Genomic DNA, 57,671 nt, shown 5'->3' with positions numbered 1-57,671 from the left:
CTCCCGAACAAATAGTCCAAAAAAGACCTGCCACAGAACTATCGAAAGCAAAAGAAGAAAGTAATAAGAAGCTGCTAACAGGTTCTTGATAGTAACTAATCCGCGCAATTGTAGAGTTTACTAAGTGGCGATGGGCAATCTGTACTCCTTTGGGTTGACCTGTAGAACCAGAGGTGTAAATGACATAAGCTAAGTTTTCACTATGGGTTTTGAGTGGGGGATTTTCTTGACTCTCCTGAGTAATAATTTCCCAAGCCGTATCCAAGCAAATTGTTTGGGCGTTGTGGGCTGGTAAACCCGAAAGCAGTCGTTGCTGAGTCAATAATACTAGCGTTTTGGTATCTTTTAATATGAAGGATAAACGCTCTGATGGATAATTTGGATCGAGTGGAAGATAAGCTCCACCAGCTTTGAGAATGCCCAGAATAGCAACAATCATTTCGAGCGATCGCTCGACACAAATTCCCACCAATACCTCTGGCCCAACTCCGAACCTTTGTAAGTAGTGAGCCATTTGATTAGCACGAGCGTTTAGTTCACTGTAGGTAAGTTTCTTGTCAGAAAATGTAACGGTAATATTGTTTGGTGTCCGCTCTACTTGTTCTTCAAATAACTGGTGAATACACTTATCTTGTGGGTAATTAGTTTGTGTTTGATTGAACTCAAATAGAAGTTGATTTCGGGCGCGATCGCTTAAAATTTCTAATTCACTGATTGCAGCTTCTGGATGATCCGTGGCACTTTCTACCAACTTGTGAAATTGCTCTGCTAAATCGACAATATCCTGTGCAGAGAACAGGTTAGAGTCATAATGAAATTCTGCACTTAAAAAATTATCTTTAGGTCTACAAGAGAGTTTAATGTTGAAACGCTCAGTGCAGGTATAAAGCTGATGAATGCAAAACGATATATCTCCTGCACTATACTGTGTATGTTCTTCAGCAAAATCAAAGCCCACGGGTACAAAAGGCAAAATATCTGATTTAGTATCTACTCCTAATATTTGTTCCCAAGTAAAAGACTCCTGCCATTTGGAGATAGATTCTACAGACTCATGAAGTTGCTGCAAGATTTGACTGAATTGAAAATTATCTTCTAAATGACAATGAAGTGGTAAATATTTGGCAAAAAGTCCTAATGCTCCTTTGAGTTCCTCATATTTTCTGCCATCAACTCCCGTAGCAACGAGCATCTCGGATTGTCCGCTCAGTCTTTGGAGCAGAACCAGCCAGCAAGTTAGATAAAATATAGAAGCAGAAGTATTATACTTTTCGGCTAATGCTTCAATATTCGCTACTAATTCCGGGGCAATAATTGAATTTACTAATTTTGGATTAAATTTCTGATTTTCAGAGATATGTTTTTCATAAAGAAACTTTGTATTTATCACAGCAGATAAGTCTTGCTGTTGCCAATATTTTCTTCCTATTTGTGTTTCCTCCGCTTCCAGTATTTGATTTTGCCATTCTGAAAAATCTGCATACTGTAGCGGATCTTCTGAAGATTCCTCGTCCAAGTTTCCTAAGTAAGAAATAGTCAGTTCTCGCAATAAACAATTGAGACTAACAGTGTCTGCACACAGAGCAGGCAAACTGATAAATAATAGATGTTTTTCTGGCGAAAGAGTTAGTAGTGATGTATGTAAAATTAAACCTTGTTCAAAGTCGAAAACTTGCTGGTGATTTTTTTGAAATCTCGCTTCAATTTTGGCCTCTTGTTCTTGAGGGTTCAAATTACTAAGATCATCGTTGTTATCCAATATGACTTTGCTATCTGTAATTACTTGTACTGGAATAGTCATTCCAGATAGACAAGTAAAACTGGTGCGAAGAATCTCATGACGATTGACAACATCTTGCAATGCTAATTCTAAATTATTGATATCAACATTACCAGCAATTAAAATTGCACAATCGCTACGATAAGCCCAACTTTGATCAATTTGTTGTAGTAACCAGAGATGCTCTTGTTGAGGTGAAAGTCTAAACCCCTCCATACTTTCTACTTGCATGTTTATACCTCGGTGTTAGTTAGATGTTTAGGGGTGTATAAGGTTCAGCCATTCCGACTAAAATTTTTCTGGGAGGAACAAATGGCTTACGGGCATGTATTGATAACATATTATCCAGCATCAATACATCTCCTTGTTCCCAGGAAAAAGTGACCATTTCCTGTTGATAAGCAGATCGTAGATCAGCTAACACTGATGGCTCAATTACAGAACCATCACCGTAATATGTATTAGTTGGTAAATCTTCTTCTGGTAAGTTTCTTAAGAACGAATCGCGGATTGTTGGTTCCAATGTAGAAACGTGGAAAAAAGTTGCGTGATTGAACCAGACCATTTCATCTGTTTGAGGATGTTTAAGAACAGCTGGCCCAACTTGTCGAGTTCTTAAGCGATCGCCTGCTTTCCATTCAACCGTAATTCCATTGGTTTGGCAGTACTCCTCTACCTTAGTTTTGTCTGTTGTTTGAAATACAGTTTGCCAAGGAAGACCAAATCCATCACCAAAGTTACGCATATACATAACTTTCTTTTGGATGAAGCGATCGCGTATATCTGGGTGAATCCGCTCAAAAACCTTTCGACAACTACCAATTGGAGTTTCTCCTCCCTCCACTGCTGGACTCATACAAAAAAAGAAGATTTTCAACGGAAAAGTAGGAGAGTAAGCGTGTTCATTGTGAGGAAAAATACTTTGTTCAGCAGGGTAATCAGTTGAAGTATAAATTCTCCCACCTACTTGAGTTCGTGGAGATGCCCGATAACGATATTCCATCGCCTCTTGGCAAATAGCTGCGATAATTTGCTCAAATTCTTCTATTGATTTGACTTTGAAATCTCGAAAAAGTATGGCTCCATATTGTAATAATTCTGCTTTCAAAAATTCCCGATTGTTCTTAGCCCATTTTTGCAGATTTACACCTTTTATCCTAGGTTTTATCACCAAAGGGAAGTTAGTTCCTAGATGAATAAACTCAGTTTTTATTAAGTCTTCTTGGGATATGTTGACAGCTTTGCGTCTTACAGAAGCTAGAGATTCAAGTTTTGTCATAATTTGTATTTCCTTCTTGCTTACGGTCTGCTATTAGCTCTACGTTTAACGTTTCTTAATTTTTTCTGTATAGTGCTTTGATAAGCTTCTTCTCTGGTGAGATTCTGCTGCTTATCTGCTTCACTGAGAAATGCTTTTAGCTCATTTAATTTGGCTTGTGGATGTGTCGCAATTTTCCCCAGAAGTGCTTCAAAATTTCTCGACATCTGGACAATACTGGCAGTGTCAAATAGGTCTGTATTATATTCCCATACACCAAATAGTCCTTGCTCTGTCTCGTTTAACTCCAGGAGCAAGTCAAACTGCACTGTTTTGTTTTCGACCTTCAAGGAGTTTATAGTCAGACCTGGAAGCTCCAAAGAGGGGGTTTGGGTATTTTCCAAGACTAGCTTTACCTGAAACAACGGTGAGCGATTCAACTCCCGTTTCGGATTTAGAGCATCTACCAGTTTGTCAAAGGGTAGATCCTGATGAGCATAGGCTTCCAGGGTCATTTCGCGGACTCGTTCTAGTAACTCTAGAAAGGTAGGATTTCCTGATAAATCTGTACGCAACACCAGTTGGTTGGCAAAGAACCCGATCAATTCTTTGGTCTCAGCTTGGTTACGGTTAGCGATATCAGTACCCACGACGATATCTTCCTGTCCTGTGTACCAGAAAAGCAAAGTCTGAAATGCTGCAAGCAGTATCATAAATAGCGTAATGCCTTGCCGTTGATTGAGAGCCTTAAGCTTCTCGGATAAGGTTTTGGGTAACCCCAGAGACTCTCTTGCTCCTGAGAAAGTCTGAATTCTTGGTCGGGGACGGTCAGTAGGCAGTTCTAGTGTAGGTAGGCTATCACCCAACTGCTGCTTCCAATAAGCAAGTTGAGTTTCTAGTTGCTCTCCTTGTAACCATTGTCGTTGCCAAACGGCAAAGTCTGCATACTGGATGGATAGTTTAGGAAGCGGTGTTAGCGTAGCGTGCCGAAGGCTGGATTTTCCATGAGAAAAGGCTTCGTAAAGGGCTGCAATCTCACAAATAAGCACGCCTATTGACCAGCCGTCAGAGATGATGTGATGCATGGTCAACAATAGCGCATGATCTGTCTCGCTTTGCCGCAGTAGAGTCACTCGGAGTAAGGGATCTTTGGCTAAGTTGAAGGAGTGTTGAGCTTCTTTATCAGCCAGTCGCAGAACCTCAGCTTCCCTCTTGTCTTTGGGAAGTTCTTGCAAATCTACCAGTAGTAGTCTGAAAGTAGGGGTCGGAGCAATAACTTGTATTGGTTGACCATCTACTGTAGTGAATGTGGTTCTTAAGATTTCGTGACGCTTCATCACTTCGTTGAAGCTTTGCTCCAACACCGCCACATTTAGCCATCCTCGCAGACGCATGGACTGGAAGATGTTGTAGGCGCTATGACCAGGCTGCAACTGGTCGAGAAACCACAGGCGCTGCTGGGCAAAAGATAGGGGAAACGAGTTTGACTCTCGACTTTGAGGGACTATTTGCGATCGCAATAAGACCTCCCCTTTTTTGTTATGAAGCCTTTGCAGGAGAAGCTGACGTTTTCCTGGGGTAAGAGCAGCAATTTTTTGGGAAAGGTCACTCATTTATAGAAACCAATATCAAATAATAAATGTGAAAGTGCTAATTGTTTGAGAAGTATTAAGTTTAAAGTAAACCAACAGCAAGCATCAATCTACTCAACCAAGGAAACTCCAAAATTAATGGTAGAAGATAACCTTTGATAGAACTATTTTCAATAAAAGATTGAAACACTAATTCTGAGTTGCATTCGTTCACAAAAAGATTTCCCATACCGATGCTATTTTCTAGGTTCTTTACTTGATGCCACCAGTTCGGCGGAATATAAATAATTTCTCCTGGTTCAAGTACGACTTCCACTGACTTTGCTTTAGTGTAGAGTGGAAACTTTTCTAGATTAGGATCGAAGGCATCTACTTTTCCTTCGTACAAAACATCTTTTTGCTCTGGTGTAAAGAAAATAATTTTTTTCCGTCCAGAAATCAGTCCCAACCAAGCGGCACAACTACTAGGGTCTTTGTGAAGACCGACCGATGTACCCTTATGACCTATAAATATTTCTGGGTTATCATATTCGTATTTTTGTAAAAGTTTTCTTGGTAGCCTTTGAAACCAATTAGAAAAGTAAATGGGTTCTTTGTAGTCTTCTAAAAGTTCAGGGTAATAAGAAACTACCCAATTAGCTAGATATAGACATTCGTCACTATCTTTGACACTCATATAGTCAATGTAATCAGCAATAGTCATGAAAGCCCGATCTTCATTTTTGTCGTTTTTTACGACGTGCTCAATTGAGCCGTACTGCGACTTGAAGAAATCCAAAGTCCACTTTGTCAGAGCTTTCCAGTCTTGCATCACGTCGGAGATGATAACAGGTTTGCCAACAGATGCGTATTCCTGCACAAACTCATCATATGAGAGATTACTGCGACGCTCAACAAAATCAATCGATGTCCATACCAACTTGCATTTGTTTTTTTGCCACATCCTCTTGAATAAATAAACGATTATGCGTGTGGCAAAAAACAATATAATTAAGACAAAACTCAATTTCACAATGTCGAAAGAAGAAAGAGGTTCTATAGCCATATTAAGTATGATTAATTGATGAATCTATTTAAAATTTTTCAACAATTGATTTAAGTACTGTGAATCTTGTATTTTGTTGTATCCACCTTCAATTCCTAGCAAATTTAAATCCTTGAGTGCTAATTTTAGTAGATATTTTTCAATTTTTGTCAGTTCAGGATGATATATATCTAACATCAAAACTACTCTCTTTTCTTGACCTTTATTCCAGGCTTCGTGTGTAAAGCTATTGTCAAAACATAAAATCTCTCCTCTAGTCCAACTTCGTGTTTCACCTCCGACTTTTATACCACAACCCTCTGGGGTTTTTATTCCAAAATGACAGTTTAAAGAAAGATTTATTTCCGAGTCAGCGTGTGGTGGTATGACAACTCCAGGTTCCATGACCAAAAATGCCACTTCTCCGGCTAAAGGATATATAAAAGGTTTCAGCTTGGTGACAATATTTACTGTCTTTGGAAAAAGAGACAAAGCTGCTTCTGTAAATTTCCCCTGTGTCCAAATTAAATTATATTTCCAGCTTTCATCTTTATCCTTGAACGATTCTCCAAATATTTCGCTTGGCTTGTGTTTTGGAACAATACTATGAACACTATGCTCAGATAAAAAATAAGCCATACATTCATCTTCTATATCATTCAATCCTTCTTTTAGGGTGTTTGATACAAATCTTAAAATTTTATAATCATCAAATTCGTACCAGGGTTTGTGAGTAATACCAGAATAGACAAATTTGCTTGATTTATCAGTTAAATTGAGAGTTGATCTAGCTACTAATTTAATTGTCTCTTCAAAACGGTGAACATTTTCTTTTGGGTACAAAAATTTTAATAATTTAAGCAACCAAAGGAAGAAGGTAATGTTGTTTTGCCACAATCTTTTCAGCAGATATATAACTAACACTGTGACAACAATCAGCCCAATTGTCAAAAAACTCAGCCCAATAATTTCAGAGAAAGAAAGTGATGATTGAATAGTCATATCAAACTTAGTTAATTACTTAAGTTTTGCGAAGCAAGGATTGTCTGCGCCTCATCCTCCGATAATTGTTCAATATCTGCTAAAGCTTTAGCTAAATCTTCCAAATCAGTCTGCTCTGCCAGCTTTTGTACAATAACTTCAGCCAACTCAGCTACTGTCGGTTCATTAAAAAAGCCCTGATAAGAAAGTTCTATTTGGAAGGTTTTGCACAGTTGAGAAACGAGCTGAGTGGCAAATAAAGAATCTCCTCCCAATTCAAAGAAGTTGTCGTGAATGCCTACCTGTTCAATACCTAAAAGTTGTTGCCAAATCTCAGCAAGACTCCGCTCAACTTCGTTGCCAGGAGCAACATAAGCATTCGCAAGATTGGGACGAGGATGAGTTGGTTTGGATTGACTCAACTGGGCTAATTTTTCCTCCAAGGATTTAGCTGATTTCTTTGGCTTCATCAGGCTGGAAAAATCTTGAGTTGATACAATGACCTGAGGAACTGTGCTACTGCATAAAATGCGTCTAAACGCTTCAATGCCCTCTTCATAGGTCATTCCTCCTGTCAATTCTTCTCCTGTTATCTCCTTATGCCGTGCTTCGACAGGAACTGCCATTCCTAAACTGTTCCATCTATCCCAATTAATAGATTTGATAAATGTGCCATATTTAGAAGCACTGTAATGAGCGAAGGAATCAACGAAGGCATTTTCGGCGGTATAATCTACCATCCCGGATGCCCCAGCAAATGAACTCAGTGATGAACACAGTACAAAGAAATCTAGCTTGGTATCCTTGAAAAGAGCTTCGAGCACTCGTGTTCCCCGCACTTTCGGTTGTAGAGCAGTTGCTGCATCTTCTTTTGTTTTTAGTTGAATCATGCCTCCGCCAAAAACCGCTGCCGCATGAATTACTCCATTGATCTGACCAAATCGTTGATTTACTTTTTCGCTCACTACAGACATTTGTTCAGAGTCAGCAACGTCAGCACTAATCGCCATGACTTCTGCTCCCAGTACTTCTAGGCTCTGCAATTTGCGAATTTTAGAACTTATGTCATCTTGTTGATCGTGAGTGGATAGCCATGTTTCCCACTCGTCTGGTTCTGGGAAAGGCGATCGCCCCAACAATACTAATTTTGCCTGTATACTCTGTGCTAAGTATTCTGCTAGTGTCAAACCAACTCCCCCCAATCCACCAGTGATCAGATAAACTCCTCTTTCTCTTAATCGAGGATTTTCTGCAACGGTTGCATCTAATTGGACTGGTTCAAAATCTTGCACCCAGCGGTGGAGTCCACGGTAGGCAATAACCTGGTTGGAAGTTTGGCTAACTAGTTCCGCTAGCAGTTGCAGGGTAAGTTGCTGCTGCTGCCTACTTTCGGGTTTGGGAACAACAATATCAATGCTACGGCAGCTGATGTTTGAGTACTCTAACGGTATAACTTGACATGATCCAAGAACTAGTGCCTTCTCTGGACACAGCACCTCTGCACCCGTTACTGCCTGCATATTGTTTGAGATAACTGTAACTTGAGAATCAGTTGGATTGTGTTCTCCAATTGCCTGGGCAAGAAACAGTAAACTGTAAAAGCCAAGTACCTTTATCTTCTCCTGTAACTCAATTTCTGATTCTGGTTCAATGTCGGGTGTGACGCTCCATAAGTGAACTATCTTGTTGGGAATCTTATTTAGTTGACGCAGTTCTTTGAACAGAGTATCGTAGTCATCCCGTTGTTGAGGATTAATCGTATATCTGCACTCACTCTCACGCTCAAATTGCTCACCGATTTTTACAGTTATGACATCCTGACGCGCCAGTGCTAGCTGCTGTACCATTTTTTCGCTCAAGCCGCACTCATCCACAAATATTAACCAGTATCCCGGTTGATTTGTCCCAGTTCCAGGTATAAATGATTGCGGCGGCATAGAGCGTTTCCAGGAAGGAATGTAAAACCAGTCGGCAAGATCAGGTCTTTTGTCTGGAGATAATTGAACATCTTCTCTTTGAAGCAGAACTGTAAATGCAGTAGATCCTGAGTCAGTTGCTGAACCTCTAGCCAAAAATATTTCTTCCCCGAAAGCTTCTGTTTCTGATAAAACAGCTACCTCACCAAACCCATGCGATCGCAGTTTTTCTTGCCATTGCTTTTTAGACAAAAATGGATTACCTCGGCTGCGTTCTTCATCCTCTAACGGATTCATTAGCAGACCGTCTGTAATGTCAAAATCTAACTGAGGTTGAGTTATCTCCCAGAGCAACAAAAATCCTCCAGGAGCTAGCAAAGAGCGTACGTGATCTAGAGTTTTTTCAATATTACGGGTGATATGCAATACATTTACAGCGATGACAACATCAAAGCTGTGGCTGGAATAACCTTGCTCAGTCAGAGATTTTTCAATGTCTAGGAAACGATACTGGACGAAAGGATAAGCAGCAAACTTTTCTTTGGCTCGGTTTAAGAGCAAACCACCCACATCCGTAAAGGTGTAGTTTGTTTGTTTTGGAGGCAACACAGGCAATAATTCTGTCGTGGCAATACCCTGTCCACCACCAATTTCCAAGATTCTTAAGTTCACGTTTTGCGGTAAGGATTTCACCACTTGTTCCAGACTTACCCGAAGAATTCCTTTTAAGTAGGTATTTAAGGGCAATTCAGATTGTGATGTTTTTACCTTTTGATCTGTCGTCGCAAAGTACAACTCTAACGGTTCTTTTTCCCCCAACAGCACGGCTGGGAGATTTTCGCCACACTGCTTAATTAAATCTACCATTTGGGGTGTGTCTGCCCATCTGTGGTTAATTTCTTCTAGCAGAGGATTTAAATCCTCTGTAGAAAATGGTACAAACTTAGTAAACAGTTTCTGCTCTTGCTGTAAGTGACCTTGCTCTATTAGCACATCCAAAAAGCGACATAACAATTGCTGATAGCGAGGGATAATATGGCATTGCTCAAATAACTCTTCAATAGAATATTTATCATTGGGGTTGCCAAAAGCACCTAAACTCCTCAGTGCAAGGTTGATGTAGGTAGTGCATAAACGATCCAACCACTGTTTGTTCGCCAAATAAGTTTGTTCGTCAAGTGTCGCGATAGTTGCACAAGCCTGCGTTTCCCCTGCTTCTACCAGAGATTCCCACAACTGGGTTGCTGTTAGTCTAGGCTGAAACTGTCCTGCTAAAAGTGATTGTTTTGGTGGTTCAATCCAGTAACGCTGACGCTCAAATGGATAGGTCGGCAAGGGAATATGATGGCGTTGTTCATTGGCATAAAAACCAGACCAGTCTACTTTGACTCCGAAAAGCCAGAGTTTACCTAAAGTCTTATGTAAAAACGCTACATCTGACTGTTGCTCCTGTGGATGGCGGATTGAAGTCAGTACTACTGGTTCAGAATCATAATGCGTAAGCGCGAAAGTACTCAAAGTTCTTCCTGGACCAACCTCTAGCAGTATGCGCTCAGGTGTTTTCAGTAACTCAGTTATTCCCTCGCTAAAGCGCACAGTTTGCCGTAGATGTTTTGCCCAATATTTGGGGTCTGTTGCTTCTGCTACAGTAATCCAAGTACCACTCACATTAGAAACAAACGGAATTTTTGGGGAATTTAGTGTGATTTTTTGTAACAAATGAGAGAACGGGTCGAGAATTGGCTCCATCATTTGGGAATGAAAGGCATGGGATGTATGCAGCCGCCGACAGCCTACACCTTTTCCTTGTAGCTTTTGATGCAATTGTTCAATTGCCTCGGTTGAACCAGAAACCACACAGTACGCAGGCCCATTGCTTGCGGCTAAAGACAGTTCCCTTCCCAATAGGGGTTGTACCTCTTGTTCGGTAAGTTGAACAGAGAGCATTTCCCCACTAGGGAGTTGCTGCATCAGTCGTCCTCGGGTTGCGACTAGCGCTAAAGCGTCTTCGAGCGAGAAAACCCCGGAAAGAGTTGCTGCTACATACTCCCCAATACTGTGACCAATCATCGCTTCGGGACGCACACCCCAAGCCATCCACAACTGAGCTAGGGCGTATTCAATGGTAAACAGCGCTGGCTGGGCAACAAAAGTCTGTTTCAGTTGCTCTGCTGCCTTTTCTTTCTCTGCTTCATCAGGATACAGTACATGGCGGAGGTCAAAATCCAAGTGCGGTTTAAGTAGTTCACAACAGTTATCAACTGCGAGAGTGAAGGTTGGCTCACTCTGGTAAACTTCCCTCCCCATATTCACGTATTGCGTTCCCTGACCGGAAAACATAAAAACAATCGGACAATTGGAAGGCTGCTGGTAGTGAGTGAACACTCGTTGTGGATCTAAAGTAGAAAGCACCTTCACTGCATCCTTAACGTCTTGGCACATCACCATCCGGCGATGGTCGAAAGCTCGACGACCAACAGCAAGGGTGTGAGCCACATCAGCAAGGTTTAAATTAGAATCCTGCTGGAGGTGATTTACCAGATTAGTTGTAGCAGATTCTAAAGCTGTAGTCGTCTTAGCTGAGAGTAGCAACAACTGCCAAGGGCGAGAAGTACCAGAGGTTTCAATAGCTGGGGCTTCTTCAAGAATTATATGGGCATTCGTCCCACCAATCCCAAAGGAACTGACACCTGCACGTCGGGGAGTGCCGTTTGTTTTCCATTCGGAAAGTGTAGTATTAACGTAAAAAGGACTGTTAGTAAAATCAATCTGAGGATTAGGTTCCTCAAAGTGCAAGCTAGGTGGTATTTGTTTATGTTTGAGAGCTAAGACTGTTTTGATCAAACCCGTCACCCCAGCAGCAGCGTCTAAATGGCCAATGTTGGTCTTCACCGAGCCAATGGCACAAAAGCCTTTATTCTGTATGCTGGTTCTAAAAGCTTGTGTTAGTGCGGCAATTTCAATCGGATCTCCTAGTGATGTCCCTGTCCCATGAGCCTCAATATAGGTAATCGTTTCGGGTTCGACCTCGGCAACGACTTGAGCTGTTTTAATCACCTTGGCTTGACTATCTATACGAGGTGCTGTATAGCTGACCTTAAAAGATCCATCGTTATTGATAGCGGAACCTTTGATAACCGCATGGATAGAATCTTGATCTGCTAGAGCATCTTCTAATCTCTTCAAAACCACAATGCCTACACCTTCGCCGCTAACAGTTCCCTGTGCTTTGGCATCAAAAGCGCGGCAGTGTCCGTCAGGAGACCCAATTCCCCCTTCTTTATAAAAATAGCCACTTTTTCTAGAAGAACTTATGGAAACACCACCTGCTAAAGCCATATCACATTCACCATTCAGCAAGCTTTGGCAAGCTAAATGAACAGCAACTAATGAAGTTGAGCAGGCGGTTTGAACTGTATAACTTGGTCCGGTTAGGTTAAGTTTGTAAGAAACTCGTGTAGTTAGATAATCTTTGTCACCTGCGATCGCCAGTTGGTGAGAATCTATAGAATTGATAATATTCGGGTTTAAGTAAATGTTGTTAAGTAAGTAGCTACTTAAGCTAGAGCCTGCGTAAACTCCTATCGAACCTTTGTAGGTTTGGGAGTCATAACCGGCATCTTCAAGGGCAACAGATGCACATTCCAAAAAAATCCGGTGTTGCGGATCGGTGATTTCGGCTTCTCTGGGATTGAAGCCAAAGAATGAAGCATCAAAAAGTTCTACATCTTCCAATACAGCCCGTGCTTTGACAAATTTTGGGTTATTGAGTATGGCTGAATCTGTCCCTGAAGATAACAGTTCTTCATCACTAAAAAAAGAGATTGACTCTATACCACTTTGTATATTTTTCCAAAATTCATCAATATTTTTTGCTTGAGGAAAACGTCCTGCTATGCCAATAATAGCTATTTCTGAACCATTTCTATGAGTAGATTCTATGGGAATATTCATTCTTCATGAACTCCTTTACTATTCATAATTGACTTGATTTTTTCCATCCGTCTTTTCTGTTGAGATTTACCAGCAGAGATTTTTTCTGTTTGAATATTAGTTTCACTCAAAGGTAATGTTTGATTATGAGCTTGACTGAAGAACTCTGCAAGGGAACTTATAGTCGGATATCTGAACAGATCGAGCAATGATAAATCGGTTTTGGATATTTCACGTAATTGAGTATGAACCTTAACCATTAGCAACGAATGACCACCAAGTTCAAAGAAGTTATCGTGAATACCTATATTCTCGATATTGAGAGCACTTTGCCAAACAGTAGCAATTTTTTGTTCCAGCTCAGTTTGCGGCATCACATAAGCAACTTCGATCTCTGGGCGCAGAGTTTCTGGAGCAGGTAGGGAGTGCCGATCAAGCTTACCGTTAGACAAACGCGGCAAGGCTTGGAGTACTATGAAAGCCGAGGGCACCATATATTGCGGTAGCTTCTCCTGAAGAAAACTACGCAGTTCAGTGACTGTAAGCGTCTGCTCAAAATTAGGGCTTACATAAGCTACTAGGCGTTTGTCACCCTCCTCGTCCTCTCGAACCACTACCACCGCTTCACGGACTTGAGCGTGTTGCTTCAATTTTGATTCAATCTCGCCTAGTTCGATGCGGAAGCCCCGGATTTTAACTTGATGGTCAATGCGTCCAAGCAGTTCGATGTCTCCGTTGGGTAGATAGCGGGCTAAGTCGCCACTTTTATACAGGTGCGTCCCTAATTTCTCGCTAAAAGGGTTGGGAATAAATTTCTCGGCAGTGAGTTCAGGGCGATCGAGGTAGCCCCTGGCAATACCAACACCACTAATATACAATTCCCCTAGTACACCTGTTGGTGTAGGGTTCAAATGTCTGTCTAGCAAATAGATTTGGGTGTTGGCAATCGGACGACCAATAGGTACACTATAAATCGATCGGTTTTCTTGGTAGGTAGTTGGTTCATAAATTGTTACGCCAATCGTTGCCTCAGTCGGTCCGTAAGCATTAAGCCAACGGATGCGATCGCCTACCAATTTCTCCCAAAGCGCAAGTTTTTCTGGTAAAGTTTGCTCGGTTCCTACAATCACTAAGCGAAGTGTGGAAGGTAATGGTGCTTCTGTTTGAGCTAGATCGGACACCCAGTCATGCCAGTATGCAGTTGGTAAATTGAGAACAGTTAGTTTTTCCTGTTCCAAGAATTGGAGGAAATTGGCAAAAGCTAGTATCCGATTAGGTCGGATAATAACAGTTGACCCACTTAACCATGATGGAAACAGTTCTTCTGCTGTAACATCAAAGCTCATAGAACCAAATTGGAGAATGCGATCTTCTGGTTGAAGTTGATAAGCTTTTGCAGCAGCAATACTGTGGTTCACCAAAGCTTGGTGGGTAATCAAAACCCCTTTAGGTGTTCCTGTAGATCCGGAGGTGTAAATCACATAAGCCAGGTTTTCGGGTGTCACGCCGCTACTGGGGTTCTCTGTGTAATCCTGACCACAGAAGGAGGCATTTATCTCCCAATCTGCGTCTATATACGCAACTTTAGCCTTGTGTTTAGGGAGTTCTGCAACCAGGTGCTTTTGGGTAAGCAACACCAGAGGTTTCGCATCCTCTAATATTAAAGCCAAGCGTTCCTGTGGGTAGGATGGATCTAACGGTACATATGCACCACCAGCTTTTAGGATGCCCAAGAGTCCGACCATCATTTCCAGCGATCGCTCCATGCAGATTCCCACCAGTACCTCTGGTCCTACGCCAAGCGATCGCAGCTGGTGTGCTAGTTTATTTGCCTTGGTGTTAAGTTCTTGATAGGTCAAATGTTGGTCTTCAAAGACTACAGCAATGGCGTTGGGCGTTGGCGTAACTCCTTTGCAGGAAGCTCGCTCTACCTGAGTCTCAAATAACTCATGGATACAACACTTATTCTGAATAAAGTTAGTCTGAGTGTTATTCCACTCTCCGAGCAACTGATGCTGTTCTGGTTTCGGCAAGAGTGGTAAGTCGGAAATTCGCTGTTCAGAATTAGCGACAATGCCTTCCAGCAAGCTCTGGAAATGCCCCAGCATCCGGGTAATGGTATCTGCATTGAACAGATCAGTATTGTACTCCAGAGTTCCAATCAGCCCTTGCTTGATTTCTACCATAAATAGGGTTAGATCAAACTTCGTCGTTTTTTTGTCGAACTCCAAAGGGCTTAAGGTTAAACCTGGTAGCTCTAAAGTCGTGGTTGGGGTATTCTGGAGTTGGAACATCACCTGAAATAACGGTGTGTGGCTCAGGCTTCGCTCCGGTTGCAGTTTCTCCACTAGCTGCTCAAAGGGCAAGTCTTGGTTAGTGTAAGCCCCCAAGGCAACCTCTCGCACTCGGTTCAAAATCTCTCGGAAACTTGGGGTACCCGAAAGGTCAGTACGCATGACTAAGGTATTGACAAAAAATCCAATTAGCCCTTCTATTTCAGCTCGGTTGCGACCAGAGATGGTAGTGCCTACCACGATGTCATCCTGACCAGTGTAGCGGTAGAGCAACGTCTGAAACGCTGCCAGTAGCATCATGAATAGCGTCACCTTTTCCTGCTGGCTTAGTGTCTTAAGAGCTTCGGTTAGGGGCTTGGACAGAACCAGAGATTGTTTTGCGCCTCGATCGGTCTGAATCGGCGGACGAGGACGGTCAGTGCCTAACTCTAGTATATTTGGAGTACTGCTCAATTGCTGCTTCCAGTATGACAGTTGAGCCTCTCGCACTTCTCCCTGGAGCCACTGCTGCTGCCAAACAGCAAAGTCTGCATACTGGATTGGAAGTTCCAGCAGCGGTGAAAGCTTACCCATAGAAAAAGCTTCATAAAGAGCCACTATTTCTCGGATGACTATCCCAAAAGACCATTGGTCACACACAATGTGGTGCATTGTGAACAGCAACACGTACTGAGCTTCGTCTAATTGCAGCAGAGTGACTCGCACAAGTCCATCGTTCGCTAAATCAAAGGGTCGCGCCTGTTCCTCAGTTACAAGACGTCGGACCTCTGCCTCTAGCTCATCCTTTGGAAGCAACTGTAGATCCACTATCGGTAGAGTCAGAGCCAAGGTTGGGGCGATGACCTGGAACGGTTGCCCATCTACTATGGTAAAATTAGTACGCAAAACTTCATGACGCCGCACAACTTCGTTAAGGCTTTGTACCAGTGCGGTCTTGTTAAGCGAGCCATTGAAGCGGAAAGCGTAGGGTTCGTTGTATAAGGATTGACCGGGGTGCAACTGGTCAAGGAACCACAGGCGCTTTTGGGCAAAGGACAGGGGAACAGGGTTCTGTTGTAAACGTCGAGGAATCACCTGATCTGTAAATTTGCCTTGCATCCACTTTTCAAAAAGCGCCCGTTTTACTGGTGACAAATTAGATTTTTGCCCTGAAAGCGCATCTGGTTCAGACATGTTGCTACTTTATTGATATTTTAATAACAGATGAAAACTAGTACAGAACGGCGTAAATAAACACCAATCTAAAATGTCTAAAACCCTTATGCAATGGTAATTACGAATTATGCGTACCCCTACGGGGATCTTGCTATGCGTAGCGTCTCGTAGAGAAGCGGTACTAGTTTGTATCCCGATGAAAAAGGGGTTTTAGTCAAAATTAAACTCCTAAAAGACGTTGAGCTTCCTCTTGAGATAATTGTTCGATTTTCTCCATAACCATTTTTTCAATAAGTTCAGCCAACTTGGCAATAGTAGAGTATTCAAGGAAGAGACTACGTAGAGGCAATTCTATTGGGAAAGATTTTCGCAGTTGAGAAATAACTTGGGTTGCTAGTAGCGAGTGCCCGCCTAACTCAAAGAAATTGTCATGGATGCCTAAGCGCTCAATTCCAAGGAGTTGTTGCCAAATATTGGCAACGCTTTGTTCCACATGAGTGCGGGGAGCAACGTAATCATTCCCCAAGTTGGGGCGGGGATGGGTTGGTTTAGAGAAAGGAGCCGACGCTAAATGCTTTTCTAGGTCTGTTAAATGCTCTTCCAGCGACATTTTTGAATGTCTCTGCTTAATCCGAGTCTGTAAATCTTGTGGCGAGACAACAACCTGAGGTAGTCCACTGTAGATAATCCGGCTAAATGCATCAACACCCTCTTTTGTTGGTATTCCTTCTTTTATTTTCTGTTCACGCCATTTTTTCAGTTCGTCTGGGACGGCTGTGTTCACTAGCATTCCCATGTCTCGCCAGCCACTCCAGTTGATAGATACAGTGAATGAACCTTGTCTGGAGTAATTCCGGTGAGCAAAACAGTCAAGAAAAACATTAGCTGCACAATAGTCTACCTGCCCCAATCCACCTAAGATTGAACTATCAGATGAACAAATTACCAAAAAATCTAACTTCACATCCCTAAAGATGGCATCAAGTACTAATGTTCCTTTCACCTTGGAAGCCATAACACTTGCTGCTACTTGCGGGGTTTTTAATTGAATTATGCCTCCACCAGCAATCCCAGCAGCGTGGATGACACCATGAATTTCACCGAAGTCCTCAGATACCTGAGCGATTACTGACTGCATCTGTTGAAGATCGGCTACATCAGCGCTTTTCACCAAAACTGAGGCACCTAACTCCTCTAGCGCCTGCACTTTTTTTATTTTGATGCTTACAGAATCCTGATCATCATGAGTCGCTAACCATTGTTCCCACTCATCTTTTTCAGGAAGAGCAGAACGCCCGACCAAAACCAGTTTGGCTTGCACTGTCTGAGCTAAATATTTCGCCAGTTCCAGACCAATACCTCCCAGTCCACCTGTGATCAAGTAGACTCCCTTTTGCCGCAGCCGTGTTTTCCCTGCGATCGCTTCTTCTAAATTGACGGCTTCAAAAGTTTGAACCCAGCGATGATGTCCACGATAGGCAATGACTAAGTCAGTTGGCTGGATTGTAACTTCTGCTACAAGTTGGTCTATCAGTTTCTGCTTTTGCCTTTCAAGTTGTGGAAGAACAACATCAATGCTACGGCAGATAATATTCGGATATTCTTGGGGAATGACTTTACACGAGCCGATTACCGTTGCTTTTTCGGGGCATAGGCTCTCATCACCGTTCACATCGTGAATATTATTGGTCACTACCAGCATTTCAAGCGGATCGGTAATACCTTGTTGTCCAACTGCTTGGGCTAGAAAAAGCAAACTGTAGAAGCCAAAATACTGATTCGTTTCAAAAGATTCGATTTCTGAGGGTGTCTGATTGTTCGCTGTAATGCCCCATAAGTGAGCAATTATTTGTGGGGTTAAATCCCGGTCAATAAGAGCTTGGAGCAAGGCATCATAGTCATCCCTTTGCTGAGGGTTGATGCAATATGCGCGATCGCTAAGTTTAGTAAATTTATCTCCTGCTGTCACGGTAATGACGGCTTGACTTTGTTGTTGCAGGCGTTTTACGAGAAGCGATCCCACATCACACCTATCGACAAAGACTAACCAACACGACTTCTGCTTTACCAGTCCTGCATTTTCAACAGGCTCAAGCGGTTGGGACTCTTTCCAGACTGGAATGTAGAACCAATCAGCAAGATTCAGCTGTTTGTGTAACGCTTCTTGGAACGTAGTCACAGGCGCGGTTAAGGGTTGTGGTTCAATCCAGTAACGCTGACGCTCAAATGAATACACTGGCAAGGGAGTTCGATGACGCCGTTGATTGGCGTAAAAGCCTGACCAATTTATTTCTACTCCGGTAAGCCAGAGCTGCGAGAGTGTGTTGAGCAAAAAGGCGACATCCGACTGTTGCTCTTTTGGATGGCGTAACGAAGAAAGTACAATCTGTTGCTCGTCTTGTTCTATATGCTGTCTAGCTAATGTAGTCAACGTCCGCCCAGGGCCAACTTCCAACAGAATTTGCTCTGGCTTTTGCAGCAACAGTGCAACCCCTTCAGCAAAGCGTACTGTTTGCCGTAGATGCCTTGCCCAGTAGCTTGGATTGGTTGCCTCCGTTGCAGTTATCCAAGTGCCAGTCACATTGGACACAAAAGGAATTTGCGGAGGCTTCAGGTTGATTTTTTTTACCCGATCTAGGAACCTCTGGATGATTGGGTCCATCATTTGGGAATGAAAGGCACCTGATGTATGCAGACGGTGAGAGTCCACAGCTTGCTTAGTGAGTTGGTTTTGCAACTCATCAATCGCCGAGCTTGATCCCGAAACCACGCACAGGGATGACCCGTTGATTGCAGCTAGGGCAACTTCTTCGCCAAGCATTGATTGCACTTCTTTCTCTGGTAGGGGTACAGCTAGCATGTCACCAGCAGGCATTTGCTGCATCAGTTGTCCACGGGCTGCTACCAATGCTAATGCATCTTCTATAGATAACACGCCAGCAAGGCAAGCTGCTACATACTCTCCTATACTGTGACCAATCATTGCTTCGGGACATACTCCCCAAGCTATCCACAATTGAGCCAACGAGTATTCAATCACAAACAGCGCTGGCTGGGTGATATGAGTCTGTTTAAGGTGCTGTGTTGCTTCTTGGATTTCGTCTTTGCTTGGATACAGCACAGAGCGCAAATCAATTGCCAAGTGAAATTTTAGCAGTTCACAGCATTTATCAATCTGTTCTCGGAAAATTGGCTCGCTCTGGTACAGTTCTCGACCCATCTCCACATACTGTGCACCCTGTCCGGGAAACATGAACACGACAGAGCGATTACAGGGCTTTTGGTAGTGGGTGAAAACTCGTTGAGGATCTTGAAGTGATAGTGCCTTCACTGCATCTTCAAGGTCTTGGCATACCAGCATCCGCCGATAGTCAAAAGCACGACGGCCGATACCAAGGGTGTAAGCTACATCAGCGAGAATCAAATCAGGATGCTGTTTTAAGTGGGTAGCTAAATTAGCTGTGGCGGTTTCTAGTACTGTACTAGTCTTGGCAGACAGCAACAACAACTGCCAGGGACGAGCGGGACCAGATGGTTCAACAACTGGGGCTTCTTCAAGAATCACATGGGCATTAGTCCCACCAAAGCCAAAAGAACTGACTCCCGCACGGCGAGGAGTGCCGTTCGTCTTCCACTCAGACAATGTAGTATTGACGTAAAAAGGACTGTTGGCAAAATCAATTTCGGGATTGGGTTGCTCAAAATGCAAGCTGGGTGGTATTTGCTTGTGTTTGAGTGCAAGGACGGTCTTGATCAGGCTTGCAACACCAGATGCCCTATCTAAATGTCCGATATTAGTTTTTACTGAACCAATGGCGCAGAAGCGCTTCTTGTTTGTTCCCGCACTAAATACTTTTTTCAGCGCCCTAACTTCAATAGGATCGCCCATAACTGTACCTGTTCCGTGGCATTCTACATAGGTAATTGTCTCAGGAGTAAACTCAGCGATCGCCTGAGCCTCAGCAATGACCGCAGCTTGTCCATCCACGCTAGGTGCTGTATAGCCCACTTTCAAAGAACCGTCGTTATTGATGGCTGAACCCTTAATAACTGCATAAATGCAGTCGCCATTTGCCAGTGCTTCTTCTAACCTCTTTAGCACAACAATGCCCATACCGTTACCGAAAACGGTGCCTTGTGCTTTAGCATCAAAAGTGCGGCAATGACCATCGGGAGAAGTCATTCCGTCTTCTTGATATAAATAACCTTTATTTTGCGGAACTCGTACTGCAATGCCACCAGCTAGCGCCATGTCACACTGGTAACTCAACAATCCTTGGCATGCTAGATGAACTGCTACCAATGACGTGGAACAAGCAGTACTAACGTTAAGGCTCGGTCCCTTGAGGTTCAATTTGTAAGAAACCCGTGTAGGTATGTGATCTTTATCATTACCAGTAAGAATGATTGTCCCACTTAACGATTTGAGAAGGTCATGATTTGAGATCAGGTTGTTCAGTAAGTAGGTACTTAGGTTGCTGCCTGCGTAAACTCCTATAAACTCTTCATATGTTTCAGGGTCATAACCTGCATTTTCAAGAGCTTCCCAGGCACACTCCAAAAAAAGACGATGTTGTGGGTCCATAACTTCAGCTTCACTAGGCGTGAAGCCGAAGAATTGAGCGTCAAACATCTCTATGTCTGACAGCGCAGATCCGGCTTTTACATAGTGAGGGTTACGCAGCAAAGTTGGGTCTACACCTTCTGACAGTAATTCCTCATCAGTAAAGAATGAAATCGACTCCCGTCCTTGGGACAAATTCTGCCAAAACTCATCAGTACTTTTGGCTCCAGGAAAACGACCAGCCATCCCGATAACGGCTATTCCTTTTAAGGAATCGTGAGATTCAGGGTTATCCATTTGTCTTCTTATTTTGCTTGATTAGGTTTCGCTTCATCTGTTGGCTGGTTGCTCCAATAGCTTCATTTCGCCTCTTGGCGCGGTCAGAGGCTTGCTGATAGGCGGGTTGTTCATCCTCTTTGCCGATGAGATGTTTTGCCAAGGCATTTATGGTCGGATATTCAAATGAGTCGGATATTGATATATCTCTGTTAAGCTTTTCTCGCAGTTTGCTACGAACTTGAAGAATGAGAAGTGAATCGCCACCAAGCTCAAAGAAGTTGTCGTGAATTCCTATCGCCTCAATCCCAAGAAGTTCTTGCCAAATGTCGGCAAGCGTTTGCTCGGTTTCATTCCTGGGAGCAACATAAGGATTAATCAGTGATGGTCGCTGTTGTGTTGGTTGGGATAGGTTAGCTTTAAAACCATTATCCTGTTTACCCTGAATTAAAAAATCACGACTCTGTAGCTCGTATTTTGCTTCATCCAATCGAATCGGCTCAAAATTTTGCACCCAACGATGAAAACCACGATAGGCAATCACTCGGTCATAAATATGAGTTTGTAGCTCAAAAAGCAGTTGGTCTATGAGTTTTTGCTCACTCCAGTTTGCAGATTTGGGAATAACAACATCAATGCTACGACAGTTAATGTTTGGGTATTCTTGAGGAATGACCCGAATAGGTGCAAGTAAAGTTGCTTTTTCTGGACACAGCAACTCTTCGCCTGCCACTTCCTGCATATTGTTGGAGATGACCGCAATTTGAAGCTCATCAGTATAATTCTGTTTTCCAAGTGCCTGTGCTAGAAAGAGCAGACTATAAAATCCTGTTTCTTGAGATTTCTCAATGGTTTCCAATTCTAACTCTATACGATCAACAGGTGTGACACTCCATAAATGAACAATTGTTTTTGGGAACTTGTTTTGTGCTAAAAGTTCATTAAGTAAAGTTTCATAGTCATGACGTTGTTGAGGATTCAGAGTATACAAGCGATCGCTTAGTTTAGTAAACTCGGACCCGATCCTGACAGCGATCGCATCTTGATCCTCAAGTTCGAGTCGTTTCACCAGTTCTTCACCCAAGCCGCACTCATCGATAAACACAAGAGTGCAGGACAAAACTGGATTCTCACTTGGTTGATTGAGGGGTAATGGGGAGCGTTTCCAAGATGGAATGTAGAACCAGTTTGCCATTTCCGGATTTTTGCATAGAGAGATTGCAGGTAGAGTCTCTACATCCGTCTTGACAGCACTTGCTTGTTTCTTAGGATCAATCCAGTGACGCTGACGCTCAAAGGGATAAGTTGGCAAGGGTAGGCGATGACACCGCTTATGAGTATAGAATGCCGACCAATCTATCTCTACTCCAGTAAGCCATAGCTGACCTAATGTATTTAACAAAAACGCTATATCCGAGTTGCATTCTTGCGGATGGTGTAACGAAGTTAACATAACTTGGTCAGCCGCTTTATCTGGATGTCGTCTAGCTAATGTACTCAACATCCGCCCTGGCCCTACTTCTAGGAGAATTTGCTCTGGCTTTTGCAGCAACAATCCAATACCCTCAGCAAAGCGCACCGTCTGCCGTAAATGCTTTGCCCAATAGCTTGGATCGGTGGCCTCTGCTACAGTAATCCAAGTACCAGTGACGTTGGACACAAAAGAAATTTGCGGAGCCTGAAGGTTGATTTTTTTGACCTGTGCCATGAACGGCTCGATGATTGGGTCCATCATTTGAGAATGAAAGGCACCCGATGTATGCAGACGACGACAGTCAACCCCTTTTTCAGTCAACCTGTTGTGCAACTCATCAATCGCCGACCTTGGTCCCGAAACCACACACAGAGATGGTGCGTTGATTGCAGCTAGAGCAAGTTCTTCGCCAAGCATTGATTGCACTTCTTTCTCTGGTAGGGGTACAGCTAGCATGTCACCAGCAGGCATTTGCTGCATCAGTTGTCCACGAGTAGTCACTAGCATCAATGCATCTTCTAGAGAGAACACGCCAGCAAGAGTTGCGGCCACATATTCTCCTATGCTATGACCAATCATTGCAGAAGCACGGACTCCCCAGTCCATCCACAACTTTGCCAAAGCGTATTCAACGACAAATAGCGCTGGCTGAGTAATATAAGTTTGTGTCAGCTGCTGTGCTGCTACTGTTGCCTGTTCTTCCCTTGGATACAGAATAGTGCGTAGGTCTAGCCCTAAAACAGGTACAAGTATTTCACAGCAATAATCAACCTGTTCTCGAAAAACTGGCTCAGTCTGGTACAGTTCTCGACCCATCTCTACATACTGAGACCCCTGACCAGGAAACATAAATACAATCTCTCGCTCAGATGGTTCCTGGAAATGGGTAAAAACTCGTTGTGGGTCTTTTGTCTCTAAAATTTTGACTGCATCATTAAGGTCTTGACAAACCACTATTCTGCGATGGTCAAACATTCGCCGACCCACACTCAGAGTGTAAGCGACATCCGCCAAGTTGATTTCAGGATGCTCCTGCAAGTGCTTGACTAGATTTGCCGTAGCAGTCTCTAGTGCTGAACTAGTTTTAGCGGAGAGTACCAATAACTTATGTGTCCACCCAGGGCTAGATGATTCAATCTCTAGGGCTTCCTCAAGAATCACATGGGCATTAGTACCGCCAATGCCAAAGGAACTGATCCCTGCACGGCGTGGTGTTCCGTTTGTTTTCCATTCGGACAGCGTACTATTAACATAAAAGGGGCTGTTAGCAAAATCAATCTGGGGATTGGGCTGCTCGAAATGCAAGCTGGGTGGTATCTGTTTGTGTTTAAGTGCGAGAATGGTCTTGATTAAACCAGCAACACCAGCCGCAGTATCTAGGTGTCCGATGTTGGTTTTTACTGAACCAATAGCACAGAAATTCTTTTTCTCAGTTCTGGCGCGAAAAGATTTGGTGAGCGCGGCAATTTCAATAGGATCTCCTAAAACTGTTCCGGTACCATGAGCCTCTACATAGCTGACCATCTCGGATTCAATCCTAGCCATTGCAAGAGCCTCAGCAATCACCTTTGCTTGACCATCAATACTGGGAGCTGTATAGCCAACTTTTGTAGAACCGTCATTATTAATAGCTGAACCTTTAATAACAGCATGAATACAATCTCCATCCGCTAGAGCATCTGCGAGTCGCTTTAAAATGACTATGCCCACACCATCACCGCTCACAGTTCCTTGGGCTTTGACATCAAAAGCGCGGCAGTGTCCATCGGGAGACAAAATTCCCCCCTCTTGGTATGAATAGCCGGTCTTTTGTAAGGTCGTTACTGAAACTCCACCAGCCAAAGCCATATCAGATTCACGATCTATTAAGCTTTGACAGGCTAAGTGAACCGCAACTAATGAACTAGAGCATCCAGTTTGGACAGTGATAGCTGACCCCTTCAGGTCTAGTTTATAAGCGACTCGTGTGGTCAGGTTATCTGTACGATTGTTATGCCTAATTTGGTCAAGACCGACTAATTTTATCAGTTCGGTGTTGGAAAAAAGATTGAATAAAAAGTAGGAGCTAATGCTAGCACTACCATAAACACTAATCCGACCTTCATAAGTTTTAGAATCATAGCCAGCACTTTCAAGAGCCTCCCAGGCAGTTTCTAAAAAGAGGCGGTGCTGTGGGTCCATAATTTCTGCTGTTCTGGGAGAGTAATCAAAGAATGAAGCATCGAATAATTCTATATCTTCCAGTACAGCGTTTGCTTTAACATAATTGGGGTCACTCAGTAAAGATGGATCTACTCCTACAGACTCCAGTTCTTGATGGGAAAAAAATGAAATTGATTCAACACCATCTCGCAGATTGTGCCAAAAATCATCAATATTTTTAGCTCTGGGAAACCTTCCCGACATCCCAATAACAGCTATATCTAAATCGCCTATTTTATTTTGTTCTTCTAGGCTATTCATCACAATTTCCTTCTTGAGCATTTGATGATTTGCACTGATGGTGATTTAAGTACACACCTGAAAATCCTGTTTTTTGTCAGATAATTTTACCTAGATTGCGCTCTCGCCTGCCTAGAAGCAATGCGACTTTCAGCTCTTTGATTACTTTCCTCAAAAGAGGATGTTTCAGTTTGTTCTTGTGTTAAATATTTAGCCAATGAGTTTATAGTTGGATATTCAAAAAAATTAACTATTGATATATTTGTGTTTAAAACTTCTCGCAGTTTAGCATGAATTTGAACAAGGAGTAATGAATGACCACCAAGGTCAAAGAAATTATCATGAATGCCCACTTTCTCAACATGAAGCATCTGCTGCCAGATATGAGCAATGGTTTGCTCGACTTCGGTTCGAGGTGGTTCATAAGTTACTTCTAATTCTGGGCGATCGCTATTTGATTCTGGGAGCGCATTCCGATTAATTTTACCATTGGATGTTAGTGGCAAAGCCTTCAACATAATAAAAGTTGAGGGCATCATGTATTCTGGTAGTTTCTCTCTAATAAATCTTTGCAGTTCGCTAACATTGAGTGTTTGCTTAGAAACAACGTAGGCTACTAAGGATTTGTTGCCATCATCTTCCCGAACTGTCACTACAGCCTGTTGCACTTGCGGATGTTGACACAGGATGGTTTCAATTTCTCCAAGTTCAATGCGGAAGCCCCTAATTTTTACCTGGTGATCAACTCGCCCAATAAATTCAATATTGCCGTCAGGTAAGTAACGAGCTATGTCACCAGTTTTATATAAACGCGAACCAATCTGTGCAAAAGGATTGGGAATAAACTTTTCTGCCGTTATATCAGCCCGATTCAGATAACCTCTAGCTAACCCTGCACCGCCAATGTATAACTCACCCGGTACGCCAATGGATACAGGTTGCAGTTGTTCATCTAGCAAATAAATCTGCGTATTGGCAAGTGGACGACCAAGGGGTACTGTCTGTGTATGATTTTGCTGATTTTCAACTGCGAAGGTAGTAACGCCCACGGTGGCTTCTGTAGGCCCGTAGTGATTGAAGATTAAGCTGGATGGTGTCTGCTGCTGAATCTGTTCAATAAGTTGCCAACTTGTAGTTTCGCCACCCAGAATTAGCTGCTGGCGGGGCAAGATGGAATGGGATGGTGCAGAGGCTAAAAGAGTGGCAAGGTGAGAGGGGACAATTTTGAGACAGTCGATCGGATGGGTGCGGCAGTATTTTGCCAAGATTGCTGAGTCAGTAGCACACTCGGCAGATAACACATGCAGACATCCGCCAGTACAAAGAGCAGCAAAGATCCCGGTGTTACCCAAATCGGCAGCTAAGGTGGAAACAGTGGCGAAGTTGGTTGTTGCTGATAAGTCTAACCTGTGTGTAATTCCGTGAAGGTAATTAAGTAGTTGTCGGTGTTCGATCGCAACTCCTTTCGGTTTACCAGTAGAGCCAGAGGTGAACAAAACATAAACTAAATTCTGGGCTGTCACTTCACTGGTGGGATTTTCATCTTTGTGATCTGCAACCTTATCCCAATCTGTGTCTAAGCAGACTATCTGCGCTACATCTGTTGACAGGTTATCGACTAATCGCTGTTGTGTCAAGATCACTGGGATTTCGATATCCTGTAATCGGTTAGCAAAACCTTCCTTGGGTAAGGTTGGATCTAGCGGTAGATAGGCTCCACCAGCTTTCAGGATGCCCAAAAGTCCAATAATCATTTCAAGCGATCGCTCTGTGCAAAGTCCTACTAAAACTTCCGGCTTGACTCCTAGCTGTTGTAAATAGTCGGCAAGTTGATTAGCTTTGCTGTTCAACTGTGCATAAGTTAGTTGCTCGTTTTCAAAGACAACGGCAATTTTATTTGGTGTTTTTTCTACTTGTGCTTCAAATAAGTTATGAATACATTTATCTTGTAAATTGTCAAGATGTGTTTGGTTAAACTTGACTAATAGTTGTTGGCGATCGCTGGGGCTGAGAATATCTAATCGGCTAATTTTCTCTTCAGGATTAGCAATTACACTAGTTAATAAAGTTTCAAATTGTCTAGCTATACGTTCAATAGTGTCGGCTGCAAAATAATTGATATCGTAGTATAATTCTGTAGTTAAAGAATGCTTGTGTTGAGTACAAGTGAGTTTTACTTTAAATTGTTCAATACAACTGTAATATTGCTCAAGAGAAAATGATACGTCGCCAGCAAAGAGTTTTTCTGGTAGTTGCTCAAACTCAAAACCGATGGGAAAAGCTAGTTGATGATGATTTTCTATCGGTTCTGGCACAAAATAATCTTGCCATTCTGCACTAGCTTCTATAGTCTGATTAGCTAGTTCTACAACTTCTTGAAAGCGTAAATCTGGTGTCAAATGGCTGTTAATTGGCAACCAAGTAGCAACAAGTCCTAATAAGTTATATAATTCTTCAAAGTCTCTGCGATCGCTAGCCATACCAATAATGATATCCGGCTGTCCTGTAAGTCGCCAAATCAGGGTTTGCCAGCAAGCTAGTAAGATAACAGCAGTGGAAATATCATATTTATGAGCTAAGGTGGCAATCTTGGCTGTCACATCAGGGTTAATATCTAATCGATAGCAGTTTATCTCAAACTTTGATGGCTGTAATGGCTGACTCTCAAAAGGTAACTTCAACGAAACGAGTGGAGAAAGCTTTTGCTCATGCCAGTATTGCTTCGCTGCTTCTGCATCTTCATCTGCGAGTAATTGATTCTGCCATTCTGAGAATTGCAGATATTGTAGAACTTCTTCTGATATTCTCTCACCTTGTAAGCAAGCAGCGTATGAGTTGGTGATTTCAGTTACCAGATTCTTAAGTGTCCAAGTATCGGCACAAAGTGAAGGCAGACTAATAAGTAAAATATACTTGCTTACTGATAGCGTCAGTAGAGATATATGCAACATCGTTCTTTGCTCAAAGTCCAAAGTAAGGGCGGCTGCTGCTTGGAAAAGCTCTGCAATTTTGCTTGAGATTTCCTTGGGTTTACAATGACTTAGATTGATGTTATCCCACGATAGAATACTACTATTTTCTACATCCATCACAGGAGTTTTCACTCCAGATCGGCAATGAAAAGTTGTACGCAAAATTCCATGTCGAATAATGACTTGTTCTAAAGCCGCTTTTAATACTTCTTGTTTGAGATTGCCTTCAATCAGAAGGGCGCATTGAGCAACATAAGCTGAACTATATTGCTGTAATGACCAAAGACGCTTCTGTTGAGGAGAAAGCCGAAAGCCCTGAATTATTTTATTTGGCATACATTTCTTATTATTCTTCACTTATAGCAATTCTTTATGAAACTAGGTCAAAAATCTGCGCTCCTTCTGGAAGATTTTTGAGGATTATATTTGTCTATATACTCCAGTGCCATGTCGTGGCGTTCTAGTGGATTTTTCAAGTCGTAGATAGAAGCGATCGCATTATGATTAGTATTGCGTTCTTTTGAAGGTATTAAGTATTTATCCTCCTTTAACTTAAATTTATTTCTATTTAAAAAATTCTGATTTCTGAATCATTTCTGCCATTGCTACAACGACTTTGCGAGAACCTATATATGGATTTCGCCCGTGGGCAATCAGCATGTTATCTAACATCAAAATATCATTTTTCTGCCAAGCAAAGCTAGTCTGAGCCTGCTGATAAACTTCATTTATTTCTGCAATAACTGAGTCTTCTATAGGAGTACCGTCTCCGTAATAAACATTACGCGGTAGCTTTTTATCTCCAAAGGTAGACAATAAAGATTCTCGAACTTCTGCATCTAAATACGCTATATGGTGTAACTGAATTTGATTAAAAAATACAGGTTCACTCGTTTTTGGATGTACTGCTAAAGCTGGACGAACTTGGCGCGTAATTAGACTGTTATTATCATACCATTCAAAATCAATTTTAGTCTGACGGCAATAATTTTCTACAATAGATTTGTCATCGGTACGAAAGAAGTTTTGCCAGCTGACATCCAGACCATTCGTGTAGTGACGGACATACATTAGTTGTTTTCTATCTAATCTTTCTCGCAACTTGGGGTTGATGATTTTGTAAGCTTTTCGACAGTCTATAATCGGGGTTTCTCCACCTTGTTGCGCTGGTTGCACGCAGAAAAACCAAATTTTTAGAGGCCACTGATCTAAATGAGAGCTTTCATTATGGAAAAGGATCGCTTTATCAGGTGGATAAGGAGTAGAACCATAAACTTTACCACCTTCTCCAGTCCGAGGTAAATCACCATAATCACCAAACAAGTCGGGAGAAATTGCCTGGGCAAAACTTTCAAATTCCAAGACGGACTCTACATTGAAACCTCGGAACAAAATTGCCCCATGCTTTAATAATTCTGTCTGGAGAAACTCTTGGTTATTTTTAGCCCAAGCTACCAAATCAATATCGTCGGTAGCAGGCTGAATTACGAGAGGAAATGTTTGCCCTGGTTGGAGATAAGTAGTTTTTACCAATTTTTCTGGTAACAAACTAACAGACTGGGGAATAATACCAATCAACTTTTTCTGATTAAAGGCTCTGCGCTCTTTCTTTTGTATAGCTTGTTGTTTTCTTTCCGCTTCGGTAAGCATTTCTAAGCTACCAATCTGAGTATCAGGTTGTGAAATTATACTGTTAAGAAGTGTCTGGAAGTGACCAGTCATTCGGGTGATAGTAGTGGCATTAAATAAGTCAGAGTTGTATTGCCACTTACCTGAAATTCCTTGCTCTGTTTCAGTGAGAAATAGTGCTAAATCAAACCTAGCTACTTTGTGTTCAATTTCCAACAAACTTAAGGTTAGCCCTGGTAATTCCAAAGGTGGCATAGGCGCATTTTGGAGGACAAACAATACCTGAAATAGTGGGGTAGTGTTGCTTAAATTCCGCTCAGGTTGTAGAGCTTTTACTAATTCCTCAAAAGGCAAGTCTTGATGAGCATAAGCTCCTAATGCTACTTGACGCACTCGCCCAAGCAACTCCCGAAAATTTGGATTCCCACTCAAGTCGGTACGTAAGACAAGCAGATTGACAAAAAAACCAATCAATAACTCAGTTTCAGCTAAGTTACGGTTAGCGACATCAGTACCAATCACGATGTCATCTTGATTTGTGTAGCGTTGTAGTAATACTTTAAATCCTGCTAGCAAGGTCATAAATAAGGTGACACTCTGCTGGCGTGAGATGGTTTGCAGTGCTAAGGACTCTTGAGAAGGAATTACAAAAGATTGAGAACCACCCCGACGGGTTTTAATGTCTGCGCGTGGACGATCTGATAATTGCATTACAGGGAGATTGTTGCCTAATTGTTGCTTCCAGTAGGCAAGTTGAGTTTCCAGTACCTCTCCTTGTAACCACTTTCGTTGCCAAATACCAAAGTCTGCATACTGAATAGGTAAATCCGGGAGTGTAGCAGCCTCTCCAGTAGAAAAAGCTGTATATAAAGGTACAATTTCTTGGGTAATTACACCCATTGACCAACCATCAGAAACGATGTGGTGCATCGTGAACAACAAGATATGTTCAGTTTCTGCCAATTTTAGTAAGCTAGCTCGTAATAACGGCCCGTTACTTAAATCGAATGGTCGTTGTTGCTCTTCAAGGATAAGATTTTGGACGATTTCTGAAGCTGAATTTTGGATTGTTGTTAAATCTACGATCGCCAATTTCAAATCGTATTTGTCATGAATTTCTTGAACTGTTTGCCCATTCAGTTTGCTAAAGGTGGTTCGCAATATTTCATGACGCTTGATAATTTCATTAACGCTTTGCTCTAAGGCGATTACATTCAGGCTGCCAGTCAAGTGTACTGCTGTTGAGAAGTTGTAGATAACATTACCAGGTTGTAACTGTTCGAGGAACCAAAGACGCTGCTGTGCAAAGGATAGGGGTAGGAAATTTGACTGCGATCGCACAGAGATAACATCTGCTTTTTCAGATGGTTTAGAAACAAGATTCGCTTCCAAAGTCTCAGACAAATCTTTGAGCGTGCGAGATGTGAACACTTCCACTAAGGGTAAATCTACACTAAACTTGTTTCGGATGCGAGCTGCTAGTTGCATTGCTGTGAGAGAATTACCACCCAATTCAAAGAAGTTATCGTAAATACTCACTTGTCCAACCCCAAGCAAATTTTGCCAAAGATCGGCAATTAATCGCTCAACCTCAGTCCTAGGCATTGCCTCAACCGGATGTATCTGGGGACGAAGATTTTCTGGTACAGGCAGAGAACGACGGTCTACTTTACCATTAGATGTCAGAGGTAAGGCATCTAAGGGTATATATATAGAAGGCACCATGTAGTCTGGTAGCTTCTGCTGCAAGAAGTTTTGTAAGGTTGAATGTAAGTTTACAGGAGATTTTGTCTGGTCGAGAACAATATAAGCTATCAATTGCTGATTTTTTCCTGACTCTCCGAAGACGTTGACTACTACTTCTTTAATCGTTGGATGTTGTTGCAAGACAGCTTCAATTTCACCCAGTTCAATGCGATAGCCATTGATTTTGACTTGGAAATCCTCGCGTCCTAAAAATTCAATATTGCCATCGGGTAAATATCGCCCTAAGTCACCAGTTTTATACAATCGCTCTTGTGTTTGAGGATTAATGATAAAACTGGCATTGGTCTTTTCTGGATTTTTCCAATAACCCTGAGCTAGTCCAATACCACCAATATACAGTTGCCCAGGAATCCATACAGGACATTGCTCTAGTCCTTCATTGAGTACATAAAATCGCTGATTCGCCATTGGACGACCGTAGGGGATGCTTTTCCATGTCGAGTTGGATGTAATTGGGTAGAAAATCGACCATATCGAAGCTTCTGTGGCACCACCCAAACTCAATACTTGCGCGTTCTCCCAAATTGCCCGGATTTGTTTTGGTAAAGTCAGTGGCAACCAATCTCCACTTAGCAACACCAAGCGTAAGGAAGCAGGCAGAACTTCTTTTCGACCACCTATATACTCTAATAACATCTGCATTAAAGCTGGTACAGAGTTCCAAATAGTAACTTGGTGTTTAACAAGCAATTTTACCCAGTGTTCCGGGTTACGGGCAGCATCGGCATCAGGAATAACAATCGTTCCGCCAGCAGCTAAGGTGCCAAAGATATCATATACAGACAGGTCAAAGCTTAGAGATGATAGGGCAATAACTCGGTCTGTTGATTTGGCATGAAAACGCTGGTTAATGTCGAGAATGGTATTAACAGCGCCTTGATGGTCAATCATTACCCCTTTTGGCATTCCCGTGGAGCCAGATGTGTAGATGATGTAGGCTAATGAGGTTGGGGATAAATCAAAGAGGGGTTGGGACAAAGAGGCAGAAAGTTCTAATGTATCTGCACAGATGCGGGCGATCGAATCTGGCCACTCCAAAGCAGAATCAAGGCAAGATTGGGTGATAATTACCTGAACTTCTGCTTCTTGAAGTAGATGCCAACGGCGTTGCGTAGGAAGTCCAGGATCGATGGGTAAGTAGGCAGCACCACAGGCAAGAATGCTCAAAGTGGCGACAATTTGTTCCCATCCTTTCTCCATAACTATTGCTATGATCTGGTTGGGACGAGTTCCCAACTTATGCAGTTGATGTCTTAGTTGTAAAGAGCGATCGCATAATTCTTGATAAGTTAATGTGCGATCATTGCTAATAACGGCGGCTTTATCTTTGTGTAAAGCCACTTGGTCAAAAAACAAAGTATGAAGTAGAGGCGTGTGGCCAAATTGCTCTCTATAGGTTTCTAAAATTGGTGTTTCAGTAGCATTGATGCTTGCTATTTGTTCTAGCTGTGCTGCTGGCAGCAGTTGCCGTGTCTGAGTTTGCCAGATTTCATCTTCATTTGCCAGACGCTCCAGTAAATGGCAGTAAGCTGCAAACATCTCATCCAAAAGTCCCACCGGGAAAAGTTCTTCCACAGCATTCCAGTAAAATACTAAGGCACCTGCTGCTTCGGAAACCACATGGTCTAGATAAACTTGAGGTGTTTGACTGCTACTGTAAACAGTTTCTCCCAGCCAATCAAGTGGAGAAGATAGGTCTTGTGAGTCCTGGGATAAAGTACTAGTAAAGACAACAGGCATCAATGCCCCTAAATTTCGCTCCTGGTTCTGGGCTAATTCTCGCAGAACTCTAACACCGCTAACATAACGGTGGTCTAAATCATCCCATAGTTGTTGTTGGATACGTTTAGCTCGAGCCGCAAAGGAGTCCTGTCCTGAATTGTCGATGGCCAGTAAATTCAAGGATGTAAAATCTCCTACGACCTGATTGATTTGGGGATGCAAAGGCAGACGATTAAAAAGCGTCAAGTTGATTGTAAATCGTGGGCTTTTACTCCAAACTGTCAGAATTTCTGCATAAGCAGCTAGCAAAATCCCTGAAGGCGTAACACCTGCTTGATTTGCCTTCCTCTGCAACTGCTGCCATCTTTCTGGCTCTAATTTTCCTGTCCGGCGTTGAAAACGAGGGTTTGTGACCGCAACTAAGTTTTTTTCTAAAGGTAGTTCTGGGGATGGCGGGAATGTAGCAAGACGGTTTTGCCAATACTCTAATGAGCGGCTATAAAGTTGGGAATCTCGCAATGCAACTTCAGCTAATACATAGTCCCGAAATGAAAGTTCAATAGGAGTTGTCAGGCTGTTTGGGTTTTGCATCACTTCGGCAAGTTCCCGACCAATAATCTGGTAACTCCAAGCATCACCAATTAATAAATCAAAACTGATGTGTAACCTGAGTTTGTTATCAGTTAGGACAGTAGCGCAAATTTCAAAAAGTGGCCACTGATCAACTGGTAGGACTTGATGAGACATGCGATCGCAAATTTCCGCTAACCTAGAAGCTACTATTTCCAAACTCTTTCCCCGCAAGTCCAAAACTTTGATTTCATAAGCAGACACCTGGGGTAAGATTCGCTGTTGGCCATCAGGTTGCACAATTGCCCGCAGCATATCGTGACGCTCAATTAGGCGCTGCCAAGCTTTGGAAAATCTTTCTATGTCTAAATTAAAACATTCTATTTCTCTATATGAATGAGTTGCTACATTGCTCAACTCAAAAGCCACATTGCGACCGATCCAGTAAGCTTGTTGAATGTCTGTGAGAGGGAAAGGTTGATAACGCTCATGGCGATTGGGAACAATTGACAATCCTAGTGTGCAGTCGGTTTTATCCTTAGTCTTTTCAATGCGTTCTGCTATTCCTGCAACTGTGGGTGCATCAAATAAACTCCGCAGAGGTAAATTTATTTGAAATGCTTCACGCATTTTGTAAATGACTTGCGTAGCCAGCAACGAGTGACCACCCAAATCAAAAAAGTTATCGTGGATACCTACCCTCTCCACATCAAGGCACTCTGCCCAAATGTCAGCTAAGACCTGCTCAATTGGGTTGCGAGGAGGGAGAAAAGTTTGTTCTAACTCTTGTTGTACTTGCTCTGGCGCTGGTAAAGAATTGCGGTCTACCTTACCATTGGGTGTCAGTGGTAAAGCTTTCAGCATCACAAAGGCAGAAGGCAGCATATAATCGGGTAATCTTTCTTGTAGAAAGCTACGTAAATCACCCAATTTTGGATATTGGGAAACTGTTTCTACATCACGCACCACATAGGCAACTAAACGGCGTTGGCGAAGCCCGCCGTAGGCATCACCTGATTGATTTTGTCGTGCTACAACCACCGCTTCCCGCACAGATTGATGTTGACAAAGTACGGCTTCAATTTCGCCCAGTTCGATCCGGAAGCCCCGAATTTTAACTTGGTTGTCGATGCGACCAAGAAATTCAATCGTGCGGTTTGGCAAATAACGACCTAAGTCACCAGTTTTATAAAGTCGCGCTCCCGGTACATCGCTGTAGGGATGGGGAATAAACTTTAAAGCTGTTTGGTCGGGCTGATTGAGATAACATCGAGCCAGACCCGCACCACCAATGTAGATTTCGCCTTTCACTCCTATGGGAGCTAATTTGTGGTGTTCTTCTAGGATATATACCTGGGTGTTAGCAATTGACCGACCAAGGGGAACTGTTGCTGCCAAATGACGCTCCACTTGCCCAGGGACAATCTCTAGGGTACACACACCTACACAGGCTTCTGTGGGGCCGTAGTGATTGAAGATTAGGCAATCTGGGGCATACTGCTGAATCTGCTCGATTAACTGCCAACTCGCAACTTCACCACCCAGGATCAATCGCTGACGGGGCAAGATTAACTTAGCCCAAGAAGATGCCAAAAGAGAGGCTAGATGAGAGGGAACAATTTTAAGACAATCGATCGGATGTTTGTCACAGTATTCTGCCAAGGCTGCTGAGTCAGTAGCACGCTGATAGGATATTAGATGCAGACATCCTCCTGTACAAAGAGCAGGAAAGATAACGGTGTTACCCAAATCCGCAGCCAAGGTGGAAACAGTGGCAAAGTTGACACCTGCTGGCAGGTTTAACCTATCTATAATGGCATTGACGTAATTAAGAAGTTGTTGATGTGCGATCGCAACTCCCTTCGGTTTACCTGTAGAACCAGAGGTGAACAATACATAAACTAGATTCTCAGGTGTCGCTTTACTGCTAGGATTCTCATCTTTATTTTGAGCAATAACTTCCCAGTCTGTGTCTAAACAGATTACCTTGGCTGCATCTGTTGGCAAAATATCTAGCCAGCGCTGTTGTGTCAAGATGATATCTGTCTGAATATTTTGCCAGTGTAAATTCAGACTTGCCTGTGGCAAAGTTGGATCTAGCGGTAGGTATGCGCCACCAGCTTTCAGGATTCCTAATAATCCAATCATCATTTCTAGCGATCGCTCTGTGCAAAGTCCAACTACAACTTCCGCCTTAACTCCTTGTTGCTGCAAGTGGTGAGCTAGTTGATTGACTTTGCTGTTCAACTGTGCATATGTGAGTTGTTCGTCTTCAAAGACAACGGCAATGTTATCAGGTGTTTTTTGTGCTTGTTCTTCAAACAGTTGGTGAATACACTTAGTTTGTGGATAATCGCGCTGATTATTATTCACCTCACATAGCAGTTGTTGTCTCTCGATTTGACTGAGAATTTCCAACTCACTGATTCTTGCATCTGGATTAGCGATCGCACTAGCCAACAAAGTCTGAAATTGCTCTATCAAGCGTTTAATATCTTCTGCCTGGAATACGCTAGAGTCGTAGTGTAATGCTGCTGTTAACGTGTCATCTTGACGCAGGCAAGAAAGTTTTAATTTGAATCGTTCAATACAGGCATACTGCTGATAAATTGTCAACGATAAATCAGCAGCTACATACTTAGCTGGCTGTTCCTCAAACTCAAAACAAAGCGGGAAGAAGCGTAAGGTATTTGGTATTAATCCTGCTATCTGTTCCCAATTAAAGTAATCTTGTAATTTATCTAATTGCTGAATTAGTTCGTTATTTTTATATATAAAATCTTTTATTTTAGATGTTCCTTCTATATTAATACTTAACGGTAAGTATTTAGCAAATAGCCCGATCGCTGTCTCTAAATCTTGATATTTTCTCCCGGCGAAAGCCACGCCTAGTGTCAGATTTTCTTGCTTGTTCAAACGCCAAGTTAACACCTGCCAGCAAGCTAATATAAACTCAACTGTTGAAGTATTATCATGTTGAGTTAGGATGTCAATTTGTTTTATTAATTCAGGAGCGATCGCAAAACTTTGCATTTGCGGTTTAAATACTAATTCCTCAGCAACCTGTTTTTCAAAAGGAAGTTTTAATCCTTGCAAATTCAACGAAATATCTTTTTTTTGCCAATAGTCTCTACCAGCTTCTGTCTCTGCTCCTTCCAGCAATTCATTTTGCCATTCAGCTAAATCTGCATATTGCAATGGTTCGTTCTCTAATTCTTCCCCCTGTAACCAAGCTGCATAAGACTGACTAATTTCTTGCACCAAAATTTTCAGTGTCGCAATATCTGCACAAAGGGCTGGTAGGCTCACAATTAATACATATTTGGATGCTGATAAAGTCACTAAAGATAGCTGCAAAGGAGAACCCTGTACCAAGTCAAAAGGCTGTTGACGAACTTGATTAAATAATGCTGTCAGCGAATCTTCTTGATCTTGATCGGTCAAACTGCTCAAATCGTAAGTCCTATCCAAACTGATCTCCTGCTTCCCAATTACCTGTAATGGGATAGTCATTCCAGGCAAAGAATGAAAATTGGTACGGAGGATTTCATAGCGATTGACAACTTTTTCTAATACTAATTTTAAGATATTGACATCTAAATTTCCCTCAATCAAAACAGCACACTGAGAACGATAAGGAAGATTGTCAATTTCCTGTAATTGCCACAGATGTTTTTGCTGGGGTGAGAGTCGAAAACCTTGCATTTCCTCTAGCATTGTGATTCTCTATATTTGGCACTAAATATCTTATTTGATCTCCGGGTAATTAAGCATAATACCCCCAAGCCCACCCCGTAAAAGCTGCGCTTTAGCTCCCCTAAGAGCCTGCGGGGAGGGGTTCTTTTATTATGGTTAATTTGGCGGACATGATATTAATTACTAAATTGTTCCGCCATTCCCACTACGACTTTTCGCGCTCCCATAAATGGCATCCGTCCATGTGCTGTCAGCATATTATCGAGCATTAAAATATCTCCAGCTTGCCAGGGAAAAATAACCATTTCTTGTTGGTAGGCAGTGCGGATTTCATCTAGCACGGCAGGTTCAATTGCTGAACCATCACCGTAATAAGTATTGTGAGGCAAATCTGATTCTGGAAACTCTGCTAATAATGGTTCGCGGATGCTTGCTTCCAAAGTTGAGATATGAAAGAAGGCAGCGTGATTAAACCACACTAGTTGATTTGTTTGTGGGTGTGTAGCAACCGCCTGACGAACTTGACGGGTTCTCAAGCGATTACCCTCTTTCCACTCGAACTCAATGCCATTGCTACGACAAAATGCTTCTACCTCGGCTGGATTGGTTGTTTGAAAAACTGTTTGCCAAGGTAAGCCAAAGCCGTCGCCAAAGTTACGAACGTACATGACTCCTTTTTGAGTGAAGCGATCGCAAATCTTACCATCAATCCGTTGCAACAATTTGCGAGTGTCTGCAATTGGTGTTTCTCCTCCTTGTTGTGCAGGCTGAATGCAAAAAAAGAAAATCTTTAAAGGCCAGGTTTTGGCGTAAGAAAGTTCGCTGTGCAGAAAAATACTGGAGTTGGCAGGATAGTCAGTTGAAGTATAAATATTACCTTGGATTGGGCTGCGTGGTGAAGAGCGATCGCGATATTCCAGCAACTCTCCAGTCACGCTTTTGATAAACTGCTCAAACTCTAGGTAGTTCTTCACCTGAAAATTACGAAATAGGATTCCCCCATGTTTAAATAGATGATTTGTAATCAACTCCTGATTACTCGCCGCCCAAGTAACTAAATTCACTCCATCTATAGTAGGTTGCATAAGCAAAGGAAGCGAATTTTTCGTTACTAGAGGTGCTATTTTAATCAATTCGGCTGGGGAAACATTGACACCTTGCCGTTTAATCATCCGTAACTTATTGAGGCTAAGTTTTGGGGACTCTGGAATTGTCATAATTCTGCTCCATGAATTACCTTCAGCTTTTAATACTGGTAAAAGTCAAACTAATTTATTCTGCTTGCTGCTTAATTTTAGGGAATTCTAGTCCCAGTTCGTCTAATGAATTGACACCTAGCATCTCCAAAACGAATGGTTGCAACGTGTTGTTTTCAATAAAATTGCTGTCTTCGTTATTGTTCCCTTTATACACAATTACTAAATTGTGATAAAAGTGCAAAGAAACAATATTTCTATCAAAATAAGATGGGGTATAGCCGGGATTTATGAATTCTTCATAATTCAACCCATCAACTAATCTTTTGAACATATTCATAACAGTTTTTGGGTCGTTCAAGTCAAGACTACCACCAAGCTTTACCCAGCTTTGCAGCCAAAGATTTTCTTTACCAAAATCTGACCACTTTCCCCCAAGACTTGGCCAGTAAGAATGATGGATATTTTCCGCAGCATAAATCCCACCTTCGTTGAGTACAGGAAACAATTTATAGAAGGCTTTAATATGATCTTCGTTAGCCGAACTGCCATCCTCAATGATGATGTCTAATCCCCCTATTTCACTTAAAATATCTTTGGTAAAAGATTCATCATTTTGATCGCCATAAAATATTTTAATGCGGTCTTCTTCTAAATACCTTTTATCTACAATATCAATACCATAGATCATACTATTTGGAAAATAGGTTTTCCAAGTTTTTAAAGCCTCACCTCCAATTGTGTGATCTTCGTAACCCCCTATGCCAATTGCCAAAATCTTGAGTTTTTTCCATTTTAGGGGAGCAAAATGACTTTGATAGCGATGAGCAAACCGCAGCCTAGGCCATTCATCATGGGTATAAAGAGCCGCCACTTTACTTAAATCATTTGGCTGGAGAAATGCTGTAATTTGACGCGGAAAATTCTTAAAGGATTGGATTAAGTTCATTGATGGTACTCCGATGTATTCTTTATGCTCTATGAATTACTTGACGCTTAGTTAGCTTCAGCTTTTCTAATGAGGTGTATTCCAATTGTTTTTCTTGAATTTGCTGTTGCTCTTTGTCAGATGCAACGAGGATTTCAGCTAACTCATTCAGTCTGATATCTGGATGTTCAACAACATTCCGTAGCAGGATTTCAAAATTATCAATCATTCGATCAATAGTCTTGGCATCAAATAAGTCTGTTTTGTACTCCAATGAGCCATTAAAACCTTCTGCACTTTCCCAAATGCTGAATTTCAAATCAAACTTGGATGTACCGCTATCAACTTCTAGAGGATGCAGAGTGAGATCTGGAAGCTCTATAGATGGAATCGGAGCATTTTGCAGAATAAACATCACTTGGAAAAGTGGATTGTGGCTTAAGTCCCGTTCCGGGTGTAATTCTTCCACTAACTTTTCAAAGGGCAATTCTTGATGAGCGTAAGCGCCCAAAGCCACTTCGCGGACTCGCGCTAACAACGCCCGAAAACTTGGATTACCCGATAGGTTGGTACGCAGCACCAGGGTATTGATAAAAAACCCTATTAGCCCTTGAGTTTCTGCTCTGGTGCGACCTGCGACAGGTGAACCAACTAAAATTTCCTGTTGGTTTGTATAACAGTACAACAACGTCTTGAATACTGCGATGAGTGTCATAAACTGAGTGACACCCTCTCGCTGATTTAATTCTTTTACTGCCTCACTTAGAGCTTTAGGAAATGCTAGAAATTGCTTTTTACCAGTGAAGGTTTGTATAGCTGGTCGTGGTCTGTCTGTAGTCAGTTGCAGTACCGATAGATTACCGCTCAACTGCTGTTTCCAGTAATCAAGTTGGGTATGAAGAATCTCTCCTTGCAGCCATTTTCTCTGCCAATCAGCAAAATCTGCGTACTGGATGGGAAGTTCAAGAAGTGGTGAGGGTAAGCCATGAGAAATAGCTTGGTAAATCTCTGCTAGTTCTTGAATCAGAATACCAATAGACCAACCATCCGCAATAATGTGGTGCATGGTAAAGAGCAATATATGCTCCTCTGGTTTTAGATACAGAAGTTGAACTCGCAGCAGTGGCGGCTGTGATAAATCAAAGGGTTTTTGCGCGAACTCGGTGGCGACGCGCAAAGCCTCAGCCACAGTTGCTTCTGGTAATTCCAAAACTGGTAGTGTCAACTTCACATTTGGGCTAATCACCTGAATTGGTCGCCCTTTCACAGATGAAAAGCTAGTTCGCAAGGCTTCGTGACGCTGCACGATTTTGTTAAGACTTTGTTCTAATGTTGCCAGATGCAGCTTCCCAGTTAAACATACTGCAATGGGAACATTGTAGAAGGGGTTATGAGGTTCTAACTGGTTAAGGAACCACAAGCGTTCTTGGGACAGACATAGGGGTAGTTCTTGATTGCGAGGAATGGGCTTTAGTGGTGGTTCTGAGGGTTTTGTAGTTGTTAATTGAGGAAGGATTTGCATTGCCAGCAGAATGACACTAGCATCTTGGAAAAAATCTTCGACGGATATTGCTACCCCAAAGTCTACTTGAATTCGATTTTTTAGATCGAAGACTATTAAGGAATCTAGTCCCAAGGTATTTAGTGGTTGCTCTGGTTTTACTTGGGAAACTGCGACTTTTAATATCTGAGCAATTTGTTTTTGTAAGTAAGATATCAGCAATGGCAAGCGTGCTTCTGGTGCTGTTGCCATAATTGCTTCACGGCTCAGATTCGTCTCGTTATCAAGGTAATCTGCACTATCCAGAATACTCTGGCTGATAACTTCCAGCTTGTTTGCCAAAAAATTTGCTTTTGTTGCACGGCGTTGAATTTTGCCGCTAGAAGTTTTGGGAATACTACCTGGTTTGATTAGGATTACTGCATATACTTGCACCTCATATGCTTCTGTAACCGCCTGACGAATTGCGGCAGTAACTTCTTCAAAATTTGGTTTGGCACGAAATTCCAATTCCTGCACTACTATTAGCCGTTCTTCATGAGCAACTTCTACTGCAAAAGCTGCACAGCTACCTAACCGCAATGATGAATGGCTGCGTTCTGTAGTTAGTTCGATGTCTTGTGGGTAGAGATTACGACCTCTAATGATAATTAAATCTTTGGCTCGACCTGTAATGAAGAGTTCTCCATTCTGCAAAAAGCCTAAGTCACCAGTCCGTAAAAATGGCCCTGATGCGGCGGTAACTCCTGTGTCTTGAAGATAGGCGTGGAATATTTGCTCTGTCTCTTCTTGCCGATGCCAATAACCTTGCCCAACACTAGGGCCTGATACCCAAATTTCTCCAACTTCGTCAGGTTGACAACGGGTAAGAGTCTCTGGGTGTGCGATCGCAATTTGTTGTTGTGGTAAAGTTTGACCACAACTGACAAAATTTTGAATATCTTCACTATCAATATTTGCTTCAACAACCTGGTTTCTGGAAAGTGCAGATTTTGCAACTGTTTTGCCAGGAGGTAAAGCTTTCTTTATCCCACCAGAAATCATTAGGGTTGCTTCTGCCATCCCGTAACAGGGGTAAAATGCTTCAGGACGAAAGCCACACTCTGCAAAGGCGTCTGCAAACCGTTCTAATGTATGCTGCCGGATGGGTTCAGCCCCATTAAACGCAACACTCCAACTACTTAAATCAAGGGTTTCTTTTTGTTCAGGGGTAATCTTTTGAATACACAATTCATAAGCAAAGTTAGGACTACCACTAGTAGTACCCCTGTGGTGAGAAATTGCCTGCAACCAGCGATAAGGTCGTTGTAAAAAAGCCGTGGGGGACATCAAGATGCAAGGAAATCCCCCATACAAAGGTTGCAAAATACCACCAATCAACCCCATATCATGGTAGACAGGTAGCCAGGAAACAAATTTACTACTAGGAGAATGTTCCATGATTTGGTAAGTCATGGCGGCATTGTGGAGCAAATTGCCGTGACTAAGCATGACTCCCTTTGGTGTCCCTGTAGAACCCGATGTATATTGCAGAAAAGCTAAGGTATCTGGATTGATTTTAGTTTGTTGCCAAGCATCTTCTAGACCTGGCGCTATATCGTCTGTAGTCAACCAGTGGAGACTTTCTAGGTTTGTTGTTTGTGCAAATATGGATTGTAATGTCGGGAGCATCGCTGTTGTAGTCAGAGCGATGCTAGGTTGTGCATCTGTAGTAATAGCGCTTATTCTGGGTGTTTTGCGTTGATTGCGAGGTGGATAAGCCGGAACTGCAACAACTCCAGCGTATAGACAACCAAAAAAAGCAGTTAAGTAATCTAGTCCAGGTGGATAAAGTAATAAGGCTCGTTCTCCCTTTAAGTTTAAAGCTTGGAGTTGAGATGCGATCGCACAAGAGCGCTTCACCAGTTGTTGATAAGTCAATGTTGATTGTTGTGTTTCTCCATCTTCAAGGAAGGTGAAAGCAATTGTATCTGGCTGCGTCAAGCTTCTTTGATGCAGAATATCAACAACCGTCAAGTTACGATCAATTTCTTTGAAGTCCTTGATTTGTATAGCCATTTGACTTTCCAGAACTAAATACACTCTTGCTTAAAAACTGCTGCGACACATTCAAAAAATAATTACTAATTTGTAATGACGCTTGCGGACTTGCTAATGCTGCCCTAACGTAATTAAAAAAATGCTTAGAGTCTAATGGCACTAAGTTGAGACACAGATATTGCCCTGACTGCTTCTTAGCCTCAGACTGGGAACTAGGCAACACAAGACTTTGGGCTTATTTTAGTGCCATTCAGCTAAGACTTTCTAGCTCTTTCAGGAGAACCTAAATAAGGGAGTCCTTAGCGGAATACTAGACGCTATTGCAAATCTCACCTCGATAAACTTTTATAAATTTTATTGAGAGCTTTTTTCAAGTACTTTGCTTACTTTAGAGGAGAGTACCTCTTTATGCAACTAGTCATTGATAGTTAATACTTATAGATTTGTGTAAAAACATTAGCTTATTTTTCTTAAAATCCCTGTTTTCCGTAGATTAAGCTGATTTCTGGTTAGCGATCGCAGCAAGTTAGAGCAGTTTTTAACCGGGTAGAATACAGACCATCACAGGGACAAGGTACTTCAATTTTACGTTAAAAGGGCAGTTATAAGCCGCGTCTACACGAGGCTTTACGCACCTCCGTGGGTTTCAAAACCTTGATTTGGCCTTAGTCCGCCTCCGCGGACTACCCTGCCTGCGGGAAGGCTTTGCCTACGTTTGTGTTGCTGCGAATTCTATTCGCCCTAGCTACTCTTGTATTCAATTCAGATGAAGTCCGGTGTATTTCTTGTTGATGTCGCTGCATAATAATATACCTGAGCTTATTTATAAAAGTATTTCAAAGTCTTCCAAATGTCTATTAGGAGAACATTTACCCTAACAGTACTTGTCTTCTAGCTGTATCAATTTGAGTCCATCTACTCAAGAGGCTAACTGTATTGTGGCTTTAGGAGACTGAAAAAACTTGATAATAACTGTCAAATATCTTGCAATCTATTATCAACTTTACTTTATGGCCAAAATAGTTTAATTTCAGATTTGAAATGAAAAAATTTTCTATTAAGCCCTAAGGGTACTAGTAGACCGTGAGGATCTGAATTGGAATGAAACTGAAAAAATTGCTTCCCTACCTGTTGTTAACAAGCTCTTTGACTGTGTTGATCGCAACTGCTGCTAGAAGTAAAGAAGTAGGGATAGGTGTATCAGAGCTTCCCAAATAAACTCCAACAGATGCTAATTAGACATCTCCAGAAATGAGATATTGATCCTGACTGCATAAGGCTTTGATATTCTTTTTCAGGAGATATCTAATAGACATAGGAGTGAAAATGACGTAGGCACAATTCATGAATTGTGCCTACCAAGGATTTTGGGCAACGCATAATTAATTTCTGGAGATGTCTAATGAAGTCTAAGCAGCTTGTTCCTAGTCTATTGCTTGCAGGTCTTATTCTCATGTTGGTCACAAGTCCTACTAGAAGCGAAGAAATACCATCAATTAGAGTTTATAAGAATACGACATCTGGTGAGGCTGACGCGAGTTCTACTCAAGAAACATCTCTGATTACCAAAGGAGAGACTGTTGAACCAATCCGACAGATTCGGCTAGTAAGTCAGATAGAGCATCCAGCCCAGAGCGCCAGAATGTTAGTGCAGTCACCAACACCACCAAACACGCAGCAAACTGAAGTTGTGCAAGTTACCTCAGTTAAGGCAAATCCCACCACTAAAGGTGTGGAGGTGATTTTACAAACCTCGAAAGGGCAACAGTTGCAACTAGTCAATCGCAGTGCTGGTAGCAATTTCATCACTGATATTCCCAATGCTCAATTGCGTCTACCATCAGGCGAAGCATTCATATTCCGCTCAGATAAGCCTGTAAAGGGTGTTACACAGATAACAGTCACGAATTTTAATGCCAATACTATCCGGGTGACGGTGATTGGTGAAGCGAGTGTACCGACTGTAGAGTTGTTTGACAGTCCTGATGAGGGTTTGATTTTTAGCGTAGCTAGTGCAGCATCTACAACACAACAACATCAAACGCCACAACAACAGCCTGCAACTCCAACTCAGCCCCAACAACCAGCAGCTTCTACTGATAAGCCGATTGAACTGGTGGTGACGGGTGATCTTGATGGATATAATGCACCTGAAGCATCAACTGCAACCAGAACCGACACTCCTCTGCGTGACATTCCTCAGTCGATTCAGGTGATTCCCCAACAAGTGATCAAGGATCAAGGAATCACGCGGATTTCAGATGCTGTTCGCAATGTTTCTGGTGCAACGATCCAAACGGGCTATGGCAACCTCATTGGCGATGTCAACCTACGCGGTTTTGTAAGTAATGTATTAAGGGATGGATTTGCAACTTCGCCTTTCTTTACTGATGGTGCGAATATTGACCGAGTGGAAGTACTGAAAGGTCCGGGATCAGTGTTGTACGGGCAGGCTGCACCAGGAGGTTTAGTAAATTACATCACAAAGCAACCCTTGAGCGAACCCTATTATTCAGCTGAGTTTACCGTCGGAAGCTACGATTTTTATAAGCCCACACTCGACCTGTCAGGACCACTGACTGAAGACAAACGATTGTTATATCGGTTGAATATTTCCAATGAGGATTCTGGCAGTTATCGGGATTTCATTAACAATAAAATTTTCTTTATATCTCCGGCTTTAACTTACAAGATTAGTGATGCGACAACCCTAAACTTCGCCTATGAATATCTTGATGCGAAGCTTGGGTTCGACCGAGGCTTTTCGCCTTTTCCCGCCTTTTCTAACTTGCCCAGAAATCGCAATTTGGGCGACACTAATGATTATCAAATTATTCAAGTGCATCGTTTCAATGTAACACTAGACCAACAGTTGAGTGATAATTTACGACTGAGGAGTGGATTTACTGGGCGATTTGAGTACTTAGATGGTGCATATGCTAATTTTTATAGTGACGTAGACGCAGATGGTCGAACTTTAGACCGTAGTTTAGGGGGGGGTGTAAGTTATAACGATAGTTTAACGCTGCAAACAGATTTGATTGGTAAATTCAAAACGGGTTCCATCGCTCACCAACTGCTGTTTGGGTTTGAATTGAATCGAGCGACTAGTCGGAATGCAGGTATAGACTTAACTAATGATGAGTTTCCTTCAATAGACATTTTTAATCCGATTAATAGCCCGCTTCCTCCATATGTTTTAGAGACTGCTGGACCGGCTTCGATCCAGAATACGGAGGGAATTTATCTACAAGACCAAGTGACATTACTGCCAAATCTGAAATTGCTTCTAGGTGGCAGATATGACTTTATCAACAACAACGCCGTTTCTACTGTTTTTTACGATGAAGCCTTTTCCCCGCGTGTGGGGATTGTTTATCAACCGATAGAACCGATCTCGCTGTATGCCAGTTACAGTAAATCGTTTGAACCAAACAATGCCCAGAGAGTAAACCAAGAGTTCATAGATCCTTCTCACAGTACACAGTATGAGGTGGGCGTTAAAGCTGAACTTTTTGATAAACGACTTTCCGCAACGTTAGCCGCCTATGACATTACCAAAACCAACATTGCTACCGTAGATCCTCAAAATCCGAATTATTCAATTCCCATTGGAGAGGTTAAAAGTCGAGGTATTGAACTGGATATTGCAGGACAGATTTTACCAGGTTGGAAAGTGATCGCTTCTAGTTATTTAAATGATGCCTATGTTAGCGAAGATACTGATCCCACAAACATAGGTCGGCGTTTTGCAAATGCACCCTATCATGGCGCTAGTCTGTGGACAACCTACGAAATTCAACGTGGTGATTTGCAAGGGTTACAGTTTGGTACAGGGTTGTTTTTTGTAGGCGATCGTATTGCTAATCAGTCAGATCCCTATACCCTTCCTTCCTATGTCAGAACCGATGCTTCTATCTCTTACAAACGCGATAACTGGCGAGCGGCGCTCAACTTTAAGAACATTTTCAATATCAATTATTCCGAAACAAACGGCTACCTAATTTTCCCCCAAGCACCTTTTACACTTCAGGGCACAATTTCAGTGAGTTTTTGACCCCACCCTTTCCCTCTCCTTGTAAAGGCTACGGTGTATACACAAGTCCTAAAATTCTTGCCTGCTAGGATACAAGCCTTATTAGGCAAGGTTTTAATGGGACTTAGACAAAAAACAACCACAAAAAAGCCTCAAATCTATATACAGAAATACTTTGACATCGTTTTGTTTGGTTTATTGATATATCTGAGTTTCAGCCATTTTTGACTATTTGGTGTATTTACCCTACTCAGCATAGATTTGAGGCTTGTTTATCTCTCAAAAATGTTTAAGTCCCGTTAAGTTGATCAAGTTGATTATCAATAGTGTCAGATTATTGATATAGGTACAACGGAAAATCAAGGATTTTAAAAATAATTTTCCGTTCTTTTCTGTCCATTTGATTCCCAACTCGACTTGTGTGTAGACCGTAGCAATACATCGGAAGAATTGAGGGGGGTAAAAATCAAACCTGAAATTGTGCAAAGAAGCGTCTAGCATGAACTATAAAAAACTACGTAACTTCGTATTTACTCTGCACCGCTACATTGGTTTAGCGGTGGGACTGATTGCAATTATTGTCGGCTTGACTGGTAGTTTATTGGTCTTCCACTCAGAAATTGACAACTTTGATCAGCACCTCCAATCTGGCATAATTACACCTCAAGGGAAACAACTACCAGTTGAGGTTGTGTTGAACAATGTCAAAAAGATATATGCTGATCAACTAGGTGTAAAATTCCAGAGGTTTTACCTACCCACAAAGCCCAATGAGTCGATGACTGTCATCCTGAAAACAAAGGAAATTGACTGGCTCCCAATCTACGTTAACCCATATACAGGAGCAATTCTCAACTCGAAGCCAAGCTTAATCCAAAAGATGTTTTTTGACGTTATCTATCCACTGCACTATGCCCTTTTAGGGGGTGACATTGGACTTAAGTTTGTTGGCGTTATTGGGTTATTGATGACCATCTTGAGCATTACAGGTATTCTCCTCTGGCCGGGTTGGCGCAGGTTAATTTCCGGCTTCAAAATTAAGTGGAATGCCCATCCTAAGCGAGTTAACTTTGATATTCACAAAGTTGCTGGCTTTATTACAGTAGTATTTCTGACATTTACATTTTTTACGGGGTTTTGCTGGAATTTCTCTGAGTTCGCTAACCCCATAATCTATGCTATTACCTTCAGCAAGCCGCAACCCAATCTGGTATCTGTTCCCATTGCGGGAAAGTCTCCACTAGGACTTACAGACCAATTAAAAACCGCTCAAGCTGCTTTACCAGATGCATCGCTGTCGAAAATTTACTTCCCAGGTCAACCAGAAGAAATCTTAGCATTTAGCTTTAAGCTAAAGGAAGAGTATAGCGATGTTTCTCTTGACCAATATAGCGGTGAGGTTCTACAAGTGAGTAGTTCTTTAAAGGTGTCATTAGGCGATCGCATCCTCAATTCCTTTAGTCCCCTGCACTATGGTACTTTTGGTGGCTTACCCACCCGCATTCTCTACGTATTCGTCGGATTGTCACCCTTGATTTTATTTATCACTGGCTTTGTCATGTACCAACATCGCTACCAGGAAAAATCTGTCCGCCACAATTAGGTAATAGAACTATCAAATAACCGTCAAACTTAATTGACCGGAAAAAGCAGTGGATTCTAGATTCTGAGAACGAGGTAACACAAGACTTTGGACTTATCTTAGTGCCATTCGGTTAAGAATATTCATAGGTTGGTTGAGGCAATACGTTAACCAACAAACCCCGCAAAATGTTGGGTTTCCATGAATGAAACTAGAAAAGGGATAAACAACTTACTTGTGAAAAATAGCACACATTTCTCTCCCATTTGCAATTTTAAACAAATTTTTGAGGTTGCCAGAATATCTATAGCAAAACTCTTGAAATGTTGTTGCGGTAAACCGTTGTGTAGCATGTCCAGTTCCCGGATTAGCTAAATATCTACTAATCAATTTAATAATCCAGTTTGAAGATGTCGAAAAATTCTTAATTGGCTCTACAATTATTATTTCTTTTTTAGTTGCCTCAAATAGCTTTTTATATATGAAATCTACATCATTTGGAAGAAAATGGTACATACTCGCTTGAATAATGATATATTCAGTCTCTGGAATATAATCACTCGATAATAAATTATGATATATTACATTAATACCCGATTTTTTAGCACTAGATATGAAGTTCCTGTTAATATCAAGTCCCGTATATTTAACATTTTTAGGCAATAAATAGTGTTTGTATAAGTAGCAGTCTCCACAGCAAGCTTCAAGAACTGTTGAATTTTCTGGAATTAATGATGCAATACTTTTGTATCGGTTATGGAAGCCTTTTCCATAGATGAGTCTCATCGTTATATTATAAAAGGTTGGATTTGAATAAATTAGACTTTTCATTTTTTTTACCTGAATATTTACAACCTATTAATGTTAATGTGAAAATAATTAAGTTTTAATGGCTTAGTATTTTATAAACTATGTCAATAATTGTAGATACTTGATTTAACCCAACCCATAGTGGTAGCCTGACTAAGCGATCGCTAAATAAATTAGTGATAGTCAGAGAGCCATGAGTGCGACCATACTTTATGCCAGCTGGGGAACTGTGCAAAGGAACATAATGGAAGACAGACTTTATACCAAAACTCCGCAATTTTTCAATCAAAGTATTACGGCTTTCGAGGTTTGGTAAGAGTAAATAATACATATGAGCATTATGCTGACATTCTATAGGGATGATGGGACGACGCACCTTACCTTGAGTTTCTAAATCGGCAAAAGCTTGATGGTATTGCTGCCAGATATCCATTCTTTTCTGGGTGATAGTCTCTATTGCTTCCATTTGTGCCCACAGAAAAGCTGCACTGATCTCACTAGGTAGATAGGATGAACCAATATCTACCCAAGTGTATTTGTCTACCTGTCCTCGGAAAAACTGGTTACGGTTAGTGCCTTTTTCCCAGACAATCTCACTGCGTTCAATTAATTCTGGATGGTTAACTAACAAAGCACCGCCTTCACCACAAATCAGATTCTTAGTTTCATGGAAGCTGACAGCTGCCAAATGTCCAATACTTCCTAGCGATCGCCCTTTGTAAGTTGCATCTAGCCCTTGTGCTGCATCCTCAATAATTAATAACTGGTAATGTTGGGCAATTTTCATAATCTCGTCCATTTCACAGCCCACTCCAGCATAATGTACTGGTACTATCGCTTTTGTTTTGGAAGTGATTGCCGCCTCGATCTGAGATTCATCAATATTCAGGGTATCTGGACGAATATCGACAAATGTTGGGACGCCCCCACGTAAAACGAAGGCATTAGCAGTAGATACAAAAGTATAGGACGGCATAATTACCTCATCTCCAGGCTGGATATCTGCAAGTATAGCTGCCATCTCTAATGCTGCTGTGCAAGAATGAGTTAATAGTGCTTTACAACAACCAATTTTTGATTCTAACCAAGCATGGTTTTTTTTGGTAAAATCACCATTTCCAGAAAGATGACCCTTAGTAATTGCTTGCTGAATATAGTCTATTTCTTTAGATGTAGCGAATGGCTTATTAAAAGGTATGTTCATTGGGTAAATTTCCATAATTATCTTATAAATTTTTAACCTGATGATGTATGTAATTTATTTTATTGTTAACCTTTACCTTTTAAACCTTTGATATCGGCTAAGAAAAAACTATTTTCATCTGCAAGATGTTTTTCATCATTGTTCTTATTATCAGAATATTGTCTAATTATATATAGTGGTCTTTTTTTTGTTTCATCAAAAGTTTTTCCCAAGTAAATACCGATGATTCCTAAAATAGCAATAATAATTCCACCAAGAAAATACAAAGAAACAATCAGGCTACTCCAACCTGTAACTGTTGAGCCATAAAGTAAGGCATCAATAAAAATATAAGTACCGTATATAAAAGCCAGCAAAGATATTAAGAAACCCAGCTTTACTGATAATCTGAGAGGTTTATCAGAATAAGCAATTAAAGTTTCGCTTCCCAGTTTCCACAACTTACTCAAGGTATATGTACTTTTTCCAGCGAAACGACTATCATGTTGAATGTCAATACTAGCAGTGGGAAAACCCATCCAGTGTACCAGAACACTAAAAAATCTTAGTTGTTCACGCATAAGACGAAAATTATCTACAATTTTCCTAGAAATAATCCGAAAGATTCCAACTTGTCCATCGTAATTAATATCTGCTAGATAGCTGAAAACTTTATAGAATAGCCAGGAAGTAAGGCGCTTCAAAATATGGTGTTTTCGCTTACCTCTCCTAGCCAATACTATATCGTAGCCTTCTTGTGCTTTAGCGTATAAACGAGGAATTTCTTCAGGACGATCTTGCAAGTCACAGTCCATAACTATAACCCACTCTGCATTACAGTGATCTAAGCCAGCTGTAATACCATATTGCTGACCAAAGTTGCGACTAAATTGAATCCCTTTAATTCGCGAATCTTTTTTAGCTAATTCTACTATGATTTCCCAGGAGCGATCGCCTCCACAATCCTCAACTAAAATTATCTCAAAGTCTTCAGAAATAATTTCAAGAGAGGCTTTTAACCTTTGATAAAGCTCATGTAGAGAACCTTCAGCTTTATAAACAGGAATGACAACAGAAATATAAGCCAATGTTAAGCCCTCCGTGGTTTTATATTTTTGCAGACGGTATCTTGAGAATTCACATTTTTTTTGGTTTATCTTTTGGAAAAACAAATATTTTATTTAATGTATATGAGACTAAGGCGAGAGGAAGTAAAATTAAAGCTCCAGCTAAAAATAGGTTAATTTTGTAAGCAATTAATTGTTTTAGTAAAAATATTTGCATTAAATAGATAATAGCATAAACTCCTATAAATTTAAAAACAAGAGTGTTGTTTTTGTTTTTGAATACAATTACTCCAATAGTTTTAAAATTAAAAAATACTCCACATAGGATTGATACTAAAGATGCAATTTCATAACGTAAGTTTAGCAAAAGTAACAAAGCAAATAGCGAATAACCAAAAAATGTATTAATTACCCCTACTATCAGAAACCTTATAAATCTTTTGGAAGGATAATAAATACTTTTCATTTCATTATGAGTTCCATAGTACGAAGTAATTACATCTCCAGCAAAGCGTCTATATCGTTCGTAATAAATTTCAATTTGCTTATAACCATTGTAGGTATCAAAACGTTCTAGCTCCTCTAAATCCCGATAAAAAAGGGGGGTTATGGGCAGGGCAAACGCATCATGTCAACAAGATCCTCTAATTCTCAACAAGTTCCAAAATAGTCGCATTAATCCCTGCTTATTGACAAATATTTAGGCGAGTGCTTTGAGTCTGGAAACTAAACCAAACGATAAATACTGATTTTCTCGTTAGTTCTTAGCCTTGGTCATGAGCAAGTATAATTTAGATGTGTTTGCCCTGGGGTTATGGGGGAGCAATAAGTGCCTAAAATCACAGCCATACACTTTTCAAACATCCTCTTAAAAATTGATTTTCCAGATAGTTACTTTTTCAGATGAAGCTGGAATACTTTGATTAGAGCTTTCCCAAATGGGCTGCATACAGAGTGGGTTATTTACAAGTAAGGGATGAGTTGAATACTCGATTATATGGGTCGCTGGAGTTGTCATCAGGAGTCGGCAAAATCGCTCTGGTTGAGATGTTGCCCATAAGTCTTTAATAACTTGCTTCCGATCATCTGAGGGATAAGCTTTCAATGTTAGCTTGCTTACAACTTCATACGTATTTTCTAGATAAGCTGCCCTACCACCAATACTAGTTAATAAGAAATCAGAATCATCAACATACTTATTCGTTAAGATGACAGAGTTTTGTGGCGTATTGTCATGAATATAAACCAGAGCAATTCGTTCACTAGCATTTATTGTGGGTCCTTCAGAATACATCTTAGTCATTAATAAACTTGGTCTAGCAAGCTGTTGAGCAGCCTGAGATATTACGATAAAAGCGACTACTAAACTAATCTGCATTGGTCTAGTTAAGAATAGATGAGGTTTGAAAAACTGGTAAACATAATAAAGTCCAGGAATCATTAGTACAAATAAATACCAGCGTGTTGGAAACATCATTTGCCCTGCAAGTGAGTAACTGTCATAATCATTTGTTAGACACATTGCACTCAGAGTTGACACAACTATCATCCATACAATCAGGCTCGTAAACAGGAGAAACTCTTGACGTGCTGGTTTGTTTGATAGGTAAATACTAGTGATAATGAGCAAAGGAATACCTATCATATTCAAGGCAACAAAAGCAGACATGGATACTATTTGCCAAACCCATTTAAATACTGTCGAGTTATGAATTAAACGGCTTAGTAAGTTATAAATATTTGAAGAAAATGGCCAAGCATTAATCCAGTGAGTCCATTTTTCGGGATTAGTTAAATTATTAAAGCCTAACTTGATACTCGCACTACCAGCCAAATAGTATGATGATTTCATCTCCAAACAAATTAGTAAACCTAAAACAACAGCAAGACCAGCAGCAACAAGGTATGCCTTTTGCTTAGTGCGTTTCCAGCCATAGGCTGCCAATAACAAAAAACCTGGCAGCATTGGTAAAAATACATGAATCCGAAAACGGCTTATTGCCACAATCATGATTGCCGTAATGATGAGAACGATACCTACTGGTTGTTTTTGATAGCAACGAACAGAAATGTGTAAAACTCCGATAATAATTCCATAAGCGACTAACATCCCACTATACATTTGTGGGATAAATATGCTAAGTGTTTCTATTCCACTAGAAACATGGGGAAACAAAGTAAAGTAAAATAAGTCAGTATCGTTTTTTACTAAAGGGGGGTATGGGATGGCTGTAACATACATTGTTGCTGTTGCCAGATATGCGGCTATCTTACTATTAGTCAAAGTTTTGACGATGCTGTATAGTGCCAGACACATCCCAATTTCGATAATTATGTAATGATAAACAATCTGTACCCTCTGCATATCAGTCTGACCTGTGAAGCGTGAGAGCAACATGGTTGTCAGATGGGGAAACATGTGATATGCGGTTTCAGGTGTTCCTGCTCTACTTGGTTGCTGTAGAGGTGGTACGTGTCTGGCCAATTCGTAGGCTTCACTTATAAAGTAATGACAATCAAAGCATACTGTTGATTTATAAGTGTTAGTTATAGGGTTATATTTCCAGGGTATTTGGTAGGGAATATTAACCACTAAAGTGACTGCAATTAATAAAGCGAGTACCCAATCAAATTGCTGCCAGATGAGGAGATTAATCTGAATGTTCAAGTAAATTTTTTTGCGGATTGAGTAAATAATCAACCCAATAAAAATTGCAATTGCTCCAATGTAAAATAATAATTCTAGCTTAAATACAGCTAATCCAAAGTAAATTAAAGTTGTTAGTGTATAGCTAGCGATCGCGCTAAATGTAAAACGAACTATCGGCTCTTGTACTTGTCGCTTTAACAGCAGATAAAATAAAGCACCCAGAGGCATCAAAAGTAAAACGGCTCCTGCACAAAAGCGCAGGAATTCAACGATATTCCATTCAGTTTCTGCAAAATAATAACCTATTGCAATTAGAGTAATAGTAGCGGTAGTGATAGTTAGAAAACTTGATTTATTTTTAATGCTTGCAATCATTTAATCTTCCTTTCATAAATAATACTTTAATCTGTTTGAAAGCCCGCAGCGAATTAAATTCGGGATCAGCCTCGATGAATCAGGATTTTTATGCAAAGACTTGTGCTTCTGGCAGCAACTTACCAGATCGAGCTTTAGCAGATATGACTGGCTCACCTTGAATCGGCCAGGCGATCGCTAAGTCAGGATCGTTCCAATGAATGTATCGATCATGCTGTGGTGCATAGTAGTCTGTGGTGTTGTACAATACCTCAGCTACATCAGATAACACAACAAAACCGTGAGCAAAACCTGCTGGTATCCAGAGTAATTTTTTATTCTAAGCACTCAGGTACACACCAACCCATTTACCAAAACTTGATTATTTTTAAGTGATTTTTTCTGAGGTTTCAAGCATATTTTTATTTCTTATATTTATTTAATTTTTCACACTATAGTAAGGGGATCTAATTTCTCCATTCTTAATAATCGTGCGACGAATAAAATGGGGTCTTTGCTTAACTTGCTCTGGCAATTCAGTTAAAACCCAGATGTCTGGACGATCGCACTCACTCAAATGCTTTGCCGCCTCAACGATACTTCCAGCCAAAGGGCCAACAACTAAAATCGTGGCTCCTTCACCCTTCATCAATCGCCGCCAAGAAGAATACTTGGGAAGCTCTAAATCCTTTGGCTTTTCACACCTACCGAGGCGCAGATAAGCAGGATGCTCTAAGTTAGTAAGCTGATTGATAATTTCTAGAACATCTGCGGCAAAAGCAGGCACGAAGACATGCATATTGCTCAGACAGAGCATAGTTCCATAGTCTTCAAGTGCATGATGCGTTGGGAGCATCACTCCATAGCCATAACCACCTCTTTCAAAATGCATTTTAAGTAACCTTGTCTTAGCTTTAACAATAATCTCTGCAAATAATTCCATGATGAAAAGTTAATGTATGAATGTTATTAAAAGTAAGATTAAAGCCGAGAACTAAGCAAAAGCAGAAATTGTGACTGATGAAATTATAGATAACTTACATTTAGGTTTTTTCCGGAACACTAATATATATAGATTTGTCATGACCCATCCATGGCACTTCAGCAAAAGACCAAGGCTTACTAAAAATAACTTTGTATCCAACTATGTGAATATCTTTATTTGAGATAATTACAGCCTTTTTTGCATTAATTACTTCCTGAATTCTTTTTGCTTCTTTAGGGTATACCTGTTCGATTGAGGGAAAATAATATGATGACATTTGAACTTTTGGTAAATTATTAATTGCCATAGCAACAGAGTCTAATGTATAGTTCACTATGTAGTGTGAATTGTCAAATTTTGATATCTCGTTAAAAATTTCCTGATAGAATTGATAATATTTTTTGCTTAAAATTTTTCCTCTAAAAATGCTAATTTCAGTTGGGATAACTTCTTTACCCATTAAGGTATCTAATTTCCAAGGAAAGTAAACAGAACTGGTTTCTGAAAAAATAAGACTATTAGCCCAAATAAAACAAATAGAAATTAATGGTAATAGCATAACTATTTTAATCTTGCGATCAAGCCGGGGCAATATTTTGACAATGCTATAAATGATAACTCCAATACCAAGAGATGAACTATTGGCTAATCTAAACACTTCATAAATATGAATAGCATTTAAGTATCCAAAAAGGGTGATTACACAAAATGCCATCACAATAACTTCATCTTTAGTTAAAATTTTCTTTAAAAATAATTGTTGGAATAGAAAATATAATAGTGTTACAAGATTCCAAAAGAAAATAATTGTGAAAGAAAATATTCTTGAGTCAGGATTGTCTCCTAGAGCATTCTCTCCTCCAGATGTAATAATCGAGTTGAATAGTATCGGTATAAATGTTAATACAGTAACTCCCTGATCCGATTCTAACAACATAATTTTATTTTGTATGAAGAAGTCGTTTAGGACACCGTGGTAGATCAAAAAGAATAGAAATAACGATATCGGAATTAAAAGTCCTAAAATAAAAAACAAAGCATTTGATAAATTAGCTTTTTTGCTATCTCTTTTTAAAAGAGTTTCGTAAACTAAAAATAACAAGAAAGGAAGTAATGTTGCTTGAACTGATGAGTATCTACATAATAAAGATAATCCTAAAAAGAATCCAGAAAAAAACATATTGCTAATATCTTTTTTTACAGCAAATAATATCAGTATTGATAATAATAAAAATGTATATGAGTAGTAATTTGACCATGGATAGATAATATACGTATGTAAAAGAAAAATCAAAAGGGTTGCAAAATAAGCAAAATATTTAGGCAGGATTTTTAAAAATATTTGATATGACAAAAAAATACTTAGAGAATAAAATATACCAGTAGCTATACCAATAGATATCATCCTTTCTCCAAATAAACTGAGAGAAAGACTTTGAATCCAGCTTGTCAGAATTCCGTAAATAGTGAATGTTTCTTGATAAGGAATTAAGCCTCTTTTTAGATCGAGGGCTTGTACATACATAAATCCCCAATGAGCGCTATCCAGATTAACACTTGATTCAATACAGCTAAATCCAAAACTTAAACAGCATATTAACAACACTGAAAAATCTACAATATTCATAATTTTTTTCGCATCAAAAAAAATTTACACAAGAACATAGACTGCTGTAGTTACATTGTTCTTTTCTCTATGTGAAACCCTATTGACTACCATCCTTTAGAATTAGCTAGAAAAAGAGGTGGATCAGGAGGGGTAGAAATAATTAAAGTTTCACCAATCACAGCCAGCATTACATTAATACAGACAAAGGATAGAGGCTCACATCTTGCACCAAAAGATCTGGTGTTATTTAAGCACTAAATACAAAACTTAAAATCCTTGATTTAGTGATAAAAGCCAAGAAAATGAATGTAACTTTATTGGGATTTGTCCCTCTAAAACAAGGATTAAGTAGGTAGACAGGAATAAATATAACTATGTAACAAAATGTAAATTAATTAATTAAAACCTTTCCATTGCTTCATTCTGCTTTGCTGCGTTCGCAATGACATAGTTATAAATTTTTTCGCTTACCTACTTATACGGAGATGTGCAAGATATGAGCCTCCGACTAGCTGCTTTTAGCCGCTAGCAACAGATGAAAGAAACACTATTTCCTAGAAGGCTTGATATACAAGAGTTATAAAATGTGTTTCTTGAAAGCATCCCAACTGGCGGCACACCACCTGCTACAAATCAAAGAAACACTTCATTCCACGAAAATTTACCATTTCATAGGGGTTTCAGC

General features: G+C 41.0%; 23 protein-coding genes and 1 pseudogene (1 of these 24 cut by a window edge). 2 read left to right on the top strand and 22 right to left on the bottom strand.

All coding sequences use genetic code 11. The features are described 5' to 3' along the window. From V7K30_RS22600 to V7K30_RS22535, 14 genes are all read right to left on the bottom strand, one after another. Positions 1-2,011, bottom strand: partial view of a non-ribosomal peptide synthetase gene (locus V7K30_RS22600; protein ID WP_335003067.1) — the 5' portion only. The gene continues 1,232 nt to the left of window position 1, outside the view; only the first 2,011 of its 3,243 coding nucleotides appear in the window; it begins with the start codon at positions 2,009-2,011; its stop codon lies off the left edge, out of view. Between the two features lie 19 nt (positions 2,012-2,030). Continuing rightward, positions 2,031-3,059 (bottom strand): TauD/TfdA family dioxygenase, encoded by a 1,029-nt coding sequence (locus tag V7K30_RS22595; RefSeq protein ID WP_335003065.1) that lies wholly within the window; start codon positions 3,057-3,059, stop codon positions 2,031-2,033. A 20-nt stretch (positions 3,060-3,079) separates the two neighbouring features. Next, positions 3,080-4,651, bottom strand: coding sequence for a condensation domain-containing protein (locus tag V7K30_RS22590; protein ID WP_335003063.1), 1,572 nt, complete (start codon positions 4,649-4,651; stop codon positions 3,080-3,082). A gap of 61 nt (positions 4,652-4,712) precedes the next feature. Beyond that, positions 4,713-5,573 carry a cupin-like domain-containing protein gene (locus V7K30_RS22585; RefSeq protein ID WP_335003061.1) on the bottom strand — a complete coding sequence of 287 codons (861 nt, stop codon included), beginning with the start codon at positions 5,571-5,573 and terminating at the stop codon, positions 4,713-4,715. Positions 5,574-5,699: 126 nt separating this feature from the next. Further along, entirely contained in the window at positions 5,700-6,656 is a 957-nt protein-coding gene (locus V7K30_RS22580; RefSeq protein ID WP_335003060.1) for an aspartyl/asparaginyl beta-hydroxylase domain-containing protein, read from the bottom strand. An 11-nt stretch (positions 6,657-6,667) separates the two neighbouring features. Then, positions 6,668-12,505, bottom strand: coding sequence for an SDR family oxidoreductase (locus tag V7K30_RS22575; protein WP_335003059.1), 5,838 nt, complete (start codon positions 12,503-12,505; stop codon positions 6,668-6,670). Beyond that, the gene (locus tag V7K30_RS22570; RefSeq protein WP_335003057.1) at positions 12,502-15,951 is read right to left on the bottom strand and encodes a non-ribosomal peptide synthetase; all 3,450 of its coding nucleotides are present in this window, start codon (positions 15,949-15,951) and stop codon (positions 12,502-12,504) included. The genes V7K30_RS22575 and V7K30_RS22570 overlap by 4 nt, the downstream gene beginning before the upstream one ends. A gap of 202 nt (positions 15,952-16,153) precedes the next feature. Further along, positions 16,154-20,794 (bottom strand): type I polyketide synthase, encoded by a 4,641-nt coding sequence (locus V7K30_RS22565; RefSeq protein WP_335003056.1) that lies wholly within the window; start codon positions 20,792-20,794, stop codon positions 16,154-16,156. Then, positions 20,787-24,731, bottom strand: a complete 3,945-nt coding sequence (locus tag V7K30_RS22560; RefSeq protein ID WP_442941092.1) for a beta-ketoacyl synthase N-terminal-like domain-containing protein — start codon at positions 24,729-24,731, stop codon at positions 20,787-20,789. Before V7K30_RS22560 ends, V7K30_RS22565 begins: the two co-directional genes overlap by 8 nt. A gap of 65 nt (positions 24,732-24,796) precedes the next feature. Then, positions 24,797-27,997, bottom strand: coding sequence for a non-ribosomal peptide synthetase (locus V7K30_RS22555; protein WP_335003054.1), 3,201 nt, complete (start codon positions 27,995-27,997; stop codon positions 24,797-24,799). A 228-nt stretch (positions 27,998-28,225) separates the two neighbouring features. Continuing rightward, positions 28,226-37,066, bottom strand: coding sequence for an amino acid adenylation domain-containing protein (locus V7K30_RS22550; protein WP_335003052.1), 8,841 nt, complete (start codon positions 37,064-37,066; stop codon positions 28,226-28,228). 155 nt (positions 37,067-37,221) lie between these two features. After that, a complete protein-coding gene (locus V7K30_RS22545; protein ID WP_335003050.1) occupies positions 37,222-38,262 on the bottom strand; it encodes a TauD/TfdA family dioxygenase in 1,041 nt (346 codons plus the stop codon). Positions 38,263-38,317: 55 nt separating this feature from the next. Then, positions 38,318-39,190, bottom strand: a complete 873-nt coding sequence (locus V7K30_RS22540; RefSeq protein ID WP_335003048.1) for a hypothetical protein — start codon at positions 39,188-39,190, stop codon at positions 38,318-38,320. 22 nt (positions 39,191-39,212) lie between these two features. Continuing rightward, positions 39,213-42,728 carry a condensation domain-containing protein gene (locus V7K30_RS22535; RefSeq protein WP_335003046.1) on the bottom strand — a complete coding sequence of 1,172 codons (3,516 nt, stop codon included), beginning with the start codon at positions 42,726-42,728 and terminating at the stop codon, positions 39,213-39,215. A gap of 1,384 nt (positions 42,729-44,112) precedes the next feature. Between V7K30_RS22535 and V7K30_RS22530 the strand changes: the two genes are divergently transcribed. Together V7K30_RS22530 and V7K30_RS22525 are read left to right on the top strand one after the other, a co-directional pair. Beyond that, a complete protein-coding gene (locus tag V7K30_RS22530; protein ID WP_335003044.1) occupies positions 44,113-46,767 on the top strand; it encodes a TonB-dependent siderophore receptor in 2,655 nt (884 codons plus the stop codon). Positions 46,768-47,245: 478 nt separating this feature from the next. Next, on the top strand, positions 47,246-48,349 hold the full coding sequence (locus tag V7K30_RS22525) for a PepSY-associated TM helix domain-containing protein (RefSeq protein ID WP_335003042.1): 1,104 nt from the start codon (positions 47,246-47,248) through the stop codon (positions 48,347-48,349). A 210-nt stretch (positions 48,350-48,559) separates the two neighbouring features. On the opposite strand, the gene V7K30_RS22520 is transcribed toward V7K30_RS22525, so the two are convergent. From V7K30_RS22520 to V7K30_RS22485, 8 genes and pseudogenes are all read right to left on the bottom strand, one after another. After that, positions 48,560-49,159: a class I SAM-dependent methyltransferase gene (locus tag V7K30_RS22520; protein ID WP_335003040.1), complete on the bottom strand. Its 600-nt coding sequence runs from the start codon at positions 49,157-49,159 to the stop codon at positions 48,560-48,562. A gap of 55 nt (positions 49,160-49,214) precedes the next feature. Beyond that, complete coding sequence (gene rffA / locus V7K30_RS22515; RefSeq protein ID WP_335003038.1) at positions 49,215-50,342, bottom strand: dTDP-4-amino-4,6-dideoxygalactose transaminase; 1,128 nt, start codon at positions 50,340-50,342, stop codon at positions 49,215-49,217. A gap of 65 nt (positions 50,343-50,407) precedes the next feature. Then, on the bottom strand, positions 50,408-51,409 hold the full coding sequence (locus V7K30_RS22510) for a glycosyltransferase family 2 protein (protein ID WP_335003036.1): 1,002 nt from the start codon (positions 51,407-51,409) through the stop codon (positions 50,408-50,410). A 49-nt stretch (positions 51,410-51,458) separates the two neighbouring features. Further along, complete coding sequence (locus V7K30_RS22505; RefSeq protein ID WP_335003035.1) at positions 51,459-51,854, bottom strand: GtrA family protein; 396 nt, start codon at positions 51,852-51,854, stop codon at positions 51,459-51,461. A 402-nt stretch (positions 51,855-52,256) separates the two neighbouring features. Beyond that, the gene (locus V7K30_RS22500; protein WP_335003033.1) at positions 52,257-54,413 is read right to left on the bottom strand and encodes a hypothetical protein; all 2,157 of its coding nucleotides are present in this window, start codon (positions 54,411-54,413) and stop codon (positions 52,257-52,259) included. 88 nt (positions 54,414-54,501) lie between these two features. After that, positions 54,502-54,771: pseudogene (locus V7K30_RS22495) on the bottom strand (dTDP-4-dehydrorhamnose 3,5-epimerase family protein); the annotation flags it as partial. 60 nt (positions 54,772-54,831) lie between these two features. Next, positions 54,832-55,335 carry a hypothetical protein gene (locus V7K30_RS22490; protein WP_335003031.1) on the bottom strand — a complete coding sequence of 168 codons (504 nt, stop codon included), beginning with the start codon at positions 55,333-55,335 and terminating at the stop codon, positions 54,832-54,834. 100 nt (positions 55,336-55,435) lie between these two features. Next, a complete protein-coding gene (locus V7K30_RS22485) occupies positions 55,436-57,004 on the bottom strand; it encodes a glycosyltransferase family 39 protein (RefSeq protein ID WP_335003029.1) in 1,569 nt (522 codons plus the stop codon). Between the last annotated feature and the right edge of the window lie 667 nt (positions 57,005-57,671).

Origin of the sequence: Nostoc sp., from assembly GCF_036917655.1 — a bacterium.
Lineage (GTDB): Bacteria > Cyanobacteriota > Cyanobacteriia > Cyanobacteriales > Nostocaceae > Nostoc.
The sequence above is the reverse complement of the archived record's forward strand: the minus strand, read 5'-3'. Positions and strand labels throughout refer to the sequence as shown.

Bases quoted from the DNA above. Each gene is read 5' to 3' on its own strand.
- V7K30_RS22595 (WP_335003065.1), bottom strand. From the start codon at position 3,059: ATGACAAAACTTGAATCTCTAGCTTCTGTAAGACGCAAAGCTGTCAAC.
- V7K30_RS22590 (WP_335003063.1), bottom strand. From the start codon at position 4,651: ATGAGTGACCTTTCCCAAAAAATTGCTGCTCTTACCCCAGGAAAACGT.
- V7K30_RS22585 (WP_335003061.1), bottom strand. From the start codon at position 5,573: ATGTGGCAAAAAAACAAATGCAAGTTGGTATGGACATCGATTGATTTT.
- V7K30_RS22580 (WP_335003060.1), bottom strand. From the start codon at position 6,656: ATGACTATTCAATCATCACTTTCTTTCTCTGAAATTATTGGGCTGAGT.
- V7K30_RS22575 (WP_335003059.1), bottom strand. From the start codon at position 12,505: ATGAATATTCCCATAGAATCTACTCATAGAAATGGTTCAGAAATAGCT.
- V7K30_RS22570 (WP_335003057.1), bottom strand. From the start codon at position 15,951: ATGTCTGAACCAGATGCGCTTTCAGGGCAAAAATCTAATTTGTCACCA.
- V7K30_RS22565 (WP_335003056.1), bottom strand. From the start codon at position 20,794: ATGGATAACCCTGAATCTCACGATTCCTTAAAAGGAATAGCCGTTATC.
- V7K30_RS22560 (WP_442941092.1), bottom strand. From the start codon at position 24,731: ATGCTCAAGAAGGAAATTGTGATGAATAGCCTAGAAGAACAAAATAAA.
- V7K30_RS22555 (WP_335003054.1), bottom strand. From the start codon at position 27,997: ATGCCAAATAAAATAATTCAGGGCTTTCGGCTTTCTCCTCAACAGAAG.
- V7K30_RS22550 (WP_335003052.1), bottom strand. From the start codon at position 37,066: ATGCTAGAGGAAATGCAAGGTTTTCGACTCTCACCCCAGCAAAAACAT.
- V7K30_RS22545 (WP_335003050.1), bottom strand. From the start codon at position 38,262: ATGACAATTCCAGAGTCCCCAAAACTTAGCCTCAATAAGTTACGGATG.
- V7K30_RS22540 (WP_335003048.1), bottom strand. From the start codon at position 39,190: ATGAACTTAATCCAATCCTTTAAGAATTTTCCGCGTCAAATTACAGCA.
- V7K30_RS22535 (WP_335003046.1), bottom strand. From the start codon at position 42,728: ATGGCTATACAAATCAAGGACTTCAAAGAAATTGATCGTAACTTGACG.
- V7K30_RS22530 (WP_335003044.1), top strand. From the start codon at position 44,113: ATGAAGTCTAAGCAGCTTGTTCCTAGTCTATTGCTTGCAGGTCTTATT.
- V7K30_RS22525 (WP_335003042.1), top strand. From the start codon at position 47,246: ATGAACTATAAAAAACTACGTAACTTCGTATTTACTCTGCACCGCTAC.
- V7K30_RS22520 (WP_335003040.1), bottom strand. From the start codon at position 49,159: ATGAAAAGTCTAATTTATTCAAATCCAACCTTTTATAATATAACGATG.
- rffA (WP_335003038.1), bottom strand. From the start codon at position 50,342: ATGAACATACCTTTTAATAAGCCATTCGCTACATCTAAAGAAATAGAC.
- V7K30_RS22505 (WP_335003035.1), bottom strand. From the start codon at position 51,854: ATGAAAAGTATTTATTATCCTTCCAAAAGATTTATAAGGTTTCTGATA.
- V7K30_RS22500 (WP_335003033.1), bottom strand. From the start codon at position 54,413: ATGATTGCAAGCATTAAAAATAAATCAAGTTTTCTAACTATCACTACC.
- V7K30_RS22490 (WP_335003031.1), bottom strand. From the start codon at position 55,335: ATGGAATTATTTGCAGAGATTATTGTTAAAGCTAAGACAAGGTTACTT.
- V7K30_RS22485 (WP_335003029.1), bottom strand. From the start codon at position 57,004: ATGAATATTGTAGATTTTTCAGTGTTGTTAATATGCTGTTTAAGTTTT.